Below are 41,507 nucleotides of genomic sequence, written 5' to 3' on the forward strand. Positions count from 1 at the left end.
ATTGGTACGACAGGGGGCAACAATCATGCCGGTCCCGGCTGGCTGCCTTGCTCCTCATCCTCGCGGGTCAGGAGCTACGAACAAAGTAACGGGGGCGAGAGCCGATTCACCTCGCCCAGGAGACCGGACTCATTTGACCCTGTGAACCAGCGGTGAGCCGCCACGTCTGCAAAGCAATTTGCATATCGAGGCGTCGAGGCCGTTCACGCCAATCCGGGACCAACCGATCTATCTGGGCGAGTCTTTGACGGACGGTGTTTCGATGAATGAAGAGTTCTTCGGCCGTGCGAACGGCGTTTGATTCTGAGTCCAGGAACGTCCACGCGGTCATGGTGAGCTCAGTCCCGTGGGTTCTGTCGTAGTCGAGCAAGGGTCGAATGGCTGCGGTCAGCGCATCTCGACTCTCTGGGGTGCGGCAGGCATCGAGCAACGCGCCGGTCGCGCCGAGCATGTCGCCGTCGAGCATTCCATTGCGTACACCCGTCCCGAGAAGAGCGGACATGCCCCGCTCGGCGCGAATGTGTGCAGCAGGGATGGACGCGAGATCTAGCACGGGGCCTGCTCGACCGATCACGGCCTCAATGGAGCGTTTCTCGAGTTCGTAGCGAATTACGTTTGCGATTCTCTCGTACCCTGACGCGATGACGCAGGTGTGTGTATGGTCCTGGTTCCCGGTGATGTGCTGTGAGATGAGTGCTGTTCTTGCACCGAGGCCCTTCACGATCGCGGACTCGATGCGGGCGGGATCAGCGGAGTGGGCGCTGATCGTCAGGACCATGACCGGTTCCCCGGAACTGATACCGTATCGGGTCGCGCGTCGCTTCGTCTCCTGTGTTTGCTCGCCGTCGCGAAGGAGTGCGTCCATGAGTGCTGATTGCAGAAGCTTGTTTGCGCGGTTTGCGTCGAGGTCAAGGTCGAGGCGTTTTGCAATTGGTAGGAACGCGACGAGCCGCTTGAGTAGCGCGCACTCTGCCGTATCTAGGCGTTTGCGCACAATGAGTGTCGCATAGTGGTTCCCGGCGACCTCACTGCATGCGATAGTTTGCTCGAACCCATCTTCCGCGTAAACCTGGGGTTCCGCGAGAGCGAATGCCCGATCAATCGTCTCCCGGGTTGTTGCACCGATGAGTGTTGGGTTCGGGTCAGAAGGCTCTTCGCTGTTTTCCGCGGGGGCTTTGGTTGTTGCGAGTACACCGTGTGCAGCGTCTAGGATCGTTACTTTGGCGCTGAAGACTCGCGCGGCGAGCTGAAGCAGACCGTCAAGACCGTCGCCGACCGTGACCCGCGTGATGAGATGGTCGTCCAGCTCCACGAGAGCCGACACTGCTTCGAGAAGTTCGGTGCCAGTGCGTTGCTCCTCACTCAGCCGCTTGAGGGTCTCGTTGACGTTCGAGAAGCGTTGCACGTTATCGAGCGCAACCGAAGCATGCTTTGCCAGCGTATCGACGAGCTCAAACATTTCGGAGGTGTATTGACGCGGGCTTCGATCGGAAATGAGGAGGGCGCCAATCACCTTGCCGCGGAGATTCATCGGCACAGCTAGGATTGAGCGCACGCCCTCGCCCCTGACGGCTCGGTCAGCGAAGCTGAGATGGTCAAAGGTTGGGTCGTCAAGATAATCCGAGGTCGTGAATGGTGCAATGCCAGTGGCAGCTCGGCCAATGACGCCAATTCCGATCGGTAGTCGCAGCGTGCGGTACGCTTCGGTATTTACCCCGTCGCACTTGCGAATGTAGACCTCGTTCGTCTCCAGGTCGTTGAGTGCGATGTACCCGATGTCGCTGCCAGTCAGTATTCGTACGCGCCGGACGATTGCGAAGAGCACCTCTTCGACGTCCCCGGAGTGGCCGAGGTTGGTTGCGGTGTCGTGCAGTACACGCAGCAGGTCTTCTCGAAGCTTCGAGCGGGCGAGGCGACGGTTGAGGTCGCAAAGATCGTCAGCGCCGTCCGCGGGCAAATCCCCGCGCTCGACGGCGCTCCGTGTTTCGGCGATGAGCTCCTCTTGGGAAACTCCGCGCAGCAGGAGCTTGAGGTAGGGCAGAACCCTATCCACTCCGCGACCTCTGTTCATTATGGCCACTCCGAACATGTTTGATGTCGATCTGTGTTCACCCTGCCCATACTACATCGCCCTGTCTGATCCTAGTGTTGATGCTGCCTGGAATCCAGGTGACAGAGTCGTCGCCCTGAGGGCGCCAGAACGAGGAGCAATAATGTCGTCACCATCGATACTGGATGATTCAATCGGGGCACGGGCGGAGCGCATCGCGTCTGACGCCGTAGCCTCACTTCGATCGCGACGGTTCTCTCAGTTAATTGATGGCGAACTCGTTGCGGGCGCGACCTCTCAGGGCGTCATTGACCCTGCGACGGAACTCACTATTGCGACCGTGCCCGTTGCCGACAACGCGCAGATTGACCAGGCCGTGGACGCAGCGAAGCGGGCCTTCGCGACCTGGCGGAAAACTGACCTCTCGGAGCGAATCGCGATCGTTCAGAGCATCATCGAGCGCATCGAGCAACACCGTGACGATATCGCGCAGCTTACGACGCTCGAAATGGGCAAGCCCTACGAGGCCGCCCTTGGCGATGTGGACCTGGCGCTGACCTGGGCTCGCGACACGGCAGCTGACGTGACCCGCATTCTCACGCCCCTCATCGCGCGAGAAGACGAAACTGTACGGGTCGAGGTTCGACGCAAGCCGATCGGGGTCGTCGCGGCCATCGTGCCATGGAACTTCCCCTTCTTCCAGTCGGTTTACAAGCTGGTTCCTGCCGTGCTGACCGGCAACACCGTGGTGCTGAAGCCCGCACCCACCTCGCCACTGAACGGCCTCCTGCTCGGGGAGATCATCGCCGACATCGTTCCAGCCGGGGTCGTGAACGTTATCGGCGACGGTGGTGACGCGGGCCCAGTGCTCGTCGCCCACCCGGGAGTCGGCAAGGTGTCGTTCACGGGCTCGACGGCTGCTGGGCGACGGGTGCTCGGAGATTCCGCCGCGACGCTTCGCCATGTGGTGCTTGAACTCGGTGGGAACGATGCAGCGCTCGTGCTCGATGACGCTGACATCGCGGAAGTCGCGCGCGGCATCTTCCCTTGGGCTTTCTTGAATACGGGGCAAGTCTGCATCAACATCAAGCGAATCTTTGTGCCGCGTGCGCGGTACGACGAGTTCTGCGAGGTGTTCGCTGGCATTGCGAACAACGCGAAAATCGGACACGGGCTCGATCCATTGACTGAGTTCGGGCCCCTAGCTCACTCGCGACAGTACGAAGCTGCGAAGTCATATGTGGAAGTGGCACATCGTGATGGCGCGGTCATCGCGGGTGGCAGCATTCCGGAGGGACCCGGGTACTTCGTGCCGCCTACAGTGGTGCGGGACGTTGATCCGAATAGCACCCTGATCCGTGAAGAGACGTTTGGGCCGGTACGTTCGATCATCGCCTACGACGATGTCGACGAAGCTATCGAGCTCATCAATGACACCATCTACGGTCTCGGCAACTCAGTCTGGAGCAGCGACATTGATCGTGCAGTCGAGGTCGCCGATCAGCTTGAGAGCGGCTCGGTCTGGATCAATGAGCACTTCGCGCTCTACCCCGACGTGCCGTTCGGTGGCCAAAAACAGTCGGGTGTTGGCACCGAGTTCGGTGATGAGGGAGTCCTTCTCTTCACCGAGATTCAAGCCCTCAGTATTCCAAAGCACTGAGCGCTCCCAACGCCCAGCATCTAACACACAAGAAGTGTCATGAGGAAGGAAGCCAGACCATGACCATTAATTATCAGGCCGCAGTCGTCCACAACGTTGGTGGGCCGATGACCTTTGACGAGCGGGAGGCGCCGCAGCTCGGCCCGCGCGAGGCGCTCATCAAGCTCCGTGCTACCGGTGTCTGCCATTCTGACGTGCACACTGTCGATGGAGACTGGCTCGTACCGCCGCCACTGCCAAGCGTTCCCGGTCACGAGGGCATCGGTGAGGTCGTCGCGCTCGGTTCTGAAGTGCAGGGAGTCGAGATCGGCGAACTGCTCGGCATCGGCTGGAACAACCGCGCTTGCGGTGAGTGCAGCTTTTGCCAGGACGGCTGGGAGACGCTCTGCGACAATCTCACGATCCACGGCTATCACATCGATGGTTCTTTCGCGCATTACATGGTGGTCGACACGAAGTACGCGGCCCGAATTCCCGAGGGCGCAGATGTGCTCGAGGTGGCTCCGCTGCTGTGCGCCGGCGTGACAGTGTACAAGGGCCTGAAGCAGGCTTCTGCGACTCCCGGTTCATGGGTTGCGGTGGTCGGAGTCGGTGGGCTTGGACACCTGGCCGTTCAGTACGCCCGAGCGATGGGTTACCGAGTGGTCGCTGTCGATATCAACAGCGATGCGCTGGAACTGGCGCAAGAGCACGGCGCCGAGTTCGTTGTGAACTCGCGTGACGCTGACGCGGCCGAACAGATCACTGCTCGGATTCCCGGCGGCCCCGCTACAGTGTTTGTTTCGGCCACTCACCCGAGTGCCTACGAACTTGCGATCCAGGTTGTTCGTAAGCACGGAACCGTGATCTGCATCGGCATCCCCGCATCCGCCGTGTCTGTGCACATGTATGACGTGGCCGCACGCGGTCTCACGCTGCTCGGCAGTACCGTCGGCACGCGCAAGGACATCGAGGAGTCGATCGACTACCACACGCGCGGCCTCGTGAAACCAACGGTCACCGCTCGCAGGTTCGATGAGCTCAACGACATCATCGACGAACTCCGTTCGGGACGCGCCCACGGCCGTTCCGTTGTCGACTTCTCTCTGTAGTTGATTGGCGTGGGAGCCAGACCGGGCGCTGGATCCCACGCAACCGCTAAGTTGTGCCGCTGCCCTCTGGTGTGTGACACCATGCATCTGGCACCTAGCCGTTTTGAACACGCCTTGAACGGCTCGGGATCGACCGTGCACTTTGACCGTTCCCGGAACTCTCGCACACTGACGAACAGGAATCACCATGTCAATCGATGCCCCAACTGCTTCGTCCGCCCCCTCCGACGCACACGGCGAGAAACAGTCAATGCGCATTCTCGGTGCGGTGCTGGAGCGAAGCGGTGCCCCGCGTCCATACACCGCGAGCAGGCCAATCTCGGTCGACGAACTCGAGCTCGATCTTCCGGGCGAGGGCGAGTTGCTTGTTCGGATTGAGGCGGCCGGAATCTGTCACTCCGACCTCTCTGTCGTGAACGGTGACCGGCCACGGCCCCTGCCGATGCTCTTGGGGCATGAAGCGGCGGGGATCGTCGAATTGGTCGGAGCCGGGGTGACCGGGGTTCATGTCGGAGAGCGAGTCGTGATCACATTCTTGCCGAGGTGTGGCGTGTGCACGGCATGTGAAACTGGGGGGCGATTGCCCTGCGTAGACGGGAGCGCGGCGAATGCGGCAGGAACCTTGCTTTCGGGCGGGCGTCGCATTCGACGATCCTCTGGGTCTGTAGAGCACCACCTTGGCGTGTCGGCGTTTGCGACGCACGCGGTCGTTGACGCGCGTTCTGTCGTGCCGGTTGATGCTGACGTTCCTCCAGATGTCGCAGCGGTTCTCGGGTGCGCGGTGCTCACGGGAGGCGGTGCGGTGATCAACGCGGGCCGGCCGGCTCAGGGGGAGACGACGATCGTTGTTGGAATGGGGGGCGTCGGCACCGCCGCACTCCTCGTAGCCGTTGCGCTCAACGCGGGTCCAGTGATTGCGGTTGACGTTAACCCGGAAAAGCTGCAGCATGCCCTCGAGTTGGGCGCTGAGCGTGCGCTGACGCCCGAGGACGCCCTGAAATCGAACTTGCGGGCGGAGCTGGTCATTGAGGCGGCTGGCCATCAGTTTGCGTTTGAAGCTGCGTTTGCGTTGACGGCGCCCGGTGGTCGCACTGTCACGGTTGGGTTGCCCGCGGAAGACGCCATAAGTCGGATCTCGCCGGTTGCTGTGACCGCGGAGGCGCGAACGATCATCGGTAGCTACCTTGGATCAGCAGTTCCGTCCCGAGACATTCCGCATTATGTGCGTTTGTGGCGTGAGGGCCGTCTTCCCCTCGAGTCCCTCATCTCTGGGCACGTTGAGCTACAGGGAGCTAACGAGGCGATGGATGATCTCGCCGACGGTCGAGTGCTTCGGCAGGTGATCGTCTTCTGATCGGGCTCTCAGTATGCGGCTGAGAATCGCATCTTCCGCAGGCTTAGGTGGTAGTGAACTTTACGCTACCCGATTCGAAGATGCGGGTGATGGGGTGCGCCGCAGACCGTCGTTTCATCTTGCACATCAATGGCATACATGCACATAAACAGACAATGACAGTGGCCTATATGAACATTATAGTACGCGCTTTGGTGCTCTATCTTGAACGCAATTCGCAAAGCGAGAGGGTGCATTTCTCTCGTGAGTTTCTCGAAAGTGGAGGACGCTGATGTCCGCTTAATCAAGATCATCATTCGGTGACTCGCGCGAAATGGGTTCCTTGCCCCTGCCACCATCCGCGCGGCCCCGACAGAGATGGCCCAATACGCCAGGCTCGGACAAGTTTATTTCCATCTACGAACACCACAACACGGACTTAGGAGGTCCATCATCATGAAGTTCAATACGCCCTCAACGGCGAAGGCGGGAATCGGCCGTCGTGCCTGGCGTGCGCTGGGTGCGCTGGCACTGGCTGGCTCGCTTGGCTTGTCGGCCTGCACCTCGACTGCAGGCGGCGAAGCAGAGGGAGAAGCGCAGCAGTACACCAAGGATGACGTGATCATGATCACGTTCGAGCGCAGCATCGACTACGCTTACGGCGCGTCATGGGTTGACGGTGCCACGAAGTACGCTGATGCGATTGGCGTCGAGCACAAGGTCGCGCTGGCGCACGGTGACTCGAACAAGCAGCTCCTGGAGATCCAATCGATCATCGCGCAGGGCAAGCAGGAGGGCAAGATTGTTCTGGTCATGGGTGACCCGGACGCCTCCGCCGATGTTCCCGCGATCGCTCAGGCCGTGAAGGCGGGCGGCGGCTACCTCGTGACCGGCTGGAACAAGCCTGACGATATGCATCCTTGGGACTTCGGTAACAACTGGGTCGCACACGCTGACTTCGACGGTGTCGAGTTCGGCGAGCGTGGCATGACAAACCTTGCCGAGGCTATGGGTGGCGAAGGCGGCGTTGTGATGCTCGCAGGTGTGCTGGACAACCCGCCGCAGAAGCAGCGCAAGGAAGGCGCGCTCAAGGCACTTGAGAACTACCCCGGCATCACCGTGCTCGATGAGCAGGTGACGAACTGGGACCGTAACCTCTCTTACGATGCTGCCAAGCAGATGATCGCCAAGCACGGGTCTGCACTGAAGGGCTTCTTCGGCGCCAATGATGACATTGCTACCGGTGCTGTACAGGCTGTCAAGGAGTCGGGACTGAGCGATCAGATCAAGGTCGTCAGCGCCTCCGACGGCACCCCTGAGGCTATTGAGCTCTTGCAGTCGGGCGACCTCATCTCGAGCACCTTTATTGACCCGTGGTACTTCGGCGCTTGGGGCCTGGCAATGGGCCTGGCCGCAGCAACCGGCGAACTCGACGTGAGCTCGCTCACCAACGAGCAGCGTGAGGTTGTCATCCAGGGCTTCCCGATCGACCAGTCAAACGCGCACGAGTATGCAGAGGCGCCGACCGGTGAAGAAATTGTGGCTGCGCTGAATGAAGGCCTGTACGCCCGTGTTCTCAACACCGACGGCCCGAAGAACTAAGTCCGTTCAATTCTGAGTCCGGAGTCATTATGGCCACGACACACCACGTTGCAGCACCAGCTGCAGAACGAACCAAGAAGGCAGAGGGAGTAACTGCGAATTCCAGCACGATCGGACCGATCGTCACGCTGCTTGTGCTAATCGTTGTCTTTACGGTCATCAACCCGCGGTTCGTGAGCCTCGAGAACATTCAGACCGTTTTGTATCAGGCGGCAATCCCTCTGATCCTTTCGGTCGGGGCTACTCTCGTCATTCTTATTGGTGGTATCGACCTGTCGATCGAAGGCGTGATGGCAGCGGGTGCGTTAACCTTCGTGCTGTTGTCGCCGAATAACATCAATGACAGTGACTTCGGAGTGATGGCAATCGGGGGAGCGCTGCTTGTCGGCGCTCTCCTGGGAGGCCTCAACGGCTTCGCGCATGTGCGCTTGAAGATACCGTCCTTCATGTCTTCTCTGGGCGTTTGGTACATCGGTCTTGGCATTGCCTCAATGTTGTACGACCAGAGCACCCCGCGCCTGTCGGAGAGCGCCAACATCGCGTGGGCGAGCGGCACGATCTTCGGTATCTCCAACTCCTTCTTCATCGCTCTCGGCGTGATTATCCTTGGCGTCGTTGTGTCCCGGTGGACACGCTTCGGAAGGTACGCCTATGCGATCGGCGGAGACGAAGCCGTTGTCCGGCTGACTCCCATCAACATTGGTCGATACAAGATCGCGATATTTGTGGTCGCGGGCGCCTGCGCGGCATTCGCTGGGGTGCTCGGAAGCATTCGACTCGGCGTCGGTGTGCCGGCAGTTGGCACAGGCCAGCTCTTCACGACAATCTCTGCGGTGGTGCTCGGCGGAACCCTGCTCAGTGGGGGCCGAGGCGGCATGCTCCACTCGCTCATCGGCGTGATGGTCATCGTGGTGCTTGCGAACGGCCTCGTGCTTTCAGGTGTGAGCCCATATGTCCAGCAAGCCGTGCAAGGCCTGGTCGTCATCGCTGCCGTCGGCATTGCAGGTTGGAAGCAGCGTTCTATCTTGAGGATCGTAAAATGACCGAGTATGCACTCCAGCTGAATGACGTCACTAAGCGCTTCGGGGCGGTGACCGCACTCGAATCGGTCTCACTGAGCGTGAAACCTAACGAGGTCGTCGGGATTATCGGGGAGAACGGCGCGGGTAAGTCAACCCTGCTCAAGGTTCTCGCAGGTATCTACCAACCCGACTCAGGCGAGATCGTGATCGGGGGGAAGAAACAAAAGGTCAACGGACCGCGTCACGCGGGAAAGCTCGGCATCGGCGTCGTGCACCAGGAGCAGTCTCTGGTTCCTTCGATCACTGTCACGGAGAACCTGAACCTCGGGTTTGAGGGGAACGTCGGCCGCTGGGGCTTGTATCGATGGTCGAAGCTGCGCGCTGAAACACGATCCTTCCTGTCACGTGTGAGCAGCACCGTTGACCCTGACGCCCGCACAGACTCGCTCTCGTTCGCAGAACGCCAGATGGTAGAAATTGCGAAGTCGCTGAAGGCAGTCGCAGGTGCTCCCGGCAGCCCGGTCATCGTGCTTGACGAACCCACTTCGGTGCTGGAACGCGATGACATCGCCGTGCTGCAGAAGGAAGTCGAGGCGCTGAGAGAGATCGGATCCGTGATCTTTGTCTCGCACCGACTCGATGAAGTGCTGGATTTCTGCGACCGCGTCTACGTGATGCGCGGGGGACAGGTGGTTGCGGAACGGGAAACCGAGGGGGTCGCCGAGGAGGAACTCTATCGCCTGATGGTGGGTAGGGACGCTTCGGGCCTGCACTACATGGAGGACCAGCAGCTTGAACCGCAAGACGAAGCGGTGCTGCAGGTGACGGGACTGACTTCACCCGGTGCCTTCGAAGGCGTAAATCTAACCGTTCATGCCGGCGAGGTCGCAGCCATCGTGGGTACGAACGCGTCAGGTCGGGAAGAAGTGGCACGTGCGATTTTCGGACTCCACGGCTACACCGCGGGCGAGATCAAAATCAAAGGTGAAGTACTGAAGCCCGGTAATCCCCGAACAGCGATATCTCGGGGCGTAGGGTATGTACCGGCTGAACGAAAAGTTGAAGGCATAATAGCGGGAATGTCGATCGGCCAGAACCTAGCGATGATCTTCTCGCGGGCGATTGCCTTCGGTCCGTTCCAGAGCCCTCGAAGAAGGCGTGAACTCAGCAACGCTTGGATCGATCGGCTGCATATTCGCCCCGCAGATCCGAACGCCGACATCGGCGCGCTCTCGGGTGGAAACCAGCAGAAAGTAGCCTTTGCCCGTTGGATGGTCGAACCGGACGTTCGCGTGCTGATTCTCGACCACCCCACGCGCGGTCTCGACCCCGGAGCGCAGCAGGACATCTACGCTCACATACGTGAAGCTTGCGAATCAGGCGTAGCGGTCTTGGTGCTCGGTGACACGCTGCAGGAATGCATCGGACTGGCGCACAAGGTGCTCGTGATGCGTGACGGAATGGTCACCGCCCTGTTCGATGCACCTCGGACGCACAAGCCGACCCCACTTGATCTGATTAAGGAAATGGTATGACACGCGTAATTGAACGCACCTCTGCCGGCCAAAGTGCGGCTAGTGCGTGGAAGAAGAAGCTATCTCTAAGGCCTGTGGTGCCGTTTGGGATGCTCGTTATTCTGGTGGCGATCACCGCGATTATTCAGCCCTCGTTCTTCACGGCGGCAAGCGTGAACGTGCTCATTGAGGGTTCTGCTCTTATCGCGATTCTCGCGCTCGGACAGATGTTCGTGCTGCTGGTCGGTGGCATCGACCTCTCCAGCGCGGCAGTGGGCACCTTCACCGCAGTGCTATTTGCGAAAGTCGTGGAGCCGCTCGGGCCGTCTAGCGTCGTGGTGGTGCTCGTCGCGGCTACGGTGATTGGGGGTGTGAACGGCTGGCTCGTCGCTTATCTGCAGATTCCCTCATTCATTGTGACCCTGGGTTCGCTCGCCTTTTGGCAGGCTGCAGCGCTCATTCTCTCCGATGCGACCACGCTTTCAGTATTCGGCGCTGGGTACGACCTTGTCGGGTGGATCACCGGGCAAAAGATTGGGCCATTTACCCCCTCGGTGTGGCTGACGGTGGTGCTTGCTCTGGTGTCATGGTTGATGCTGAGGTACACCAAGCTGGGCCAATCGCTCATCGCTGTCGGGCTCAATGAGCGAGCCGCTCTGCTTGCAGGGCTGCAGACGCGATGGATGAAGATCCTTGCGTTCGCACTATCAGGGCTGTTCTCAGGATTTGCCGGACTGACCGTTGTTTCGGGCTCGTTCAGCGCGGGCCCTGGGCAGATCGACGCCCTTCTTCTTCCCGCTATCGCAGCTGCCATCATTGGCGGTTGTTCGCTGACAGGTGGCATCGCCAACCCCTTGAATGTGCTGATAGGTTCATTGGTGCTCGTCGTGCTGCGGATGGTTCCCACCGCGATCGGCCTCGACGCCAGGTCCCAGCAGATCATTTACGGCGTGACGGTCATCGCGGCTGTGGTGGCCACGATCGATCGCTCAAAGATTCCGATACTTAAGTAGCTGTCGCGTTGGGTCTGACACGAACGCAGCTAGCAGCCCGGCGTTGCCGGCAGGGCAACGCCGGGCACCTAAGTGGTGCACCCGTTCCCCTGCCGTAAGTAGGCGTTCTTTTTTGGGGGTAGGACGACGAGGTAACTGCGGGCGGCCGCCTCTCGTTACCATGGTGACCATGAGCTCAACGAAGGTACCGTCATCTGTGCGGTCAGATGACCCTTGAAGAGAGGGTTTCGCTCATCTCGGGCGGCAACTTCTGGAAAACGAAGCCCGTGCCCCGCCTCGGCATTCGGGTCTGCTGCACGTTTAGGTGACAGTTTGACCTGCCCCACAGTTTGGTTTCCACTCCGGGTAGCTAGTCGATGGCCTTCATGAAAGGCTCACCCGTATGCCACGCCCCTACCCGCCAGAGTTCCGTGCACGCGCGATCGCGCTCGTCCGAGAAGGCCGACAGGTCAAGCAAACCGCTGCAGATCTTGGCATCCACGAGGTCACGCTGCATTCGTGGCTCCGTCAAGACGATATAGATTATGGCCGCAGGCCCGGTAGATCTACCAGCGAAGACGCGGAGCTGCGAGCAGCACGAGGCCGGATCAGACAGCTCGAGCAAGAGCTTGAGATCGTGAAACGCGCTTCGAAATGGCTCTCCGAGGAGGAACGCGTCGACCCAAAAGGGCCCACCCGGTGATCGACCGTCTCGTCGATGCCGGGGCACCCGTAGAGACTTGTTGCCGACTCTTAGGTGTCTCCAGGCAGGGCTACTACCGGTATCGAAAACGCCCAACTAGCCCCACGCAGTTGCGTAGGCAGTGGCTCACGGGCCTGATACGTGAAATCCACACGGCTTCGCGCGGAACCTATGGGTACCGTCGCATCCACGCCGAGCTCACCATCGGCTTGGAGATCCCGTGTTCGAGTCGACTGATCTCAGTACTGATGACGAAAAGTGGAATGTACGGGCTTCCCGGTCCTACGCGAGTGAAACGGTTGAAGGGTGTGGCTACCGCTGATGATCTCGTGCACCGCAAGTTCCACCGACTGTCGCCGAACGAGCTCTGGGTCACGGACATCACAGAGCATCCCACGCGGGAAGGAAAGGTGTTCTGTGCGGCAGTTCTTGACGCATGCAGCCGGAAGATTGTGGGGTGGGCGATCGATTCCAAGCAGGATTCAACTCTCGTGGTGAATGCGCTCGACATGGCGCTCCGAGCGCGAACGCCGGGCCCGGGTGGCATCGTTCACGCCGACCACGGAGTCCAGTTCACGTCCTGGGCCTTCACTCAGAAGGTCCGCTCTGCAGGGCTTCTGCCTTCGTTCGGAACCGTCGGTGATGCGCTCGACAACGCGATGATGGAATCGTTCTGGTCCTCGATGCAGATCGAGCTGCTCAACCGGAAGAAATGGAAGACGCGGATCGAGCTCGCGAACGCGATATTCGAATACATCGAGGTGTTCTACAATCGCACACGAAGGCACTCGTCCTTGGGTTATCAAACGCCCACGGACTTCGATCTCGCCCTCTCAAAGCAGTTGACATCCGCCTGAAGCTAGCGACCGGGACTGGAAACCAGACTGTAGGTCAGGTCAAACTGTCACCTAAACGTGCAGCAGACCCCATCAGTCACGAACGACACACACGAACCCGACCAGGTCGCGACATAAGTGATGTCGCACACCCAGAGCCGTTTCGGCCCGTCGGCAATGAACTGCCGGTTCACGAGATCTCCGGGTAAGCGATCGTTCGGATCGATTCTCGTAGTGATTGCTTTCCTCGACCGGCGCACCCCGCGAACACCAGCCAGATTCATGAGCCGCTCAGTCTGATCGCGGCCGATCTCCCAGCCTTCACGCTTGAGGAGGGCATGCATCTTCCGTCGCCCATACCCGCCGTAATGCGGCTCTTCGGAATTGAGGGTGTAGACGGTACGCCCGGAGTGGTGTCGGGGAAATAGATCGAGGTCTCTCGATGATGGAAGTTCTCACACTACCCATCCGAAAGACCTCGACGTGTCCAACGCTACCTTCTGCACCCCTGATCTCACTGCTTTCTGCCGCCTGGATGAACTCGGCCTGGAAGCGGTCGGGCAACGCCTCGAACCAGGCCGGGCTGTACTCGAGTGTCGTGTCAACGAACCCGACCCCTGGTGCCGTCGTTGCGGGGCCGAGGGAACCCTGCGTGATACCGTCACCCGAACGCTCGCGCATGAGCCCTTCGGGCATCGCCCCACGGTCCTGAACATCCGGATCCGCCGTTTCCGGTGCTCCTGGTGCCGGAAAGTCTGGCGGGAAGACACCACTGCTGCGGCACCTGTCCGGGCGAAGATCTCTCGTGCCGGTGTCCGCTACGCGCTCGAGGCGCTCGTGATCGATCACCTCACCGTCGCACGTGCGGCCGCGAATCTCGGGGTGTCCTGGCACACTGCGAACACCGCGATCCTCAACGAAGGTCGCCGCTTACTGCTCGATGACCCCGGTCGTTTCGACGGGGTCACCACTATCGGTGTCGACGAGCATGTATGGCGGCATACTCGCCGCGGCAACAAGTATGTGACGGTGATCATCGATCTCACCCCGGTGCGTGAGAAACGAGGCCCGGCCAGGCTCCTGGACATGGTCGAGGGTCGGTCGAAACAAGTATTCAGTGACTGGCTTGCTCAGAGATCCCAGGCCTGGCGTGACGGGATCGAGATCGTCGCGATGGACGGGTTCACTGGGTTCAAGACCGCGTCCAAGCAGCATCTGCCCGACGCGGTCGAGGTGATGGACCCGTTCCACGTCGTCCAGCTCTCCGGTGATGCACTTGATCGGGTCAGACAGCGAGTGCAGCAGGAAACGCTCGGGCATCGCGGGAGGCGCGGCGATCCGCTCTACGCGATCCGGAGAGTGCTGCGCACGGGCGAAGCGTTCCTGACCGAGAAACAGCAGGCCAGACTCGACGCAGTGTTCGCCGATCCGGCATATGCGGATGTGTGGCGGGCGTGGCGGGTCTACCAGCAGGTCGTCGCAGCGTACCGAGAGAAGCACGGCGGGTTCGGGCGGAAGCGACTGCGCGAACTCATCGACACTCTGAAAGCGACCACGCCGGCCTGGTTCATCGAGCTCCGCAAACTCGCGTACACGCTCGACCGGCGCCGGGAAGACATCCTCGCGTACTTCGATCATCCGCGGACTTCGAACGGGCCAACCGAAGCGATCAACGGTCGGCTCGAGCACCTTCGTGGTTCCGCTCTGGGATTCCGGAACCTGACTCACTACATCGCACGATCGTTACTCGAGGCCGGAGGATTCAGGCCACACCTACACCCTCAATTCCGATGAGCCCGTAATGCTTGGCGTGGAGCCGTAGGCTCTCGGGCACGAGCAGCTCGTCACGTAGACGCTTTGCAGAGGCAGGTCTGAGTCTTGCTGCCCGGTATCCGCGAGAGGTGAGAATCCACGAACTGCCGCTTTGGGTGTGCGACAGAGGAACTCGCCCCCGTAACGATCACGATGCTCATCAATGAACGCGATCATTTCGTTCATGGCCGGTCGAGTTCTTTCGCGAAAACACACTCGCAGCTTTGAGCACCGCGTTCGCTTTTCGCAGCTCGGCGTTCTAGCTGTACCCGGTCAGTGGGTTGGTGACACTCGGCTGATCGGGGGCCGGCCTCCGCAAGCGGTATGGCCTCGATCATAGTTGTAGTGGTCGAGCCAGGGCCCGAGCGCCTCGACCCGCTCTTGATTATATGTGAACGGTCGCCGGTAGGCCCAGCCTTCCTGCAGAGTCCGGTTGAACCGTTCGGCCTTCCCGTTCTGCCAGGGCGAGTGAGGCCTCGTGAGGACATGCTTCGCGTTGAGCGCCGCGATCGCGGCCTGGAAATCCCGCGAACGACGATAGTTCAGTGCGTTGTCAGTCATGACCTCACGGACCTGGACCCCGTGGGCGGAGAAGAACGCGGCAGCATCGGCGAGGAACTCGACGCAGGTGGCTCCCTTCTCGTCCGGGAGCACCCGCGCGTAGGCGAGGCGTGAGTGGTCATCAACAGCAACGTGCACGTGATCCATGCCGAGCTTCTTCGACTGCCCGCGCCCGCGATTGTGGTCAATAACATCGGGGCCGTCCACGCGCCAGCCGCCACCCTCGGGGACGCGGCCGAGTTTCTTGACGTCGATGTGGATGAGATCTCCCGGCGCAGCGCGCTCGTAGCGGTGGCTGGTGCGACGCGAGGCCCGGATCCTGATCCCGGTGACCGGGTCGAGCTGATGCAGCGGTGCCAGGCCGGCCCGGGCGATGATCCGCGACACTGTTGCGGGGCTGACCCCGGCCCTGGTGGCGATCTCATCGCGTCCGATCCGTTCGTCTCTCCGGATACGCAGCACACGCTCCGCGACCAGGGCCGGGGTTCTGCCGGGCGAGCGATGGGGTCGTGAGGAACGCTCGTGCAGACCAGAGAGCCCCTGGTCGCGATAACGGCCGATCCAGCGGTGGGCACACTGACGCGAGACGCCCATTTCTTTCGCGACGTGCGCGACGGGACGTCCTGAGAGTATCCGCCGGACCAGGATCAGTCTGCCCGCGGGGGTGAGTTTGGCATTACGGTGGGACACGAGAAGGCCTCCTCGGTTGAGTGACGTTAGACACCACTCATGATGGAGGCCTTCTCCCTATCCGTCAGTCACCAACGTCCCGACCGGGTACATCTAGCGCTGCAAACGGCGAATTTCAGCTTGTGCGTTGGTGTAAGTGCCGGGGCGTTCGCCAGCATCAACCTCGTAGCGGCGCTGCCACACGCACAGGGTCTCCGGGCTGACATTGAGCAGACCGCCCACGTGACGACACGTCGCCATCAACGACTCGTGCTCAGGTTTCGCCTCGACGAGCATCCGGAGTGCACGCTGCCGGAACTCTGGGTCCTATTTGCTCGGCATGGTCTTCCCATCCTTGTATAGAGGTCGGAACTAAACCCAGGCCGAATCAGTTTCATGCCCCTATCGGCACGAGCTCGACTGAAACCTCGATCCACTTTTGATTAACGGCCGCCCATCTTCGGTAGCCCTGGCGTAAGAACGTGGTTCAGTCTGTACCTGTATCAAATGCAGCCGCGAGGCCAAGCTCATCCGCATTCTCATCAATACCTTCGACAGCGCTTGCGATTGCTTCAGCGCCGCCAGATTCGAGTTCACCGACGAGGTCTGCCGTCGCGCCACCTACGAGGCTGAGCTGCGCGTACTGCTCGAGGCGCGCGCGCGAGTCGGCGATGTCGAGGTTGCGCATGGTGAGCTGGCCGATGCGATCCTCGGGGCCGAACGCCGCGCCCACGGTGCGCTCCATCGAGAGCTTCTCAGGGTGGTAGCTGAGGTTCGAGCCCTCGGTGTTCAGGATCGTGTAGTCGTCGCCGCGACGCAGGCGCAGCGTGACCTCGCCGGTGATCGCCGAACCGACCCAACGCTGCAGCGACTCGCGCAGCATCAGCGCCTGCGGGTCGAACCAACGCCCCTCATACATAAGGCGACCAAGCATTCGGCCGTCGTTGTGGTACGACGCGAGGGTGTTCTCGTTGTGGATCGCGTTGACGAGGCGCTCGTATGCGATGTGCAGCAGCGCCATGCCCGGAGCCTCGTAGATGCCGCGCGACTTCGCCTCGATGATGCGGTTCTCGATCTGATCCGAGACGCCCAGGCCGTGGCGGCCGCCGATCGCGTTCGCCTCGTACACGAGCGCCACGGGATCGTCGAACTCGACGCCGTTGATGGCGACGGGGCGACCCGCCTCGAAGCGCACCGACACCTCCTCGGTGGCCACCTCGACGTCGTCTCGCCACGCGGCGACGCCCATGATCGGATCGACGATGTCGAGGCCGGTGTCGAGGAACTCGAGCCTCTTCGCCTCGTGCGTGGCGCCCCAGATGTTGGCGTCGGTCGAGTAGGCCTTCTCGGTGGCGTCGCGGTAGGGGTAGCCGTGTGCGACGAGCCACTCGCTCATCTCCTGGCGGCCGCCGAGCTCCTCCACGAACTGCTTGTCGAGCCACGGCTTGTAGATGCGCAGCGCAGGGTTCGCCATCAGCCCGTAGCGATAGAAGCGCTCGATGTCGTTGCCCTTGTAGGTCGAGCCGTCGCCCCAGATATCAACGCCGTCCTCCTTCATGGCGCGCACCAGCAGCGTTCCGGTGACCGCGCGGCCGAGAGGTGTGGTGTTGAAGTAGGTCTTGCCGCCTGAGCGCACGTTGAACGCGCCGGTCGCGAGCGCGACGAAGCCCTGCTCGACGAGCGGGCGCTTCGCGTCGACGAAGCGCGCGATCTCGGCACCGTACTCCTTCGCGCGAGCGGCGACGCCGTCGATGTCCGGCTCGTCGTACTGCCCGATGTCTGCCGTGTAGGTGCACGGGATAGCGCCCTTGTCGCGCATCCACGCGACCGCGCAGGAGGTGTCGAGACCACCGGAGAACGCAATACCGACTTTCTGGCCAGTAGGAAGGGAAGAGAGAACCTTAGACATGGCTCGATTACTCCATCGTAGAATTTTGAGATAGTGGTGGTAGACCGAAGGCCACCCACTTGCTGTTGCTAGTGAATGGCCTCTCGCGTCGGCTGGTGCAGCGGCCTTACTTCTTCATGAACTCAGCAAAGCCATGAATTGCGGCCCGAATAGTGTCTTCGCTGGCTGCGTAGGAGAGGCGCAGAAACCCCTCGCCGCCGGAGCCGAACGCAGTTCCAGGAACGACGGCAACGCGCTGTTCCTCGAGCAGCTGAGTTGCGAACTGAGCACTGGTCTTGCCCGTAGCGCGAATATCGACGAATGCGTAGAACGCTCCTCCTGGGGTTGCGCAGTCGAGTCCGTCGATGGTGCGGATCCCGTCGACGACTAGGTCGCGTCGCTTCTGGTACTCGGTGACCATCTTGTGCAGATCGTCGTCGGGGCCTTCGATCGCTGCAAGGCCTGCCTCTTGGATGAAACCGGGCACGCAGGATGCAACGCCTTCCTGCATGCGCGGCATCAGAGTGAGGAAGCGCTTGGGGCCAATCACATAGCCGAGTCTCCACCCGGTCATCGCGTAGCTCTTCGAAAACGAGTTGATGATGAGGTAGTTGTCGAAGTCGGGATCGGCCTTGGCGACCGAGACATGCTCCTTGCCGTCATAGACGATGCGGTCGTACACCTCGTCAGAGATGATCGTGAAGCCGTGCTCCTTCGAGAGATCGATCAGACCCTGGAACTCTTCTTGGGAAAGGGTGGTACCGAGTGGGTTCGACGGCGCGTTCACTACGAGCGCTCTGGTGCGTTCGGTGATCAGTGGCGCGACGAGATCCGCAGTCATCTTGAACCCGGACTCCGCAGCGAGTGGCACCCGAACGGGAATCGCGCCGATCAGGTGCGCTTGTCCCTCGTAGCTCGGGAAGCCGGGATCGGGAACAAGCACTTCATCACCAGGCTCAAGAGAGGCCATGAACGACAAGAGCAGCCCCTCAGCCCCTCCCAACGTGATCATCACGTTCTCTTCGGTGAAGGGCCGGCTCCACGCTGCCGAGTATTTGCGCGCGATGGCCTGACGAAGCGGGATGCTGCCACCGTTCGGGGTGTACCGTGTGTTGCCGTCGCGCAATGCTCGGACACCCGCTTCGATGATGTGCTCCGGGGTGTCGAAGTCGGGCTCACCGACGGTGAGCTTCACGACATTGTCGTACTTCGCGACCTGCTCGAACACCGCACGGATACCAGAGGGCGGGTAGTCTGCCGCGAGACGAGACACCGGTGATTCGGAGACGTGGAAAGTTTCGGTCAATTCGGTTGGCTCCTTCGCCACCGCCCCGCGACCAGGTCGCGGGGCGGATCAAACGGATGAGAAAGGGATGGTTCAGTTCACCTGCTGCGGGATACCCAGCGGGTTGGAATCGTGCAGCTGTGCAGGCAGCAGCGCCTCGGGGAAGTTCTGGAATACCACCGGACGCAGGAACCGCGCGATCGACGTTGTGCCGACCGCAGTCGTCGTCGGGGCCGTGGTCGCCGGATACGGGCCGCCGTGCTGCTGTGCGTAGGTCACCGACAGACCGGTGGGCCACTGGTTCCACAGCAGACGCCCGGCCTTCTCACGCAGAATCGGCAGCAGGTCGCGAGCAACCTCAAGATCGGAATCGCTCTCAGCCTCGGCGAAGATCGTCGAGGTGAGCTGCCCGTCCAGAGCCTTGGCCACCTCGGTCAAAGAAGCGGGGTCGGAGTAGGTCACCACGACTCCAGCGGGGCCAAAGATCTCAGCAATCAGCGTCTCGGGATCCGCGAGCACCTGGTCGATGCTGGTGAACAGCACCGTCGCCTCCGGAGGATCGGCGAGGCTGTTGTCACCCGACTTGATGGTGTCGACACCCTCTACGGCCTGGATGCGCTGCAGCTCGCGAACATACGACTCCTGAATCCGCTCGTTGAGCAGCGGAGCCGGGGAGGGAGACGTAGCGACACGGAGGCTCTCCACCACCGTGGAATCTTCGGGAACGAACAACAGTCCCGGCTTCGTGCAAAGCTGCCCCTGGCTGCCAGTGATCGATCCAAGGTAGCCGTCTGCTATTTCTCCGGGGCGCGCAGTAGCAGCGGCCGGCATGAAGAATGCAGGGTTGACGCTGCCAAGTTCGCCGTAGAACGGGATCGGCTCCGGTCGCGCATTCGCGATATCGAACAGCGCCCGCCCACCTGGAATGGAACCGGTGAACGAGGCGGCCTTGATTGCAGGATGCTTCAGCGCGTCGACGCCTTCCTGTTGGCCGTGGATGACTTCGAGCAGGCCCTCCGGTGCTCCCGCTCGTGCGGCAGCGTCGGCGATCACGGCAGCTGTCGCGTCGGAAAGCTTGGGGTGCCCCGAATGAGCTTTCACTACCACGGCGTTGCCTGCCGCGAGCGCAGCAGCGGTATCGCCACCGGCCACGGAGAACGCGAAGGGGAAGTTGCTGGCAGAGAACACGAGCACCGGGCCGATCGGAACGAGCATGCGTCGCAGATCAGGGCGGGGAGCGCCCATCGGCCATTCGGGGTCGGCATGATCGATGATCACACCGAGATACTCACCCTTCTCAATAGTCTCAGCGAAGATACGAAGCTGGAACGTCGTGCGCTTCAGCTCACCCTGCAGACGGGGCGTGGGAAGGTTCGTCTCTTCCTGTGCGATTCGAATCAGTGAATCACCTGCCGCGTCCAGCGCATCCGCAATAGCCCGAATCACGCGCGCTCGCTCGGCCTCCGAAGTGGCCGCCCAGACCGTAGCGGCCCCCGCGACCTTGACTACAGTGTCCTCGATAGACGCGACAGCTTGGCTCTCAGTCATTCATGCTCTCTTCCTTGATGTGAAACGAAGCGTTAATTCTGCGCGCATGGGCGTCCTCGCCTGACGCATGGTTCCATTGAACAACGTGGAGCGGTTAAAGTAGATGCATGCGATCCGATGAGCGGAACGAAAGAAAAGGGATGATTGCCCGCGTCTCTGACGTGATGGCTGCGTTCAATGCGGATGAGCCGGTGCTCCGCGTGTCTGAAATTGCTCGTAGGACAGGGCTTGCCAAATCCGTCACTTCGCGAATTGTCGCTGATCTTCTTGAGGTTGACTTCCTTGAACCGGCAGGCAAGGGTGTGCGTGTTGGCATCCGCATGTTCGAGCTAGGCGAGTTGGCGCAGAGGTCGAAAGAGCTGCGACAGCTTGCTCTGGGAGCGATGGCTGACTTGCGCCAGGCAACCGGCCTCACGGTGCAGTTGAGTGTGCTCAAGGACACTGATCAGGTTTATGTCGAGATTCTCCGAGGTCGTGGTGGAGCCGCTCAACTCGAGATCAAATCTCGTATTGGAGGCAGAGTCCCCGCATACGCGACCGCGGGAGGCAAGGCGGTGCTTGCGGCGCTGCCTGATGACGAAATCGAACGGGTGCTATCTGGCCCTCTTGAGAAACTCGGGCCAGGCACCATCACAGATCCTGTGACACTGAGGCGGCAGATCGCGCAGATTCGCAACGACGGGGTCGCGTACGAAATCGAAGAATCCAACCCAGGCGTAACCTGTGCCGCTGCAGCGATCCTGCGTGCCGACAGGTCTCCGCTTGCAGCGATTTCGGTAACGGGCCCATCTGCAGAAATCAACGTGAAAGTGTTCGGTATCGCCGTGCAGACAGCGGCGCTTGGGTTGAATCGGCGCATCCGTGCCAGTAGTGCTTTTAGTGATCTTTAGTTGATCCGCTCATCGGATCAGTAGTTTACGAATCAGGCTGGCCAGAACTTACAGTGTGACCGTACCCGCATGGCGGGCTGTTCTCTGAGCGACTCACGAAGTCGCTGTCGTGTCACACAAAGGAGTGCATTCGCAATGAAAGCGAAAGCAATGGTCATGTATGAGACCGGAAAACCGATGGTTCTCGAAGAACTTGAACTCGACCAGCCGGGGCCGGGCGAAGTGCTCATGAGAATCGAAGCGACTGGCGTCTGCCACAGTGACGCGCACTATCTCACCGGTGACCTCATCGCAAAGACACCTATCGTGCTTGGTCACGAGGGTGCAGGCATCGTCGAGGCCGTAGGCGAGGGCGTCACCGCGTTCAAGCCTGGGGACAAGGCCGTATTGCTGTGGCGTCCGCGCTGTGGCAACTGCGAATACTGCCTCGCTGGTCGCCCCGCACTGTGCCCACTCGGTCGGAGCCACGGACAGAAGAACGAACTCCTCCGTGGCGGTACCAGATTGAGCAAGGACGGAGTGCGCTACCACCACCTTATGGGTGACTCCTGCTTCGCGGAACGCGCCGTGGTCTCTCAAGAGTCGCTTGTCGCGATCGACCAGGACGTACCCTCAGAGATCGCCGCGATCGTGGGATGCGCAGTGATTACCGGGATGGGCACCGTCATGAACTGCATGCCTGAGCCCGCAGGTAAGAGCATTGCGATCATCGGAGCGGGCGGAGTGGGGCTCGCCGCCGTCATCGGCGCACAGCTCGTCGGTGCAGCACAGATCATTGTCTCCGATGTCGTTGACAGCAGGCTCGAGAAGGCACGTGAACTCGGAGCAACTCACACGATCAACTCCGCCGAGGAAGACTTCGCCGAGCGGGTTAAGGATATCACCGGTGGCGGCGCACACTACGTGTTTGAAGCCATTGGGAAGCAGACAACGATCCGCGCAGGCTTCGGTGCATTGCGTTCTGGTGGCACATTAGTCGTCGCGGGGCTTGGCAGAACCCAGGATGATATCTCAATTCCCCTAAACCACCTCGTGCAGGGCGAGAAACGCATCGTTGGAAGCCTCTATGGTTCTTCAAATATCCCACTGCAGCTTCCGGAGATACTTCGTCTCTATCGTTCGGGTCGGATTCCGCTCGACAAACTTCTCGATCAGTCGTTCCCGCTCGCAAGGGCAAACGAAGCTATCAAACACCTTCGCACTAAGACAGTTGGGCGTTTAGTCCTCGTTCCGTAGTCCCGGAAGCACTTTAGACGCCCGCGAAAGCGAGGCCGGTACTCCCACATTTACGAGAACTTCACATAACAGGAAAGGGACGTCAATAATGACAGTCAGCTTCACCGTAGGTATCGATGTCGGTGGTACTTTCACTGACTTCGTTGCGATTCCACATGGTATAGAACAGCCCGTTCGTCTCAAAGTGTCAAGCACCCCGAGCGATCCGTCGGCTGCGGTCGAGGAAGGTCTACGTAGACTTCTCGGCCTACTTCCCATTGAGAGCGAGATCACGAGCATCACCCACGGAACAACGATTGGTTTGAATGCGCTTATTCAGCGTGCGGGTGGCAAGGTTGCGCTCGTCGTGAGTCGGGGTTTCCGTGACATCTTTGAGATCGCCCGCTCGCGCATGCCGAGTTCATGGGATCTGCACGCCTCGATTCCAGAACCTTTGGTGAATCTCGAGAGCGTCATTGAGATCGACGCACGACTGGATCAGGACGGTAATGTGCTGAAAGAGGTTAGCGACGAGGACCTGAAGGCGATCGCCGCCAATGTGCAGAAGATCGCCCCAGAGGCCCTCGTGCTGAACCTGCTCAACGGATACAAGAACGTCGACTACACTGACGAACTCGCAACTCGCATCGGCGCGCAACTCGGTGGGTTGCCGATGATCTCCGCGACGAAGGTGTGGCCCGAGATACGCGAGTACGAGCGATCGCTCGTCGCCGTTATGGGTGCGCACATTCACGGGCTCATGTCGGCGTACTTCACGAAGCTGAAGTCGCGTGTCGAAGGCTTGGGCATCGAAGCCCCGCTGTTCATCGCCGGCTCGAACGGCGGAACGCTGGCGCTGGAATCGGCGATGGAGCGTCCGCTCGACACGGTGCTGTCGGGCCCGGCGTCGGGCGTGACAGCGGCGCGTCTGCACTACCCGGGTGAGAGCCTCATCACTTTCGACATGGGTGGTACGAGTAGCGACATCTCCATTGTCGTCGGGGGCAATTCGCAGCTGTCGACCTCGACGGAGATCGGCGGGCTCGAGTTCATGATGCCGGTGGTTGATGTCAACGCGATCGGTGCCGGCGGCGGCTCCGTGATCTGGGCCGACGAATCGGGTAGCCGGGCAGCGCTGCGAGTCGGCCCGATGAGTGCCGGCGCCTTCCCCGGTCCAGCATGCTACGGGCAGGGAGGCGAACGAGTGGCGATCACCGACGCCTATCTGACCTCTGGCATCATCAGTGCCGGTAACTTCTTGGGCGGCGCGATGAAACTCGACGTCGAAGCGGCTCGCGCGGGTCTCGCGGAGGTCGCCGATACGATCGGCATCGCGACCCAGGATGCCGATCCCGCCGTGCAGGCGGCCGATGCGGGATTGCGCCTCGCGACCGCGCAGATGAGCGCCACGCTGCAGAAATTGCTCGCTGAGCGGGCGCTCGATCCGCGCGAATTCACACTCGTGCCGTTCGGCGGAGCCGGGCCGACTCACGCCGCGATGATCGCCGAAGAGCTCGGCATCGAGCAGATCCGTATTCCTGATGCCGCGGCGACGTATTGCGCGCTCGGTGCGGCGCTCGCACCGCTGCGCCGTGACCTCGTCAACAGCGTGCGTGCGCTGCTCGATGAGCGCACCGCGCAACGCTGCCGCGACATTGTCACGGAGCTTGCGGCAGAAGGTCGTGAGTGGTTGCGAGAAGGCGGCGACAACCCCGACCTCGGCTCGATCGAGGTCACCGTCGATATGCGGCATCCGTTGCAGGCATACGAGTTGAGCATCGAGCTCGGTGAGATCTCGCTCGCGGATATCGCTGCGGGAAGGCCGCTCGATTTCGTCGACAATCAGAAGATTCGTGACGCGTTTAATGCCGAGCACACGGTGCGTTACGGCTTCGCGAATACGGACGCTCCGCTCGAGATCGGCACGTTGCGCGTCGCCGTCATCGGCCAGCCGCCGCTCGGAAGCGAGGGAAACCACATCATCCCCGATAACTCGAACGAGCCCGCGCCCGTCGCGGTCGGGTCGCGTCCGATTCGCTGGCGCGAGACATGGATCGATGCGTCGATCTACTCCGCAGACACGTGGGAGGGCAAGGGATCGGTAGACGGCTCAGCGGTGATCGAACTCAGCGATACCACCGTGCTGGTGCCGCCGAACTGGACGGCGCGCGTGCTCGAGAACAAAGACATTCTGCTCACATGGAAAGGTGACCTCGCATGAGTTTCTCCGTCGACCTAGAGATCAATTCAATCAAGCTCACGGCGCTGACCGAAGAGATGTGTCTTGCCCTGCAGCGCAGCAGCCGCAGCCTGTACGTGAAGGAGACCGCCGACTACGCATGCGCGATCGCGGGCACCGACGGTTACTTCGTCGCCTACCCGGGCGCCATGGGAGTGTCGGGTTTCGTCGGTCTGAACGTGCTGAAGGCGGTGGAGGAAGCCAGTAAGCACGAGCCGCTGCATCCGGGCGACGTGATCATCACGAACGATCCGTATTCGACCGGCGGTCTCGCAACTCACTTGCCCGATATCCACATGATCTCGCCATATTTTCACAACGGCGAGATCGTCGCCTACGGCTGGTGCTTCGTGCACTGCGCCGACATCGGCGGTCGCGTGCCGTCATCGGTGAGCCCGTTCAATACGAGCATCTACGCCGAGGGGCTGCAGATTCCTCCAGTGAAGCTCGTACGCGGTGGAGAGGTCGTCGAAGATGTGAAGGCGTTGCTGCACCGTAACAGCCGCACGCCCGAGATCAACGAGGGCGATTTCAAGGCGATGATCGGTTCGCTCGTGACGGGCGGTCTTCGCGTCGCCGAGATGATCGAGGCGACCGGCGTCGAGACCTTCTTCGAATCATGCACGTACGGCGTCGAGCAGGTCGCGGCTCGTTCGCAGCGCGCATTCCGCAGTTTGGGAGAGGGCGTCGCCCGTGGCATCGATTACCTCGACAACGACGCGATCAGCCCGGTACCCGTCCGAATCGCTGTCGAGGCGACCCTGAGCGATGGCGACCTGAAAATCGACTTCACGGGCAGCGACCCGCAGGTCGCCTCCGCGTTCAATATCGCCAGCTTCGGCACGGTGCACGCGTGGCTCACGACTCGGGTGCTCGCGCTCATCGCGACGCTCGACGCGAGCATTCCGCTCAACGTCGGTCTGCTGCGGCACGTCGAAGTCGTCGCACCCGAAGGAACGATCGTTCACGCGACCCGCCCGGCCCCCGTCGGCGCACGCGCCGCGACCGCGACTCGTGTGAACGACCTCGTGAATGAGGCTCTCATCCAGCTCGCCCCCGAGCAACTGCCCGCAGCGAGCAGCGGTGTCGCGGTGCCGGTGGTCGTATCGGAGTGGAACGGCGCGAGCGAAGACGTGCAGGTCGTCGAACCTGTCGTCGGCGGCACGGCTGCGTGGTTCGGTTCCGATGGCGTCGATGGCCGCGAATCCGGCCTGTCGAACTTGGCGAACAGCCCGGTGGAAACCGTCGAGGCCGAGATTTGCGTACGCGTGCAGAAGTATGCGATTCGCAACGGCTCGGGTGGCGTCGGAAAGTGGCGCGGCGGCTGCGGTCTCAACCTTACCTTCGAGGCGATTCGCCCCTGCAATCTGATGATGCGCGGTATCGAACGAATGACCTTCCGCCCGTGGGGCTATGCGGGTGGCGGAGCCGGCGAGGCTACTCTCGTGATCATCAACGAGGGCACCGACCGCGAGTTCCGCCCGCTGAACGTCGATATTCTGCCGCTCGCCAAGGGCGATACCGTGACACTGCTGACGCCCGGCGCCGGTGGATACGGCGATCCGTTCGAGCGTGAGATCGAAGCCGTGAGCCGCGACGTGCGCCGTCGACGAGTCACGGTCGAAAGCGCCGCCGCCGACTACGGCGTCGTGCTCGACGAAGAGGGCGTCGTCGACCCGGCGGCGACCGAAGCCTTGCGTTCAGCACCGCGTGAGCGCGTGTCACCGGTTGGGCCTGAGCGCGAGCGCTGGGACTCGGTGTTCGACACCGCGACGTACGACGGCATGATCGAGGGGCTGTTCTCGGCAGATGTGGTCGATCGCAACGCTCTCAAGCACACCGTCATCGGCGACGTGATGAAGCAGCTGCCCGAGGGCTTTCCTCGTGTCGAGGCCGATTCGGCGCAGGTCGAAGCGGCGTCGAAACGATTCGCCGAAGCGGTCGCGACGATCGGAGCCCGAAGCTGATCGAACCGCTCCAGGGGTCGGCCAGGCTTTCGACGGGCCGACCCCGACGGTCTCGACGCGATTGAGACCGTGCACATCCAAGGTTCTCATCACAGGCGCGAACCACTCACCGAACTTTCTCGTATACGCATCATGACGTCCAACAGGCAAAGGAGCTGCAATCATGAGCACAGTTGATACCGGCACCGCAGAGAGCGGTGCCAAGAAACCAGGCAGGGTCAGAACGATCGTCGGTGGCGGCATCGGCAACCTGGTCGAGTTCTACGATTACGGCGTGTACGGCCTCATGGCCACACCGATCGCGATGAACTTCTTTCCGTCAGAAGATCCGACCGCAGGTCTGCTTGCGACATTCACCGTGTTCGCGGCCTCGTTCGCAGTGCGACCGCTCGGCGGCATCTTCTTCGGGCGCTGGGGCGACAAGGTGGGGCGCAGGAAGGCGCTCGCCGGGGCCGTGATCCTCATGGGGGTCAGCACTCTGCTGATCGGCGTATTTCCGACGTACCACAGCGTGGGCGTCTTGGCGCCGATTCTGCTGGTGCTCGCTCGCCTCGGGCAAGCTTTCTCTGCGGGTGGTGAGTACGGTGGATCAGCCGTCTTCTTGGTCGAGCACGCCCCGAAGAAGCACAAGGGGTTCTTCGGCAGCATCGTGCAGTTCAGCGCCATGCTGGGCGTTGCCCTTGGCTCTGCGACGGGTGCCATAATCGCGAACACAGTGTCGCCCGACATGATGAACGAGTGGGGCTGGCGCGTACCGTTCATCGTGGGCGGTCTGCTCGGCGCAATCGGGCTCTACGTCCGTTCGAAGCTCGAGGAGAGCCCTGAGTATGAGGCAATCCCCGAAGATGTCAAGGCCGAGACGAAGCCGCTGAAGCTCGCGGTGACGAGTTATTGGAAACAAACGCTCACTCTCGTAGGCCTGGTCGTCGCCTACACGATCACCGTCTACATCGTCATGACCTACATGACGACTTTCCTCACGGTGACAGTCGGCCACACGTTGGGTGAGGCGCTGACAGTGACGACGATTGCGCTGATCGTATACATCATCTGCGTTCCGCTCGCAGGCGCGCTCTCGGACAGGATTGGTCGGAAGACAATGATGGTTGCTTTCTGTATTCTGATGACAGTTCTCGCATGGCCGATCTTCGCGCTGATCGCGGCCGGCGCCATTTGGCAGGCAATCCTGGGCGACATCATTCTGGTGATTGTGCTCTCGCTCATGGGTGGAGTGGCGCAGACAGTGTACGTCGAGCTGTTCCCGACCGAGGTGCGCAACACTGCAGTAGGCCTGGGGTACAACGTGTCGAACGCCATCTTCGGCGGCACGACGCCGTTCGTTTTGACCGCACTGGTGGCAGCGACTGGAAGCCAGATGGTCCCGGCCTATTACTTAATCGCGGCATGTATAGTCACTCTCATCGTGGTGATCGGGATCCGTGAGACCGCGCCACTGGTCGTCGCGCGGCGAAAAGCTAAGCTCTCGGCCGAGACGACATGAGTATCCCCTGTTCCTGAATCTTGGACTTTCGTCTAATTAACCGACTGTTGGGGCCAGGCACAATAAGGGCCTTAGTGTGTACGTGACAGCAAGGTTCTCATGAATTGAGAAGACGTTTCAGGCTCCAACATTGACAAGCTGCGGCGTCGAGTCGGCATGGTTTTGCAGCACTTCAATCTGTTCCCGTATCTGACGGTGCGCGAGAACATCGTGATGCCCTTGCAGTAGGTTCGCAGGACGCGCCGATCAGAGCCCTCGCACTAGCGGAGAGGAAGATCGCGGATGTCGAGTTCTGCACGCACTTCGAGGCCCGGCCCGCAAGCCTCTCAGGCGGTCCAAAGCAGAGAGTCGCAGTCTCACGCGCGCTGGCAATGAAGCCCGAGGTGATGCTCTTCGACGAGGCCATCACCGCAGGCACACCCTGAGCTTGTCAAGGGTGTGCTTGCGGTGATGGCTGACCTTGCTTCCTCGGGAGCGACTATGGTCGTCGTCACCTACGAAATGGGCTTCGCGCGCAACGTAGCCGATCGCGTCGTGTTCATGGATAGTGGGGTACGTGGTAGAAGAAGGTGCCTCGGGCGATCTCTTCGACAACCCGAATACCACACGATTGCGAACCTTCCTCAATCAGGTTCTATAAGGAGTAGCGGTGACCACATCTTATAAAACACGTGTCGGCGCGTGGATCTCGATTGCTTCGGCATTCGCAGCAGAGCAGATCGCACGCGAAGGTTTCGATTACGTCTGCGTTGACGGACAGCACGGTCTTCTCGATTACGGAGAGCTGCGTGACGCACTCATCGGAATCACTGCAGCAGCAGGCCCAACTCCGTTCGCCCGAGTATCGACCAATAGTGCTGCAGAAATTGGCAGAATGCTCGACGCTGGCGCGCAGGGAATCATCGTGCCGTTGGTGAACTCAGTCGAGGAAGCAGAAGAAGCAGCTGCAGCTGTTCGATACCCGGTCTCCGGTGGGCGCCGCTCATACGGCCCGTTCCGACTTGGGACACACTTCGCCGAGACTCCCGCACAGACTGACGACGGTGTGACACTACTGGTCATGATCGAGACCGCTTCGGCACTTGAACAAGTTGAGAGAATCGTCGCTGTCGAAGGTATCGACGGGGTCTACGTTGGCCCGTACGATCTTTCTCTCGCGTTAGGCGCGAAGGTGCCGTTCGAGCCAGAGATCCTTCCTCGCCTTGAAGAAGCCATCGAGCGGGTGAGACGTGCTGCCTCCGCTGCGGGCAAGCTCGCGGGAATCCACTGTGTAGACGGTGATATGGCGCAGGCTAAGGCCGCGCAGGGTTTTGATCTGGTCACTGCCGTCACTGATATTGCGGCGCTTCGCAGCGAGTGTTCTCGACAGCTCTCGCTCGCGAAGAACCAGGTGCAAGAACGGAGCTCGGGCTACTAGATGGAGAGCTCGCGTTGCGGTTGGGATTCACAGTCTCAATCGCAACGCGAGCACCGAACAAGTTCCGGCATATTCAGGCATGACGAAACACAACGATGCAGGCCCCCTCCTGCTCTCCGCAAGCCAAGTCAGATCACGCATAGATCCAGAGCGCGCGCGAAGCCTCATCGAAGAAGCGCTCCTCTCAGGGTTCGACCCCATGACCGACCCTGCACGTGTCGTAGTCGAGGCGGGCTCCGGTGATGGGCATTTGCTCATGATGCCGTCGACGCTGGGCAAATGGGCTGGGGTGAAGATGGCCTCTGTGTCCCCGGATAACCCCCGTAAAGGGGCCCCTCGGATTCAAGCAATGTACCTGCTGATGGACGCTGACACGCTCACTCCGCGCCTGATTCTGGACGGAACGGAACTCACCAAGCTACGCACTGCTGCCACCACTGCGGTCGCCGTTGACCGACTCGCGGGATCCGGCGCATCGAAGCTCGTCGTGTTCGGCAGTGGAGCACAGGCGATCTCGCACGTCATCGCCTTCAGTAAAATCCGTGGCCTGTCCGAAATTCGGCTAATCGGCAGAAGCATCGAACGTACCGCGTCAGCTCTTCGTCAACTGGCGGCACACGATATCCTGGTCGCGCTGGGGGAAGCGGGCGATGTCGCAGACGCCGATATCGTGCTTTGCGCGACAACGGCCCAGGAGCCACTGTTCCCCGCTGACTGGGTCAAGGATGGCACCTGCGTTGCTGCGATCGGTTCCCATCGGCCCGACCAGCGCGAGCTCCCTGGCTCACTGCTTGCGCGTTCACAGGTCATCGTTGAAGACCGCGATACGGCTCTACGAGAAGCGGGCGATATCGTTCTCGCGATTCAGGACGGTGATCTCAACCCAAATACGCTCGTGACAATCGCTGAGCTAGTGAAAGACGAAGTCCGGCGAGACGAGCAACGCCCCAACGTCTTCAAAGGCACTGGAATGGCATGGCAAGATCTCGCGATCGCGGCAGGCCTTGCGCAGGCCGATTTGTTGATCAACCACGAGAACGAAGCTGAGACACCATGACCACCAACATCGATACACAGGAAATTCGCGCAAGCCTGCTGGCGGGAGCAAACATCCGCCGCGTGATCAAAATTGATATCTCACCAGCAGAGACAGGAATTGTGATCTGCGCAAAAGTAGATCTACCCCGTGACCTTTCCATGAGCGAGGTTTCGGTGGTGCTCCATCAGGCGAAGCGGCGTCTGCAGCCCCTCGTGCCCGAAGCCAAGGAGATCTACCTCGAGCCTGATGTGTGGATAGATCCCGAGGCGGTGCGACCGACAACTAGCGCCATAGTGATTCTCTCGAGCGACTAGTTTCCTGCCTGGCGTTACCCAGCATGGCGCATAGCGACGAGTTGAGGACGGTTGATAGCGGCTACTGCGCTCGCTCCAGTGTGAGGTGGCAAGGGTCACGAGGGAGGTACTGAGTGGATGATAGGTTGGCAACATAATCGTGGAGCAAGTGGGTGTTGCGCGAGCAGCCGGCACTTCGACGTTATCTTCATGTCGCAGAGGTTGAAGGCCTCGCCACTGAAGGTCAGCAGAAGCTGGCAAGCCACGCCCTCATGTAGTGTGCAAGACCTAGGTATTTATGGTGAAGTCATGCCAAACCTCTGAGGGCTCAGATTGTCGGAGTGGCGAATCGGTCGGAAGCGCAGACCAAGTCTGTTCTACCAGCAGCAAGCCGGTGCGGCAGAGGTGCTCACGCATTGCTGCTGCCGCTCGCTGCGCGTCTCCGTCGCGGATGGCTTGCAAGATTGGGGCGTGCTCGCGGAGGATCTGATCGAGGGATCGCTCTTTTCCTGCTGTCGATACTCCCAGTCTGCTCGTGGACACACGGAGGCGGTTCACCACGTCTCGCCCACGAAGCGCTCCCGATGCGTCCATGATCAGATCGTGCAACCGCCGGTCTTGCTCCATGAAAGCCTCCACATCGCCGGCAGACGCGAGCGCGGTCATCGTCTCGGTAATCTGATCGGCGTCGGCGCACCAGGTTCGATCCGCGCGTTTGGCTGCTCTGGCTGCGGCTGGAACTTCCACCGCCATTCTCATGCCGAAGATCTCCGCGACGTCTTGCGGGCCGACCGGGAGTATCTCGAAGCCCTTGTTGCGGGAGAACTGGATCAGGCCGGCCTCTTCAAGGCGTAAGAGCCCTTCTCGGACGGGGGAGCGGGAGATGCCAAGCTGTTCTGCTAGCTGATAGACGCTGTAGAACCGCCCCACTTCCAGATCTCCTGCAGCCGCTGCGTTTGTTACGAACCGCACGACCTGGTCGGCGAGTGAAGCTCCGAGCGTGAGCGAGGTCTCACTTGGTCTAGACACTGTCCGCTCCTTGAACTGCACCGAAACTTGCCTCGCTCATGTTGAGTCGGGCACTACGATTCTTCCATAACGATCTTCACGTTGACGGCAGCATTCCTTGGCACCGATGCAGTCCTCCCGCAAGTAGGTCTCCGGGCGCCGGGCCGAACGGTCTTCATCTTGCGCAGGCGCTTCAACGTTCCCTGGCCAAGTCGGAGGGCGCGTAGCCGCTCAGTGCTATCCAGACGTCCTGCTGGTAAACAGCGTGTCGAGCTTCTCCGCCCCGTAGTTGAGATGCGTCTTGAGTATCTCGGGCCAACGGGGGTCGTTCGCTTCGATAGCGTCGAGGATCTCTCGATGCTCGACGGTCATGCTGGACATGTCGTTCTTCACAGCCGGGGTGAGTTCGAGCAGCACCTCGAGTGTGCGTTCGATGGTGCGAGAGGCGTTCGTTACGTGCCGCTGCGGGGTCGCCTCGTAGAAGCCTCGGTGGAATTGGAGGTCAGCGAGTGCAAACGCGGCAGCATCGCCCTGTTCGGCTGCTGCATGCATCAACTCAACGGCCTGGCGGCACTGCGTCCAATCGGGAGTGGAGCGCAGAGCCCGCTCGACCGCGAGCTTTTCCAGGGAGAACCGCAGGTCATAGAGTTCCCTGACGTCGTCTCGGGTGAACTCGGACACTCGGTAGCTTCGCCCCTGCGCCTCGATGAGCCCTTCCTGCGTGAGCTGTCGGAAGGCGTCGCGAACCGGCCCTCTGCTCAGGCCGAACTCCGCGGAGAGTGCACTTTCGATCAGGAGGTCTCCGGCGCTACGGGTTCCGTCGAGGATTTCCCGGCGAAGCCGCTTGGCAAGTTGAACACCGAGGGGCTGATTCTTGATGATCACATCCATCCTCTCCTGGCGCGGGCTTCAAGCGCATCATACTTCTCGGGGGAAGAATCCCCGCAAAGGGGCGCTGCGATTACTCGGTTGCCGTGAATGAAATCTTGACTTAACATGTTACATGCGGGAAACCGTTAACAGATTGTTTCGTTCTGAAGACAAAGGTGTCTATGAATCACCAAAAGATGAGAAAGCGGCGTGCATTGGCCGCAGCGGGATTGGGGAGCGTCCTCGTGCTCCTGAGCGGGTGCAGCGCCACGGTGGAGGAAACTAAGCCGGAGTTCACGCTCGTGGTCGCGCATGAGGTGCCGACCGATCATTATTACCATGAGACGTACCTGCTGTTTGAAGAGCTGGTAGAGGAGCGATCGAACGGGCGAATCGAGGTCAAGGTCGTTCCCAACGCATTGTTCGGGACTGCTGATGCGCTGACCACTGCTGTGCAGCTCGACAGCATTCAAATGACGGCCACCACCTCCGGGATTCTGGGCCAGTTCTCGCCAGAGCAGAACGTGTGGGATACCCCCTATCTCTTCGATGATCCCGATCATGCTCACCGGGTGCTTGATGGCGAGTTTGGTCAGGAGGTGCTCGCCGAACTCGAGCACATTGACCTCGTAGGCCTGGGGTACTTGGAAAACGGCGTGCGTCATCTCACCACGCGCGGCATCGAGGTGGATGGGCCCGATGACCTGAATCGGGTGAAGATCCGCGTGCAGCCAAATACCCTCCAGCTCGAGGCATGGGATGCAACACAGGCGAATCCCACTCCGATGGCTTTCGGTGAGGTCTATACCGGACTGCAGCAGCGCACGATTGACGCACAGGAAAACCCGCTGGCGCTCATCGTCTCCCAACGCTTCTACGAGGTGCAAGACCGAGTGACCTTGACCGCGCACGTCCACTCGACGAGCACGCTCGTCCTGTCGAAGATCTTCTACGACCGGCTGCCTGAAGACCTGCAGCAGGTTGTTGTCGAGTCCGCTCAGGAGAGTGTCGAGTTCAATCGGATCCGCGCTGCAGAATCGGATATCGAATCCGCCAAGATCATAGAGGAAGCCGGCGTCACCATTGCCGAGATCTCCGATGAAGGGCGCGAGGAGTTCCGGGAAGCCATGCAGGGTGCCGCGCTCCCGTATCTGCGCAAGACAGTCGGCGATGAGACCGTAGACCGCCTTGAAGCGGCAATCGAGGAGGAACGTCAATGACGACGAACACGACAGTAATCAGTCTCAGCCAGCCCAAAGTCTGGTGGAAACGACACTCGATCGAAGAGTATGTCGGCGGCGCGCTACTCGGCGTCATGGTCGTCGTGATCTTCTTGCAGGTGATCGCACGATACGTCTTCGGCGACTCCTTCTCTTGGAGTGAAGAGCTCGCACGCTACTGCTTCATCTGGCTGATCTACTTCACGCTCGGCGCAGTCGTACTCAAAGCCCAGCACGTCACGGTCGACGCCATCATCTCCCGGCTCCCCGCGAACGTTTCACGCTGGTGGGAACAGGGAATTCAGGTCGTGATCTTCGCCCTCAACGTCCTGATCCTGGTCTACGGGATGATTCTCGTCGTTCGGATGTTCGGGCTCGGGCAGACCTCTTCAGCGCTCCACTTGCCGATGTGGGTGGTGTACACCGCACTACCGGTCGGCCTCCTCCTCGCGTCTATCCGAGCCATGCAGGCAAGTGTCGCCATCTGGAAGCCACCACCCGGCGGGCGAGCGCCCTTTCTTGATGAAGAAGCGGAGGTGTAACCCATGGACGCACTCCTCCTCACCCTGGTCATGCTGGTCGGGCTGGCCTGCGGAATCCCCGTGGTCTACGCCTTCCTCCTCGCCAGCGCGGTGACCATTCTCTTCGCTGACACCGGCATCACCCTCACCTTCGTCGCTCAGTCGTTGACAGTCGCCGGAGATTCCTTCCCGCTGATGGCGATCCCGTTCTTCATCCTCGCCGGTCTCATCATGGGGCGGGGCGGCATATCGAGGCGATTGTTCGTACTCGCGAACGCGCTCGTCGGCCACCTTCCCGGCGGAATCGGAGTCGCGGCAGTGCTGACGGCAATGTTCTTCTCCGCGATCTCAGGCTCAGGACTCGCGACGGTTGCCGCCGTCGGCAGCATCATGATCCCCGAAATGGTCAAGTCCGGGTACAGCCGAAGGTACTCGGCCGCGCTGATCGCCGCAGCCGGAACCATCGGTGTCGTTCTGCCGCCGAGCATTCCTCTCGTGCTCTTCGGAGTCGTGACCGGCACCAGCATCGGAGATCTCTTCATCGCGGCCGTGATTCCGGGCATCATCATGGGGCTCGCGCTCATGGGGTGGGTTATCGTCCACGCGAAACGCCATCACATCCACGGGGTTGAACGGAGCACCTGGCGTGAGCGCGCACAGGCTTTCTGGGGTTCCATCGGCGGGCTCCTGATGCCCGTGATCATTCTCGGTGGCATCTATGGCGGAGTTTTCACTCCGACCGAGGCGGCGGTCATCGCCGTTGTCTACGGACTGGTCGTCAGCCTTGGTTTCTATCGCGAAACCACCCTGCGCGAGATTCTCAATACCTTCGGACGCGCAGCCATCTCGACGAGCGCCCTCATGGTTATGGTGACCGCCGCTGTTGTATTCGGGCACTTCCTGACGATTGAGGACGTACCCGCGACGATCGTCTCGGCAATGAGCGGCATCAGCGACAACCCGATCGTGATCGTACTCCTTGCGAACCTGTTGCTTATCCTGATCGGCACGTTCATGGATACGATTCCGGCGATTCTTCTCACCTCACCGGTGCTCATGCCGGTGCTCGTTGAAGCAGGGCTCGATCCGATCCATATTGGTATCATCGTCGTTGTCCAGATCGCGATCGGCTTCGTCACGCCACCGCTCGGCCCGAACGTGTTCATCGCGTCGAACACCGCCAAAGTGAGCAGTGAACAGACCATGATCGCGATTATGCCGGGAATCGCACTACTGCTCGGCGTCGCGCTTCTCGTCAGTTTCGTGCCCTGGCTCTCGATGGCCTTTATCGCCCCGTAGGTGACTGAGCAGTGAACGGTGAGTTCCGCCGGGGAAGCCTCCGAACCAGAGGGAGTCTTCCCCGGCGTCACTCAGGCAAATTCAGCAAGTTCCTTTGAAGAGCGAAGCGATGTCCGAAACAGCGAAGGATCTCAGCACATGCAGCATCGGTGGCGGTGATGGCGAGTGAGTAGAGAACATACCGGACGTTGGCTTGAGAACAATGGAAAGAGATTGATCCAAAATGCACGATGACAGCCCCCGTAGGTCTGAAGAGGCACTGAAAACATTCGTCGACATTCTGGGAAAGAACCACGTTCTGATTTCCCACCGAGCGACGGCCCCGTATGCGCGCGGGAGCCGGTTCGGTTCCGGCAAGGTGCTCGCAGTGCTCCGTCCAGGCACCCTGATCGAGATGTGGCGAGCGCTGCAGGTCTGCGTCGACAACGACCTCATCGTCATCCCGCAGGCCGCGAACACCGGCCTGACCGGAGGCTCCGGCCCCGGAGATCAGGACTATGATCGCGAGGTCGTGATCATCTCGACAATGCGCATCAATCAGATCCACCTGATCAACGACGCCCGCGAGGCAGTGTGCCTCGCCGGTTCTAGGCTGTATGAACTTGAAGATGCTCTGGCGCCGCACGGCCGCGAACCGCATTCGGTGATCGGCTCCACCTCTGTCGGGGCGTCCGTGATCGGCGGCATCGCCAACAACTCCGGTGGTAGCCAAGTTCGCAAGGGCCCCGCTTTCACGGAGTACGCGGTCTACGCCCGCGTCAATGAGCACAACAAGGTGGAGCTCGTGAACCATCTAGGCATCGAGTTGGGGGATGATCCCGCGCAGGTGCTCGACCGGCTGCAGCGCGGCGACTGGGATGCGGCGGATGTTACGCCTCCTCCGGCTGATTCCCTCGGCACGGACTACAGCGACCATGTGCGCGAGATCGTCGGCACACCAGCGCGGTACAACGCTGACCCGAAGTTCCTCTTCGAGGCATCTGGATGTGCGGGCAAACTCATGGTCTTCGCCGTGCGTACACGCACCTTCCCCAAAGATCGACTCACCACGACCTTCTACATCGGCACGAATGATCCGTCCGAACTCGAAGACCTACGGCGCGGGGTTCTCGGCTCCGACCGGCAGCTCCCCATCTCTGGCGAGTACTTCGACCGTGCGACGTTCGATCTCGCTGAGAAGTACGGCAAGGACACCTTCGTCGGGCTGAAGCACTGGGGAAACCAGCAGGTGCGCCGAATGTTCGCTCTCAAAAGCTGGGCGAACGGGGCCTTGGGAAAGCTCTTCCCGTTTCTGGGCCCGACGTTCGCCGACACTATCTCCCAGACGGCGTTCGCGCTGCTGCCTCAGCAGCTGCCGAAGCGGATGCTCGACTACCGGGATCGCTTCGAGCATCACCTGATCATGGAGGTCGGCGATGCCCAGAAGGCGGAGACCGATGATCTCCTCACCTCGTTCTTCGCCGAACCGGGAAGGGGCGGCGCTTTCTTCGTCTGCACCGATGACGAGGCGCAGAGCGCGATGCTGCAGCGTTTCGGGGCGGCCAGTGCGATCGCGCGATACTTCAACCTCTACCGCAGGCGCGTCGGTGGCATGGTGACCTTCGATGTGGCGCTTCGTAGGGATGACGACGACTGGCTCGAAGCGCTGCCGCCCGGGATCGCCGATCAGCTCGAGGTGAGCGCGTACTATGGCCACTTCTTCTGCCACGTCCTCCACCAGAACCATGTGGCGAAGAAGGGCGTCGACACGGTCGAGCTCAAGAAGCGGATGACGAGGCTGTTGGAGGAGCGCGGAGCGGCGATCCCTGCCGAGCACAACTACGGCCGACTGTACGAAGCGCCCCCCGCACTGGTGGAGCACTACAAGCGGCTTGACCCGGCCAACGTGTTCAACGCCGGGGTAGGTAACACGTCGCCGCGCAAGAACTGGAATTGACCAGGTGAGAACGGAGGTCGGACGGAGGCTGCTGCCAGAAGAGATGCGCATAGCGAGGTTCCACTCCACATAACGCGAACATGACCTATGCCTAGGGTCTGCGGTTACTTCACGCGCATGGGCTGTGACATGAGTTCTCGACCGCCTGTTCCGATCCTGGCAGGTGCATCGGCTCGATCCAAAATCCTCTGGGATCGGCAGCATCATCGACCTAAAGAGCGTACCGCCGATGATGAGATCTCGCTCCGCACTCGGATCTCAGACTTCGTGAACCGTCAGGATCTCCATAGATTGTTTAGACTTATTTTTTCGGCTCACATATCTTGCAAACATGGCTGAAAGTGCCGCGATTCGACTCTGATTTAACCGCGTAGTGCGGGGCGGTCGAGGCCACCTTTCGAGTGTGAAAGGTGGCATCCGATGACAGTTTCGATGCGTCGCATGACGGCGGGTGACGGATACAAGTACCTCTTGAAGTCGGTCGCGTATGGCGACGGTGACAGAGCCATGTCGACCCCGTTGACGCGCTACTACGGCGAAGAAGGAACCCCGCCCGGCCGGTGGCTCGGTTCGGGTCTGAACGGCCTCGCGGAAGGTCAGATTGTGGCCGGGGATACGGTGACCGAGACGCAACTCCAACTGCTCATCGGGATGGGCCGCGACCCGGTATCCGGTGACCCGTTGGGGCGACCTTATAGCCAGTTCCAGACGCTCGACGAGCGCGTTGCCGCCCGTGTCGCCGCGCTCGATCCCGAACTCACGCCATCACAGCGTGCCGCAGCGGTCACGATGATTGAAGCTGAGGAAGCAGCGAAGAAGAGCCGCAAGGCCGTCGCGGGCTTCGACTTCACGTTCTCGATCCCGAAGTCGGCATCGGTGTTGTGGGCGGTGGTTGATGGGGGCACGCAACAACTCATCTGGGAAGCGCACCATGCCGCGATCAGTAACGTGTTGCAGTTCATGGAGCGCGAGGTCGCTGCAACACGGGGTGGCGCGCGTGGCCCTGATGGTGCGGTGCTGCAACTCGACGTCGCTGGGGTTGTTGCAGCCGCGTATGACCACTATGACTCCAGGTTGCACGACCCCTACTTGCATACGCATGTGGTGGTGTCGAACAAGGTGCAGCACGCCCAGACCGGGCGTTGGCTCGCGCTTGACGGGCGACCTCTGCACGCAGCGACGGTCGCGCTGAGCGAACTGCATGAGGCGATCTTCGCTGACTCACTCACTCGGATGCTCGGGATCTCGTGGGAGTCACGCGAGCAAGCTGCTGGCCGGAATCAGTCGTGGGCGATCAGTAACGTGCCGGAAGAACTGATCAAAGCGTTCTCGAGACGCGCACGCGATATTGAAGTCGAGAAAGAACGCCTGATCGAGGAGTTCGTGGCCCGTCACGGTCGCAGGCCGTCGTCGGCTCAGGTCATCAAGCTGTTGCAAGAGGCCACGCTCGCAACACGCCCCGAGAAAGACGTGCGATCGCTTGATGACCTCACGAGCGAGTGGCGGGATCGTGCAACAGTGATCCTCGGTGAAGACGCGACGGAGTGGGCGACCCGTGTTGCGTGGCAACACGACCCCAGAAGCTCAGGTCTGCGGTTGTTGCGCGCCGATGACGTGCCGCTCGACATGATCGCTGCCCTCGGGCAGCAAGTGATCGAGACCGTGGGCGAGAAGCGCTCGACCTGGCGACGCTGGAACCTCATGGCCGAAGCATCCCGGCAGTCCATGTGGCTCCGGTTCGCGTCAACCGAGGAACGCGAGGTCATCGTCGGCATGATCGCGGATGCCGCCGAGCAAGCATCGCTGACGCTCACCCCGCCCGAGCTTGCCGTCACTCCCGCCGAGTTTCAGCGCGCTGACGGCTCCACAAGATTTCGGCCGAAGCACTCGACACTGTTCTCATCGACGGCGTTGCTCGCAGCGGAGGATCGGCTGATCGCGAGATCGCGGGGCATGGCCGGCCCCAGGCTCGCGCTCGACACGATCGAGCGGTTCGCGAGCGAACCCGATGATGAGGGGCGCACGCTCGGCCCCGACCAGCGCGACGCGCTCGCCCGGATCGCGGTCTCAGGCCGCACCGTCGATGTTCTCGTGGGGCCTGCAGGTACCGGGAAGACTACGACGCTGGGCGCTCTGCGTCGCGCCTGGGAATGGAAGCACGGTGAGGGGTCAGTGGTGGGGCTTGCCCCGTCAGCAGTCGCGGCAGGGGTGCTCGCTGATGAACTCGGTATCCCGACCGACAACACCGCGAAATGGCGGGAAGTGTTCGAGCGCACCGGGCAGACCTTCACACGCGGTCAGCTGGTGATTCTTGATGAGGCCTCGCTTGCGGGCACGCACTCGCTCGACCTCATCACCCGCGAGGCTGAGCGGGCCGAAGCGAAAGTGCTGCTCGTTGGAGACCCGGCACAGTTGCAGTCGGTCGGCGTGGGCGGCGCGTTCTCCCTGATCGTGAACGACCGCGCTGACGGCACGCCTGAGTTGACGGAGGTGTGGCGGCTGCAACACGACTGGGAGAAGCGCGCCTCGCTCGAGTTGCGCCACGGCCGCGCCCCTGTGATCGACACCTATATGGAGCACGGCAGGATCAGGGGCGGCACCATTGACGAGATGGCCGAGGCCGCATACCGGGCCTGGTGGGAAGACCGGCAGGCCGGGCGAGGCACGATCCTGATCGCAGAAACCGTCGAGAACGTCACCGAACTGAACCAGCGGGCACGCCGCGACCTCATCGCCCACGGCTACGTCGACGCTGAACGCGAGATCGAACTGGGCGACGGCAGCCGTATGAGTGTGGGAGACACGATCATTACGCGGCTGAACGACCGCCGCCTGCGCTCGGCACACGGATGGGTGCGCAACGGTGAACGCTGGGTGGTGACGAACGTGCGCGATGACGGCTCGGTGTTCGTGCGGCCACCCACCATGCGGCGCGGGGGCGGGATCTTGTTGCCCGCCGCCTACGCCAACGAGCACGTCGACCTCGGCTACGCAATCACCGTGCACCGCGCACAAGGCGCCACCGTTGACACCGCACACGCGATAGTCCACTCACCCCAGATGACCCGCGAAAGCCTCTACGTCGCCATGACCCGCGGCCGCGACGCCAACCACGCCTACGTCGCCATCGACCAGTTCCCCCTCGAAGAACACCAGAAGAACCCCGAACCCGACGTCACCGCCCGCAGCGGCCTCGTCGGCGTCCTCGCCCACGAGACCGCCGAACGCTCTGCCCACGAACTTCTCCTCGCTGAACACGAGCACTGGTCCTCCATCGCGCAACTCGCCGGAGAATACGACACCATCGTCACCCACGCACAGCACGACCACTGGCTCGAGATCCTCGAACAATCCCCCCTCACCACGGACCAGGTCGACGCGATCACCGAATCAGACGCGTACGGGGCGCTTGCCGCGGAGCTGCGCCGTGCGGAGGCGGAGAACTATGACATCGCGCGCCTGGTACCTGTGCTCATCGCGTCTCGTCCTCTGGCCGGAGCCGACGATCTCGCCGCCGTGATTCTCC

31 protein-coding genes and 2 pseudogenes are annotated in these 41,507 nt (G+C 61.1%); 23 read left to right on the top strand and 10 right to left on the bottom strand.

Going from position 1 to position 41,507, the window contains the following annotated elements; all coding sequences use genetic code 11:
* Nucleotides 1-106: 106 nt before the first annotated feature.
* Nucleotides 107-2,053, bottom strand: a complete 1,947-nt coding sequence (locus tag ACIGCK_RS14235; protein ID WP_396666901.1) for a helix-turn-helix domain-containing protein — start codon at nt 2,051-2,053, stop codon at nt 107-109.
* A 160-nt stretch (nt 2,054-2,213) separates the two neighbouring features.
* On the opposite strand from ACIGCK_RS14235, the gene ACIGCK_RS14240 reads away from it, so the two are divergent.
* The 7 genes from ACIGCK_RS14240 (at nt 2,214) to ACIGCK_RS14270 (ending at nt 11,285) form a co-directional block, all read left to right on the top strand.
* Nucleotides 2,214-3,710, top strand: a complete 1,497-nt coding sequence (locus ACIGCK_RS14240) for an aldehyde dehydrogenase family protein (protein ID WP_396666902.1) — start codon at nt 2,214-2,216, stop codon at nt 3,708-3,710.
* 59 nt (nt 3,711-3,769) lie between these two features.
* Nucleotides 3,770-4,801: a zinc-dependent alcohol dehydrogenase gene (locus ACIGCK_RS14245; RefSeq protein ID WP_396666903.1), complete on the top strand. Its 1,032-nt coding sequence runs from the start codon at nt 3,770-3,772 to the stop codon at nt 4,799-4,801.
* 250 nt (nt 4,802-5,051) lie between these two features.
* A complete protein-coding gene (locus ACIGCK_RS14250; protein ID WP_396666928.1) occupies nt 5,052-6,155 on the top strand; it encodes an alcohol dehydrogenase catalytic domain-containing protein in 1,104 nt (367 codons plus the stop codon).
* A 435-nt stretch (nt 6,156-6,590) separates the two neighbouring features.
* Complete coding sequence (locus ACIGCK_RS14255) at nt 6,591-7,736, top strand: sugar ABC transporter substrate-binding protein (protein ID WP_396666904.1); 1,146 nt, start codon at nt 6,591-6,593, stop codon at nt 7,734-7,736.
* 29 nt (nt 7,737-7,765) lie between these two features.
* Nucleotides 7,766-8,779 carry an ABC transporter permease gene (locus ACIGCK_RS14260; RefSeq protein WP_396666905.1) on the top strand — a complete coding sequence of 338 codons (1,014 nt, stop codon included), beginning with the start codon at nt 7,766-7,768 and terminating at the stop codon, nt 8,777-8,779.
* Nucleotides 8,776-10,293, top strand: coding sequence for a sugar ABC transporter ATP-binding protein (locus ACIGCK_RS14265; protein ID WP_396666906.1), 1,518 nt, complete (start codon nt 8,776-8,778; stop codon nt 10,291-10,293). The genes ACIGCK_RS14260 and ACIGCK_RS14265 overlap by 4 nt, the downstream gene beginning before the upstream one ends.
* Nucleotides 10,290-11,285: an ABC transporter permease gene (locus ACIGCK_RS14270; RefSeq protein WP_396666907.1), complete on the top strand. Its 996-nt coding sequence runs from the start codon at nt 10,290-10,292 to the stop codon at nt 11,283-11,285. Before ACIGCK_RS14265 ends, ACIGCK_RS14270 begins: the two co-directional genes overlap by 4 nt.
* A gap of 349 nt (nt 11,286-11,634) precedes the next feature.
* Here ACIGCK_RS14270 and ACIGCK_RS14275 read toward each other — a convergent pair whose 3' ends face one another.
* A complete protein-coding gene (locus ACIGCK_RS14275) occupies nt 11,635-11,766 on the bottom strand; it encodes a hypothetical protein (RefSeq protein ID WP_396666931.1) in 132 nt (43 codons plus the stop codon).
* Between ACIGCK_RS14275 and ACIGCK_RS14280 the strand changes: the two genes are divergently transcribed.
* Nucleotides 11,707-12,824, top strand: a protein-coding gene (locus tag ACIGCK_RS14280; protein WP_396666929.1) for an IS3 family transposase whose coding sequence is annotated in 2 segments (ribosomal slippage) — nt 11,707-11,944 and nt 11,944-12,824 — 1,119 coding nt in all. Because the reading frame shifts where the segments join, the coding sequence is not laid out codon by codon here. The two genes, ACIGCK_RS14275 and ACIGCK_RS14280, sit on opposite strands and share 60 nt — an antisense overlap.
* A gap of 47 nt (nt 12,825-12,871) precedes the next feature.
* Here ACIGCK_RS14280 and ACIGCK_RS14285 read toward each other — a convergent pair.
* Nucleotides 12,872-13,162, bottom strand: a pseudogene (locus tag ACIGCK_RS14285) (IS3 family transposase); the annotation flags it as partial.
* A 124-nt stretch (nt 13,163-13,286) separates the two neighbouring features.
* On the opposite strand from ACIGCK_RS14285, the gene ACIGCK_RS14290 reads away from it, so the two are divergent.
* Nucleotides 13,287-14,597 (top strand): ISL3 family transposase, encoded by a 1,311-nt coding sequence (locus ACIGCK_RS14290; protein ID WP_396666908.1) that lies wholly within the window; start codon nt 13,287-13,289, stop codon nt 14,595-14,597.
* A gap of 291 nt (nt 14,598-14,888) precedes the next feature.
* Here ACIGCK_RS14290 and ACIGCK_RS14295 read toward each other — a convergent pair whose 3' ends face one another.
* From ACIGCK_RS14295 to ACIGCK_RS14315, 5 genes and pseudogenes are all read right to left on the bottom strand, one after another.
* Nucleotides 14,889-15,866 (bottom strand): IS481 family transposase, encoded by a 978-nt coding sequence (locus ACIGCK_RS14295; RefSeq protein WP_396666909.1) that lies wholly within the window; start codon nt 15,864-15,866, stop codon nt 14,889-14,891.
* 93 nt (nt 15,867-15,959) lie between these two features.
* Nucleotides 15,960-16,157, bottom strand: a pseudogene (locus ACIGCK_RS14300) (IS3 family transposase); the annotation flags it as partial.
* Nucleotides 16,158-16,332: 175 nt separating this feature from the next.
* Nucleotides 16,333-17,754 (bottom strand): argininosuccinate synthase, encoded by a 1,422-nt coding sequence (gene argG, locus ACIGCK_RS14305; RefSeq protein ID WP_396666910.1) that lies wholly within the window; start codon nt 17,752-17,754, stop codon nt 16,333-16,335.
* A 106-nt stretch (nt 17,755-17,860) separates the two neighbouring features.
* A complete protein-coding gene (locus tag ACIGCK_RS14310) occupies nt 17,861-19,039 on the bottom strand; it encodes a pyridoxal phosphate-dependent aminotransferase (protein WP_396666911.1) in 1,179 nt (392 codons plus the stop codon).
* A 72-nt stretch (nt 19,040-19,111) separates the two neighbouring features.
* Complete coding sequence (locus ACIGCK_RS14315; RefSeq protein WP_396666912.1) at nt 19,112-20,566, bottom strand: aldehyde dehydrogenase family protein; 1,455 nt, start codon at nt 20,564-20,566, stop codon at nt 19,112-19,114.
* 107 nt (nt 20,567-20,673) lie between these two features.
* Between ACIGCK_RS14315 and ACIGCK_RS14320 the strand changes: the two genes are divergently transcribed.
* The 9 genes from ACIGCK_RS14320 to ACIGCK_RS14360 all read left to right on the top strand — a co-directional run bounded on the left by ACIGCK_RS14320 (nt 20,674) and on the right by ACIGCK_RS14360 (nt 31,148).
* Nucleotides 20,674-21,456 (top strand): IclR family transcriptional regulator, encoded by a 783-nt coding sequence (locus ACIGCK_RS14320; protein WP_396666913.1) that lies wholly within the window; start codon nt 20,674-20,676, stop codon nt 21,454-21,456.
* Nucleotides 21,457-21,612: 156 nt separating this feature from the next.
* Nucleotides 21,613-22,692, top strand: coding sequence for a zinc-binding dehydrogenase (locus tag ACIGCK_RS14325; RefSeq protein WP_396666914.1), 1,080 nt, complete (start codon nt 21,613-21,615; stop codon nt 22,690-22,692).
* Nucleotides 22,693-22,780: 88 nt separating this feature from the next.
* The gene (locus ACIGCK_RS14330) at nt 22,781-24,892 is read left to right on the top strand and encodes a hydantoinase/oxoprolinase family protein (protein ID WP_396666915.1); all 2,112 of its coding nucleotides are present in this window, start codon (nt 22,781-22,783) and stop codon (nt 24,890-24,892) included.
* A complete protein-coding gene (locus ACIGCK_RS14335; RefSeq protein ID WP_396666916.1) occupies nt 24,889-26,877 on the top strand; it encodes a hydantoinase B/oxoprolinase family protein in 1,989 nt (662 codons plus the stop codon). The genes ACIGCK_RS14330 and ACIGCK_RS14335 overlap by 4 nt, the downstream gene beginning before the upstream one ends.
* 163 nt (nt 26,878-27,040) lie before the next feature.
* On the top strand, nt 27,041-28,378 hold the full coding sequence (locus ACIGCK_RS14340; protein WP_396666917.1) for an MFS transporter: 1,338 nt from the start codon (nt 27,041-27,043) through the stop codon (nt 28,376-28,378).
* Nucleotides 28,379-28,653: 275 nt separating this feature from the next.
* Complete coding sequence (locus ACIGCK_RS14345; protein WP_396666930.1) at nt 28,654-28,803, top strand: ATP-binding cassette domain-containing protein; 150 nt, start codon at nt 28,654-28,656, stop codon at nt 28,801-28,803.
* Between the two features lie 224 nt (nt 28,804-29,027).
* A complete protein-coding gene (locus ACIGCK_RS14350; RefSeq protein WP_396666918.1) occupies nt 29,028-29,795 on the top strand; it encodes an HpcH/HpaI aldolase/citrate lyase family protein in 768 nt (255 codons plus the stop codon).
* Nucleotides 29,796-29,874: 79 nt separating this feature from the next.
* Nucleotides 29,875-30,852, top strand: coding sequence for an ornithine cyclodeaminase family protein (locus tag ACIGCK_RS14355; RefSeq protein ID WP_396666919.1), 978 nt, complete (start codon nt 29,875-29,877; stop codon nt 30,850-30,852).
* Nucleotides 30,849-31,148 carry a hypothetical protein gene (locus tag ACIGCK_RS14360; protein ID WP_396666920.1) on the top strand — a complete coding sequence of 100 codons (300 nt, stop codon included), beginning with the start codon at nt 30,849-30,851 and terminating at the stop codon, nt 31,146-31,148. The genes ACIGCK_RS14355 and ACIGCK_RS14360 overlap by 4 nt, the downstream gene beginning before the upstream one ends.
* A gap of 267 nt (nt 31,149-31,415) precedes the next feature.
* Here ACIGCK_RS14360 and ACIGCK_RS14365 read toward each other — a convergent pair whose 3' ends face one another.
* Nucleotides 31,416-32,177 carry a GntR family transcriptional regulator gene (locus tag ACIGCK_RS14365; protein WP_396666921.1) on the bottom strand — a complete coding sequence of 254 codons (762 nt, stop codon included), beginning with the start codon at nt 32,175-32,177 and terminating at the stop codon, nt 31,416-31,418.
* A gap of 195 nt (nt 32,178-32,372) precedes the next feature.
* Nucleotides 32,373-33,020: a GntR family transcriptional regulator gene (locus ACIGCK_RS14370; RefSeq protein WP_396666922.1), complete on the bottom strand. Its 648-nt coding sequence runs from the start codon at nt 33,018-33,020 to the stop codon at nt 32,373-32,375.
* Nucleotides 33,021-33,187: 167 nt separating this feature from the next.
* Between ACIGCK_RS14370 and ACIGCK_RS14375 the strand changes: the two genes are divergently transcribed.
* The 5 genes from ACIGCK_RS14375 to mobF form a co-directional block, all read left to right on the top strand.
* Nucleotides 33,188-34,225, top strand: coding sequence for a TRAP transporter substrate-binding protein (locus tag ACIGCK_RS14375; RefSeq protein ID WP_396666923.1), 1,038 nt, complete (start codon nt 33,188-33,190; stop codon nt 34,223-34,225).
* Nucleotides 34,222-34,767 (top strand): TRAP transporter small permease, encoded by a 546-nt coding sequence (locus tag ACIGCK_RS14380; RefSeq protein WP_396666924.1) that lies wholly within the window; start codon nt 34,222-34,224, stop codon nt 34,765-34,767. Before ACIGCK_RS14375 ends, ACIGCK_RS14380 begins: the two co-directional genes overlap by 4 nt.
* A gap of 3 nt (nt 34,768-34,770) precedes the next feature.
* Nucleotides 34,771-36,045 (top strand): TRAP transporter large permease, encoded by a 1,275-nt coding sequence (locus tag ACIGCK_RS14385; protein WP_396666925.1) that lies wholly within the window; start codon nt 34,771-34,773, stop codon nt 36,043-36,045.
* Between the two features lie 223 nt (nt 36,046-36,268).
* Nucleotides 36,269-37,981, top strand: coding sequence for a D-lactate dehydrogenase (gene dld, locus ACIGCK_RS14390; protein WP_396666926.1), 1,713 nt, complete (start codon nt 36,269-36,271; stop codon nt 37,979-37,981).
* Between the two features lie 441 nt (nt 37,982-38,422).
* Nucleotides 38,423-41,507 (top strand): MobF family relaxase (mobF, locus tag ACIGCK_RS14395; RefSeq protein ID WP_396666927.1); only part of this gene is annotated, 3,085 nt, incomplete at its 3' end.

The sequence above is a fragment of the Microbacterium sp. NPDC078428 genome (assembly GCF_044542535.1).
Classification (GTDB): domain Bacteria; phylum Actinomycetota; class Actinomycetes; order Actinomycetales; family Microbacteriaceae; genus Microbacterium; species Microbacterium limosum.

What these genes read in the sequence shown, in the direction of transcription:
- ACIGCK_RS14240 (WP_396666902.1), top strand. Translation starts at nt 2,214, where the DNA reads ATGTCGTCACCATCGATACTGGATGATTCAATCGGGGCACGGGCGGAG.
- ACIGCK_RS14245 (WP_396666903.1), top strand. Translation starts at nt 3,770, where the DNA reads ATGACCATTAATTATCAGGCCGCAGTCGTCCACAACGTTGGTGGGCCG.
- ACIGCK_RS14250 (WP_396666928.1), top strand. Translation starts at nt 5,052, where the DNA reads ATGCGCATTCTCGGTGCGGTGCTGGAGCGAAGCGGTGCCCCGCGTCCA.
- ACIGCK_RS14255 (WP_396666904.1), top strand. Translation starts at nt 6,591, where the DNA reads ATGAAGTTCAATACGCCCTCAACGGCGAAGGCGGGAATCGGCCGTCGT.
- ACIGCK_RS14260 (WP_396666905.1), top strand. Translation starts at nt 7,766, where the DNA reads ATGGCCACGACACACCACGTTGCAGCACCAGCTGCAGAACGAACCAAG.
- ACIGCK_RS14265 (WP_396666906.1), top strand. Translation starts at nt 8,776, where the DNA reads ATGACCGAGTATGCACTCCAGCTGAATGACGTCACTAAGCGCTTCGGG.
- ACIGCK_RS14270 (WP_396666907.1), top strand. Translation starts at nt 10,290, where the DNA reads ATGACACGCGTAATTGAACGCACCTCTGCCGGCCAAAGTGCGGCTAGT.
- argG (WP_396666910.1), bottom strand. Translation starts at nt 17,754, where the DNA reads ATGTCTAAGGTTCTCTCTTCCCTTCCTACTGGCCAGAAAGTCGGTATT.
- ACIGCK_RS14315 (WP_396666912.1), bottom strand. Translation starts at nt 20,566, where the DNA reads ATGACTGAGAGCCAAGCTGTCGCGTCTATCGAGGACACTGTAGTCAAG.
- ACIGCK_RS14320 (WP_396666913.1), top strand. Translation starts at nt 20,674, where the DNA reads ATGCGATCCGATGAGCGGAACGAAAGAAAAGGGATGATTGCCCGCGTC.
- ACIGCK_RS14325 (WP_396666914.1), top strand. Translation starts at nt 21,613, where the DNA reads ATGTATGAGACCGGAAAACCGATGGTTCTCGAAGAACTTGAACTCGAC.
- ACIGCK_RS14330 (WP_396666915.1), top strand. Translation starts at nt 22,781, where the DNA reads ATGACAGTCAGCTTCACCGTAGGTATCGATGTCGGTGGTACTTTCACT.
- ACIGCK_RS14335 (WP_396666916.1), top strand. Translation starts at nt 24,889, where the DNA reads ATGAGTTTCTCCGTCGACCTAGAGATCAATTCAATCAAGCTCACGGCG.
- ACIGCK_RS14340 (WP_396666917.1), top strand. Translation starts at nt 27,041, where the DNA reads ATGAGCACAGTTGATACCGGCACCGCAGAGAGCGGTGCCAAGAAACCA.
- ACIGCK_RS14355 (WP_396666919.1), top strand. Translation starts at nt 29,875, where the DNA reads ATGACGAAACACAACGATGCAGGCCCCCTCCTGCTCTCCGCAAGCCAA.
- ACIGCK_RS14360 (WP_396666920.1), top strand. Translation starts at nt 30,849, where the DNA reads ATGACCACCAACATCGATACACAGGAAATTCGCGCAAGCCTGCTGGCG.
- ACIGCK_RS14375 (WP_396666923.1), top strand. Translation starts at nt 33,188, where the DNA reads ATGAATCACCAAAAGATGAGAAAGCGGCGTGCATTGGCCGCAGCGGGA.
- ACIGCK_RS14380 (WP_396666924.1), top strand. Translation starts at nt 34,222, where the DNA reads ATGACGACGAACACGACAGTAATCAGTCTCAGCCAGCCCAAAGTCTGG.
- ACIGCK_RS14385 (WP_396666925.1), top strand. Translation starts at nt 34,771, where the DNA reads ATGGACGCACTCCTCCTCACCCTGGTCATGCTGGTCGGGCTGGCCTGC.
- dld (WP_396666926.1), top strand. Translation starts at nt 36,269, where the DNA reads ATGCACGATGACAGCCCCCGTAGGTCTGAAGAGGCACTGAAAACATTC.